Annotated in this window: 53 protein-coding genes (1 of these 53 cut by a window edge); 12 read left to right on the top strand and 41 right to left on the bottom strand. The window is 67.7% G+C overall.

Features of this window, described 5'->3' with window-relative positions; genetic code table 11:
• Positions 1 to 156 precede the first annotated feature (156 nt).
• Together FS787_RS16495 and FS787_RS16490 are read left to right on the top strand one after the other, a co-directional pair.
• Positions 157 to 4,122, top strand: a complete 3,966-nt coding sequence (locus FS787_RS16495) for a Pls/PosA family non-ribosomal peptide synthetase (RefSeq protein ID WP_144674075.1) — start codon at positions 157 to 159, stop codon at positions 4,120 to 4,122.
• A gap of 41 nt (positions 4,123 to 4,163) precedes the next feature.
• On the top strand, positions 4,164 to 5,549 hold the full coding sequence (locus FS787_RS16490; RefSeq protein WP_144674073.1) for a M1 family metallopeptidase: 1,386 nt from the start codon (positions 4,164 to 4,166) through the stop codon (positions 5,547 to 5,549).
• 70 nt (positions 5,550 to 5,619) lie between these two features.
• On the opposite strand, the gene FS787_RS16485 is transcribed toward FS787_RS16490, so the two are convergent.
• The 4 genes from FS787_RS16485 to FS787_RS16470 all read right to left on the bottom strand — a co-directional run bounded on the left by FS787_RS16485 (position 5,620) and on the right by FS787_RS16470 (position 10,787).
• Positions 5,620 to 6,279 carry a 4'-phosphopantetheinyl transferase superfamily protein gene (locus FS787_RS16485; protein WP_144674071.1) on the bottom strand — a complete coding sequence of 220 codons (660 nt, stop codon included), beginning with the start codon at positions 6,277 to 6,279 and terminating at the stop codon, positions 5,620 to 5,622.
• A gap of 80 nt (positions 6,280 to 6,359) precedes the next feature.
• Positions 6,360 to 8,903, bottom strand: coding sequence for a phenylalanine--tRNA ligase subunit beta (gene pheT, locus FS787_RS16480; RefSeq protein ID WP_144674069.1), 2,544 nt, complete (start codon positions 8,901 to 8,903; stop codon positions 6,360 to 6,362).
• Between the two features lie 2 nt (positions 8,904 to 8,905).
• A complete protein-coding gene (pheS, locus tag FS787_RS16475; protein ID WP_144674067.1) occupies positions 8,906 to 9,967 on the bottom strand; it encodes a phenylalanine--tRNA ligase subunit alpha in 1,062 nt (353 codons plus the stop codon).
• 178 nt (positions 9,968 to 10,145) lie between these two features.
• A complete protein-coding gene (locus FS787_RS16470) occupies positions 10,146 to 10,787 on the bottom strand; it encodes a hypothetical protein (protein ID WP_144674147.1) in 642 nt (213 codons plus the stop codon).
• Positions 10,788 to 11,063: 276 nt separating this feature from the next.
• Here FS787_RS16470 and FS787_RS16465 point away from each other — a divergent pair, with 276 nt between their 5' ends.
• Together FS787_RS16465 and FS787_RS16460 are read left to right on the top strand one after the other, a co-directional pair.
• A complete protein-coding gene (locus tag FS787_RS16465; protein ID WP_260982601.1) occupies positions 11,064 to 11,552 on the top strand; it encodes a hypothetical protein in 489 nt (162 codons plus the stop codon).
• Positions 11,549 to 12,187 carry an SIMPL domain-containing protein gene (locus FS787_RS16460; protein WP_144674065.1) on the top strand — a complete coding sequence of 213 codons (639 nt, stop codon included), beginning with the start codon at positions 11,549 to 11,551 and terminating at the stop codon, positions 12,185 to 12,187. The genes FS787_RS16465 and FS787_RS16460 overlap by 4 nt, the downstream gene beginning before the upstream one ends.
• A 48-nt stretch (positions 12,188 to 12,235) precedes the next feature.
• Here FS787_RS16460 and pcp read toward each other — a convergent pair whose 3' ends face one another.
• The 4 genes from pcp to FS787_RS16440 form a co-directional block, all read right to left on the bottom strand.
• On the bottom strand, positions 12,236 to 12,877 hold the full coding sequence (gene pcp, locus FS787_RS16455; protein WP_144674063.1) for a pyroglutamyl-peptidase I: 642 nt from the start codon (positions 12,875 to 12,877) through the stop codon (positions 12,236 to 12,238).
• Between the two features lie 216 nt (positions 12,878 to 13,093).
• On the bottom strand, positions 13,094 to 13,972 hold the full coding sequence (locus tag FS787_RS16450; protein ID WP_144674061.1) for a hypothetical protein: 879 nt from the start codon (positions 13,970 to 13,972) through the stop codon (positions 13,094 to 13,096).
• 90 nt (positions 13,973 to 14,062) lie between these two features.
• A complete protein-coding gene (locus tag FS787_RS16445) occupies positions 14,063 to 14,719 on the bottom strand; it encodes a response regulator transcription factor (RefSeq protein WP_144674059.1) in 657 nt (218 codons plus the stop codon).
• Entirely contained in the window at positions 14,716 to 15,972 is a 1,257-nt protein-coding gene (locus FS787_RS16440; protein WP_144674057.1) for a sensor histidine kinase, read from the bottom strand. Before FS787_RS16440 ends, FS787_RS16445 begins: the two co-directional genes overlap by 4 nt.
• A 159-nt stretch (positions 15,973 to 16,131) precedes the next feature.
• Here FS787_RS16440 and FS787_RS16435 point away from each other — a divergent pair, with 159 nt between their 5' ends.
• Complete coding sequence (locus FS787_RS16435) at positions 16,132 to 17,313, top strand: Rv2578c family radical SAM protein (RefSeq protein ID WP_144674054.1); 1,182 nt, start codon at positions 16,132 to 16,134, stop codon at positions 17,311 to 17,313.
• Here FS787_RS16435 and FS787_RS16430 read toward each other — a convergent pair.
• From FS787_RS16430 to FS787_RS16415, 4 genes are all read right to left on the bottom strand, one after another.
• Complete coding sequence (locus FS787_RS16430; protein ID WP_144674052.1) at positions 17,310 to 18,683, bottom strand: NAD(P)(+) transhydrogenase (Re/Si-specific) subunit beta; 1,374 nt, start codon at positions 18,681 to 18,683, stop codon at positions 17,310 to 17,312. The two genes, FS787_RS16435 and FS787_RS16430, sit on opposite strands and share 4 nt — an antisense overlap.
• The gene (locus FS787_RS16425; protein WP_144674145.1) at positions 18,680 to 18,997 is read right to left on the bottom strand and encodes an NAD(P) transhydrogenase subunit alpha; all 318 of its coding nucleotides are present in this window, start codon (positions 18,995 to 18,997) and stop codon (positions 18,680 to 18,682) included. Before FS787_RS16425 ends, FS787_RS16430 begins: the two co-directional genes overlap by 4 nt.
• Positions 18,997 to 20,154, bottom strand: coding sequence for a Re/Si-specific NAD(P)(+) transhydrogenase subunit alpha (locus tag FS787_RS16420; RefSeq protein ID WP_144674050.1), 1,158 nt, complete (start codon positions 20,152 to 20,154; stop codon positions 18,997 to 18,999). Before FS787_RS16420 ends, FS787_RS16425 begins: the two co-directional genes overlap by 1 nt.
• Before the next feature lie 102 nt (positions 20,155 to 20,256).
• On the bottom strand, positions 20,257 to 20,712 hold the full coding sequence (locus FS787_RS16415; RefSeq protein ID WP_144674048.1) for a (deoxy)nucleoside triphosphate pyrophosphohydrolase: 456 nt from the start codon (positions 20,710 to 20,712) through the stop codon (positions 20,257 to 20,259).
• A gap of 171 nt (positions 20,713 to 20,883) precedes the next feature.
• Here FS787_RS16415 and FS787_RS16410 point away from each other — a divergent pair, with 171 nt between their 5' ends.
• A complete protein-coding gene (locus FS787_RS16410; RefSeq protein WP_144674046.1) occupies positions 20,884 to 22,092 on the top strand; it encodes an MFS transporter in 1,209 nt (402 codons plus the stop codon).
• A 200-nt stretch (positions 22,093 to 22,292) separates the two neighbouring features.
• Positions 22,293 to 22,562 carry a GlsB/YeaQ/YmgE family stress response membrane protein gene (locus FS787_RS16405; protein ID WP_056432344.1) on the top strand — a complete coding sequence of 90 codons (270 nt, stop codon included), beginning with the start codon at positions 22,293 to 22,295 and terminating at the stop codon, positions 22,560 to 22,562.
• A 127-nt stretch (positions 22,563 to 22,689) separates the two neighbouring features.
• Here FS787_RS16405 and FS787_RS16400 read toward each other — a convergent pair whose 3' ends face one another.
• The 4 genes from FS787_RS16400 to infC form a co-directional block, all read right to left on the bottom strand.
• Positions 22,690 to 23,613 (bottom strand): RNA methyltransferase, encoded by a 924-nt coding sequence (locus FS787_RS16400; RefSeq protein ID WP_144674044.1) that lies wholly within the window; start codon positions 23,611 to 23,613, stop codon positions 22,690 to 22,692.
• 64 nt (positions 23,614 to 23,677) lie between these two features.
• Entirely contained in the window at positions 23,678 to 24,157 is a 480-nt protein-coding gene (rplT, locus tag FS787_RS16395; protein WP_056432352.1) for a 50S ribosomal protein L20, read from the bottom strand.
• A gap of 119 nt (positions 24,158 to 24,276) precedes the next feature.
• A complete protein-coding gene (rpmI, locus tag FS787_RS16390) occupies positions 24,277 to 24,471 on the bottom strand; it encodes a 50S ribosomal protein L35 (protein WP_009358635.1) in 195 nt (64 codons plus the stop codon).
• A 115-nt stretch (positions 24,472 to 24,586) separates the two neighbouring features.
• Positions 24,587 to 25,678: a translation initiation factor IF-3 gene (gene infC / locus FS787_RS16385; RefSeq protein WP_395940362.1), complete on the bottom strand. Its 1,092-nt coding sequence runs from the start codon at positions 25,676 to 25,678 to the stop codon at positions 24,587 to 24,589.
• Between the two features lie 456 nt (positions 25,679 to 26,134).
• On the opposite strand from infC, the gene FS787_RS16380 reads away from it, so the two are divergent.
• Positions 26,135 to 26,521, top strand: coding sequence for a DUF1844 domain-containing protein (locus FS787_RS16380; protein WP_144674040.1), 387 nt, complete (start codon positions 26,135 to 26,137; stop codon positions 26,519 to 26,521).
• Between the two features lie 114 nt (positions 26,522 to 26,635).
• Here FS787_RS16380 and FS787_RS16375 read toward each other — a convergent pair whose 3' ends face one another.
• The 8 genes from FS787_RS16375 to FS787_RS18255 form a co-directional block, all read right to left on the bottom strand.
• Positions 26,636 to 27,982: an MFS transporter gene (locus tag FS787_RS16375; protein ID WP_144674038.1), complete on the bottom strand. Its 1,347-nt coding sequence runs from the start codon at positions 27,980 to 27,982 to the stop codon at positions 26,636 to 26,638.
• A 62-nt stretch (positions 27,983 to 28,044) separates the two neighbouring features.
• The gene (locus FS787_RS16370) at positions 28,045 to 28,944 is read right to left on the bottom strand and encodes an SseB family protein (RefSeq protein WP_144674037.1); all 900 of its coding nucleotides are present in this window, start codon (positions 28,942 to 28,944) and stop codon (positions 28,045 to 28,047) included.
• A gap of 12 nt (positions 28,945 to 28,956) precedes the next feature.
• Entirely contained in the window at positions 28,957 to 29,703 is a 747-nt protein-coding gene (gene priA / locus FS787_RS16365; protein ID WP_144674035.1) for a bifunctional 1-(5-phosphoribosyl)-5-((5-phosphoribosylamino)methylideneamino)imidazole-4-carboxamide isomerase/phosphoribosylanthranilate isomerase PriA, read from the bottom strand.
• A gap of 52 nt (positions 29,704 to 29,755) precedes the next feature.
• A complete protein-coding gene (locus FS787_RS18030; protein ID WP_186329225.1) occupies positions 29,756 to 29,914 on the bottom strand; it encodes a hypothetical protein in 159 nt (52 codons plus the stop codon).
• Positions 29,915 to 30,694: an imidazole glycerol phosphate synthase subunit HisH gene (hisH, locus tag FS787_RS16360; RefSeq protein WP_144674033.1), complete on the bottom strand. Its 780-nt coding sequence runs from the start codon at positions 30,692 to 30,694 to the stop codon at positions 29,915 to 29,917.
• A complete protein-coding gene (gene hisB, locus FS787_RS16355; RefSeq protein ID WP_144674031.1) occupies positions 30,691 to 31,317 on the bottom strand; it encodes an imidazoleglycerol-phosphate dehydratase HisB in 627 nt (208 codons plus the stop codon). Before hisB ends, hisH begins: the two co-directional genes overlap by 4 nt.
• 64 nt (positions 31,318 to 31,381) lie before the next feature.
• Positions 31,382 to 32,500, bottom strand: a complete 1,119-nt coding sequence (locus FS787_RS16350; protein WP_144674029.1) for a histidinol-phosphate transaminase — start codon at positions 32,498 to 32,500, stop codon at positions 31,382 to 31,384.
• 171 nt (positions 32,501 to 32,671) lie between these two features.
• Positions 32,672 to 33,193, bottom strand: coding sequence for a LysM peptidoglycan-binding domain-containing protein (locus FS787_RS18255; RefSeq protein WP_313959663.1), 522 nt, complete (start codon positions 33,191 to 33,193; stop codon positions 32,672 to 32,674).
• Positions 33,194 to 33,535: 342 nt separating this feature from the next.
• On the opposite strand from FS787_RS18255, the gene lexA reads away from it, so the two are divergent.
• Positions 33,536 to 34,285, top strand: coding sequence for a transcriptional repressor LexA (gene lexA, locus FS787_RS16340; protein WP_056432811.1), 750 nt, complete (start codon positions 33,536 to 33,538; stop codon positions 34,283 to 34,285).
• 79 nt (positions 34,286 to 34,364) lie between these two features.
• Here lexA and FS787_RS16335 read toward each other — a convergent pair whose 3' ends face one another.
• Together FS787_RS16335 and hflX are read right to left on the bottom strand one after the other, a co-directional pair.
• A complete protein-coding gene (locus tag FS787_RS16335; protein ID WP_313959662.1) occupies positions 34,365 to 36,506 on the bottom strand; it encodes an ATP-dependent DNA helicase in 2,142 nt (713 codons plus the stop codon).
• Complete coding sequence (gene hflX / locus FS787_RS16330) at positions 36,499 to 38,067, bottom strand: GTPase HflX (RefSeq protein WP_144674027.1); 1,569 nt, start codon at positions 38,065 to 38,067, stop codon at positions 36,499 to 36,501. The genes FS787_RS16335 and hflX overlap by 8 nt, the downstream gene beginning before the upstream one ends.
• Before the next feature lie 490 nt (positions 38,068 to 38,557).
• On the opposite strand from hflX, the gene FS787_RS16325 reads away from it, so the two are divergent.
• Complete coding sequence (locus FS787_RS16325) at positions 38,558 to 39,172, top strand: class I SAM-dependent methyltransferase (protein WP_144674025.1); 615 nt, start codon at positions 38,558 to 38,560, stop codon at positions 39,170 to 39,172.
• Here the strand turns inward: FS787_RS16325 and dapF are convergent.
• The 6 genes from dapF to FS787_RS16295 form a co-directional block, all read right to left on the bottom strand.
• On the bottom strand, positions 39,153 to 40,109 hold the full coding sequence (gene dapF, locus FS787_RS16320; protein ID WP_144674023.1) for a diaminopimelate epimerase: 957 nt from the start codon (positions 40,107 to 40,109) through the stop codon (positions 39,153 to 39,155). The two genes, FS787_RS16325 and dapF, sit on opposite strands and share 20 nt — an antisense overlap.
• Before the next feature lie 172 nt (positions 40,110 to 40,281).
• Positions 40,282 to 41,226 (bottom strand): tRNA (adenosine(37)-N6)-dimethylallyltransferase MiaA, encoded by a 945-nt coding sequence (gene miaA / locus FS787_RS16315; protein WP_144674139.1) that lies wholly within the window; start codon positions 41,224 to 41,226, stop codon positions 40,282 to 40,284.
• Between the two features lie 93 nt (positions 41,227 to 41,319).
• Entirely contained in the window at positions 41,320 to 42,894 is a 1,575-nt protein-coding gene (miaB, locus tag FS787_RS16310; RefSeq protein WP_222124080.1) for a tRNA (N6-isopentenyl adenosine(37)-C2)-methylthiotransferase MiaB, read from the bottom strand.
• 39 nt (positions 42,895 to 42,933) lie between these two features.
• Positions 42,934 to 43,425 carry a regulatory protein RecX gene (locus FS787_RS16305; protein ID WP_186329224.1) on the bottom strand — a complete coding sequence of 164 codons (492 nt, stop codon included), beginning with the start codon at positions 43,423 to 43,425 and terminating at the stop codon, positions 42,934 to 42,936.
• Between the two features lie 211 nt (positions 43,426 to 43,636).
• The gene (recA, locus tag FS787_RS16300; RefSeq protein ID WP_018774457.1) at positions 43,637 to 44,689 is read right to left on the bottom strand and encodes a recombinase RecA; all 1,053 of its coding nucleotides are present in this window, start codon (positions 44,687 to 44,689) and stop codon (positions 43,637 to 43,639) included.
• Between the two features lie 302 nt (positions 44,690 to 44,991).
• Positions 44,992 to 45,210, bottom strand: a complete 219-nt coding sequence (locus FS787_RS16295; protein ID WP_144674021.1) for a DUF3046 domain-containing protein — start codon at positions 45,208 to 45,210, stop codon at positions 44,992 to 44,994.
• Positions 45,211 to 45,254: 44 nt separating this feature from the next.
• Here FS787_RS16295 and FS787_RS16290 point away from each other — a divergent pair, with 44 nt between their 5' ends.
• A complete protein-coding gene (locus FS787_RS16290) occupies positions 45,255 to 45,764 on the top strand; it encodes a MarR family winged helix-turn-helix transcriptional regulator (protein ID WP_260982600.1) in 510 nt (169 codons plus the stop codon).
• An 80-nt stretch (positions 45,765 to 45,844) separates the two neighbouring features.
• Here the strand turns inward: FS787_RS16290 and FS787_RS16285 are convergent, their stop codons facing one another.
• The 7 genes from FS787_RS16285 to FS787_RS16255 all read right to left on the bottom strand — a co-directional run bounded on the left by FS787_RS16285 (position 45,845) and on the right by FS787_RS16255 (position 53,915).
• Positions 45,845 to 46,297, bottom strand: a complete 453-nt coding sequence (locus tag FS787_RS16285) for a helix-turn-helix domain-containing protein (protein WP_056432397.1) — start codon at positions 46,295 to 46,297, stop codon at positions 45,845 to 45,847.
• Positions 46,298 to 46,437: 140 nt separating this feature from the next.
• The gene (locus FS787_RS16280) at positions 46,438 to 46,950 is read right to left on the bottom strand and encodes a CinA family protein (protein WP_144674017.1); all 513 of its coding nucleotides are present in this window, start codon (positions 46,948 to 46,950) and stop codon (positions 46,438 to 46,440) included.
• On the bottom strand, positions 46,947 to 47,588 hold the full coding sequence (gene pgsA / locus FS787_RS16275; protein WP_144674015.1) for a CDP-diacylglycerol--glycerol-3-phosphate 3-phosphatidyltransferase: 642 nt from the start codon (positions 47,586 to 47,588) through the stop codon (positions 46,947 to 46,949). The genes FS787_RS16280 and pgsA overlap by 4 nt, the downstream gene beginning before the upstream one ends.
• Positions 47,589 to 47,597: 9 nt before the next feature.
• A complete protein-coding gene (locus tag FS787_RS16270) occupies positions 47,598 to 50,555 on the bottom strand; it encodes a DNA translocase FtsK (RefSeq protein ID WP_144674013.1) in 2,958 nt (985 codons plus the stop codon).
• A gap of 187 nt (positions 50,556 to 50,742) precedes the next feature.
• On the bottom strand, positions 50,743 to 52,434 hold the full coding sequence (locus tag FS787_RS16265) for a ribonuclease J (RefSeq protein WP_144674011.1): 1,692 nt from the start codon (positions 52,432 to 52,434) through the stop codon (positions 50,743 to 50,745).
• Between the two features lie 61 nt (positions 52,435 to 52,495).
• Positions 52,496 to 53,404: a 4-hydroxy-tetrahydrodipicolinate synthase gene (gene dapA, locus FS787_RS16260; RefSeq protein ID WP_144674009.1), complete on the bottom strand. Its 909-nt coding sequence runs from the start codon at positions 53,402 to 53,404 to the stop codon at positions 52,496 to 52,498.
• Between the two features lie 157 nt (positions 53,405 to 53,561).
• A complete protein-coding gene (locus FS787_RS16255) occupies positions 53,562 to 53,915 on the bottom strand; it encodes a hypothetical protein (RefSeq protein WP_144674007.1) in 354 nt (117 codons plus the stop codon).
• A 116-nt stretch (positions 53,916 to 54,031) separates the two neighbouring features.
• Here FS787_RS16255 and FS787_RS16250 point away from each other — a divergent pair, with 116 nt between their 5' ends.
• Positions 54,032 to 55,267 carry a heparan-alpha-glucosaminide N-acetyltransferase domain-containing protein gene (locus FS787_RS16250; protein WP_144674004.1) on the top strand — a complete coding sequence of 412 codons (1,236 nt, stop codon included), beginning with the start codon at positions 54,032 to 54,034 and terminating at the stop codon, positions 55,265 to 55,267.
• A gap of 38 nt (positions 55,268 to 55,305) precedes the next feature.
• Here FS787_RS16250 and FS787_RS16245 read toward each other — a convergent pair whose 3' ends face one another.
• Together FS787_RS16245 and dapB are read right to left on the bottom strand one after the other, a co-directional pair.
• Positions 55,306 to 55,788: a hypothetical protein gene (locus FS787_RS16245; protein ID WP_144674002.1), complete on the bottom strand. Its 483-nt coding sequence runs from the start codon at positions 55,786 to 55,788 to the stop codon at positions 55,306 to 55,308.
• 5 nt (positions 55,789 to 55,793) lie between these two features.
• Positions 55,794 to 56,429 carry the 3' portion of a 4-hydroxy-tetrahydrodipicolinate reductase gene (dapB, locus tag FS787_RS16240; RefSeq protein WP_144674000.1) on the bottom strand. Its footprint extends 123 nt past the window's final position, so 636 of the gene's 759 nt are visible here — the last part of the coding sequence; its start codon lies beyond the right edge, outside the window; it ends in the stop codon at positions 55,794 to 55,796.

Raw genomic sequence — 56,429 nt, 5'->3', positions numbered from 1 at the left:
TCCAGGACTCTGTTCCGGGGGACACGGAACAGATCAGGGAATCAGCGTGCCAATGCCCCGGCGGTGGCGGATATTAGAAGCAGTACCAACAGCTGAGTATTAACATAAAGCGAACCCGGACACCTTCCGTTCACCTAGGCCGGAGACGATCCCCCAGTGACTGATCAGCAAGCGCACCCCAGTGACCCTCCGCAGGCCCTCGCCACGGTCGGCCCTGACTTCCGGGCGCAGCTTCCGGGGTCCCTGGCCGCACCGCCGGAGCGGACGCTGGTGGACATCCTGCGGGACACCGCCGCGCGCTTCCCGGATGCCTCCGCCCTGGATGACGGCCACGAATCGCTCAGTTACGCCCAACTGATCGCCGCGGTCCGGGCCAAGGCGAAGGAACTGCACCTGGCCGGACTCGGCGCCGGGGACAAGATCGGGGTCAGGATTCCGTCCGGCACCAACCTGCTCTATGTCTCGATCCTCGCCATCCTGATGATCGGGGCGGCGTACGTCCCGGTGGACGCGGACGACCCTGAAGAGCGCGCCCGGCTGGTGTTCGGCGAGGCCCGCGCCGCCGGCATATTACGCGGCACCGGTGAGGTTGTGACGGAGGGCCAGCCGCCCCGCCCGTTCCCTGCGCCGAGGCTTCCCGGCCCGAACGACGACGCCTGGGTCATCTTCACCTCGGGTTCCACCGGCACACCCAAAGGCGTGGCGGTGCAGCACCGATCCGCGGCGGCCTTCGTCGATGCCGAAGCCCGCCTCTTCCTGCAGAAAGATCCGATCGGCCCGCAGGACCGGGTCCTGGCAGGCCTGTCGGTCGCGTTCGACGCCTCCTGCGAGGAGATGTGGCTGGCCTGGCGGCACGGAGCGTGCCTGGTCCCGGCGCCCCGCGCCCTGGTCCGGACCGGCATGGACCTTGGCCCGTGGCTGATCAGCCACGGCATCACGGTTGTGTCCACGGTGCCCACACTCGCCGCGCTCTGGCCGGTGGAGTCCCTGGAGAGCGTCCGCCTGCTGATCTTCGGCGGCGAGGCATGCCCGCCGGAACTCGCTGATCGCCTCGCCGTCGAAGGCCGCGAGGTCTGGAACACCTACGGGCCCACCGAGGCCACCGTGGTGGCGTGCGCCGCGCCGCTGGGCGGACCCGGTCCGATCAGGATCGGCCTGCCGCTGGACGGCTGGGACCTCGCCGTCGTGGACGCTGAGTCCCGGCCCGTCGAGGAAGGCGAAATCGGCGAACTGATCATCGGCGGCGTCGGCCTGGCCAGGTACCTGGACCCGGCGAAGGACGCCGAGAAGTACGCTCCCATGCCGTCCCTGGGCTGGCGGCGCGCGTACCGCTCGGGTGATCTGGTCCGCTACGAAGCCGAGGGTCTGATCTTCCAAGGCCGCGCCGACGAACAGGTCAAGCTCGGCGGACGCCGGATCGAGCTGGGCGAAATCGACGCCGCCCTGCAGTCGCTTCCGGATGTGGCCGGGGCGGCGGCCGCGGTGCAGACGACGGCGGCCGGCAACCAGATCCTCGTCGGGTACCTGGCCCCGGCCGGTGGCCAGGACATCGATCTGGCCGCCGCGCGGGAGCTCCTCGGCGAGAGCCTGCCGGCACCGCTGATTCCGATGCTGACCCTGGTCGATTCACTGCCCACCAAGACCAGCGGGAAGGTGGACCGGCACGCGCTGCCGTGGCCCCTGGCAGGCGCCGGCGCCGCCGACACCGAAGCGGCGCCGCTGAACCTGCCCGACGACGCCGCCTGGATTGTGGAGCAGTGGAGTGCCGTGCTGGGCAGCAGGGTGTCCGGCCTCGATGCCGACTTCTTCGCTTACGGGGGCGGATCCCTGGCCGCCGCGCAGCTCGTCTCCGCCCTGCGCGTGCGCTACCCCACCATCACGGTGGCCGACATTTACGCCACCCCCCGGGTGGGCGCCCTCATCGACGCCGCCCGCCAGTCGCTCCCCGAGGGCGGATCGGGCCCGGCCCCGGAACGCACGGTCCGGCGCACGGCCCGCAGGTCGCAGGTCTTCCAGACCCTGATGGGCGTTCCGCTGCACATCCTCGTGGGCATGCGCTGGCTGACGTACCTGATGGCGGCGAACAATGTCCTCTCCTCCCTCGCCGGGTTCACGGCTGCGCCCACAGTGTCCTGGTGGTGGGTGGCCGCCTCCTGGCTGGTGTTCGTCAGTCCTGCCGGCCGGATGCTCATTTCCATCGCCGCCGCCCGCCTCCTGCTCCGCAAAGTGGTGCCGGGGACATACCCCCGGTCCGGCCGCGTGCACCTGCGCCTGTGGCTGGCGGAACAGATCCAGGACCTGGCCGGTGCCATCAGCCTGGCCAGTGCTCCGTGGGTGCCGTATTACGCCCGGGCACTCGGGGCGAAAATCGGGAACGACGTCCAGCTCCACTCGCTGCCGCCCGTCACCGGCCTGCTTTCGCTCGGCAGCGGCTCCAATGTGGAGCCGGAGGTCGATCTGTCCGGCTGGTGGATCGACGGCGACATCGTCCACATCGGTGCCATCCACGTCGGACCCGGCGCCACAGTCGGGGCACGCAGTACCCTGATGCCGGGCGCCACGATCGGCGCCGGAGCCAAGGTGGAGCCGGGCTCGGCTGTGCTGGGCAAAGTGAAGTCCGGGCAACTTGTCGCCGGGTCCCCGGCCGAGCGGCGGGGCAAGGCCAAACACTCCTGGCCGGACACTCCCCCGGCGCACCCGCTGATAGGCCGGCTCTGGTTCGCCGGCTTCGCCGCCGCGTCAGCCATCCTGGCCCTGATCCCCTATGTTTCCGCCGCCGCCGCGGCATTGGTGGTCTTCGGCTTCATCCGGGGCAAGGAATCGCTGGGTGCCGCGCTGCCGCAGCTGCTGCTGTCCCTCCCGCCGGCCGCCCTGGTCTGGTTCCTGTCCAACCTGGTGCTGATACTCCTGACCACCCGTCTCCTGGGCGTGGGACTGGCCGAAGGCTACTACCGGGTGCGCAGCAGGATCGGCTGGCAGGTCTGGGCCACCGAACGGGTCCTGGACCTGGCCCGCGACCTCCTCTTCCCCATTTACGCCAGCCTCTTCACGCCGGCATGGCTGCGCCTGCTCGGAGCCAGGATCGGCAAGAACGTGGAGGCCTCAACAGTCCTGCTGATCCCCAAGATGACCACCGTCGGCGAAGGAGCCTTCCTGGCCGACGACACGATGGTGGCCTCCTACGAGCTCGACGGCGGCTGGTTGCGGATCGCGCCCGCCAAGATCGGCAAGCGCTCGTTCCTGGGCAACTCCGGCATGACCGCGGCCGGCCGCAACGTGCCCAAGAATTCCCTTGTGGCCGTGCTGTCGGCGACCCCGGCGAAATCGAAGGCCGGGACGTCGTGGCTCGGCAGCCCGCCAGTCCGGCTCCGGCGCACGGCCATAGCCTCCGACGACACCAGGACGTACCAGCCGCCCCTGAAACTCAAGATCGCCCGGGCCCTGTGGGAGCTGTGCCGCTTTGTGCCCGTGGTGACCACGGTCGCGGTCGCCGCTGGAGTTTTCCTCGCCTTCGACTGGCTCGCAACCGTCTTCAACTACGGCATCGCGGCGCTCCTGGGCGGCGTCGTGATCCTGCTCGCCGGCGCCGTGGCAGCGGGCAGCGCCGTCGCGGCGAAATGGCTGCTGGTGGGGCGCATCCGGCCCGGGGAACATCCGCTGTGGAGCTCCTTTATCTGGCGCAACGAGGTGGTGGACACCTTCATCGAAATGGTCAGCGCCCCATGGTTCGCCCGCGCGGCAACCGGCACACCGGCCCTTGTCTGGTGGCTCCGTGCCCTCGGCGCCAAGATCGGCGCCGGCACGTGGTGCGAAAGCTACTGGCTGCCCGAAGCGGACCTCGTGACCCTGGGCCGGAACTCCACGGTCAACCGCGGCTGTGTGGTCCAGACCCATCTCTTCCACGACCGCGTCATGAGCATCGACACTGTTACGCTCGATGACGGGGCAACGATGGGACCGCACGGAGTTATCCTTCCGCAGGCCCGGATCGGCAACGGTGGCACGGTTGGCCCGGCGTCCCTCGTGATGCGGGGTGAAACAGTACCCGCCGCGACCTACTGGATGGGCAATCCGGTGAGCCCCTGGAGCGGGCCCGCGGTGCCCGCCGCCAAGCTGAAGTAGCCACGCCCCCGCCCGCACCCTGCAATCCCGAAAGCCTGTTGATGAGTTCCAGTCCCCCAAGTTCCACCGCCGCACCCGGCACCGGCAGCGGTCTGCCCGCCGACGACGCGGCCGGATCCCCTGATCCGTATCTGCCCGGCCACGGCACGGATGCCTACCGTGTCACGCGCTATGAGCTTGAACTGGACTACAAGCTCAGCAGCAACCGCCTGAACGGCCGGGCGGTGGTGCACGCCGTGACGGAACGCCCCACGTCCGCCATCGTCCTGGACCTGACCGGTCTCCGGGCCACCAAGATCCAGCTGAGCGGGCGGAGGGTGCGGAAGTTCAGCCAGCGCGCCGACCAGCTCGTCATAGTCCCCGACGCCGCACTGCTGCCGGGCGAGGACTTCACCCTAGATATCCGCTACGAGGGCAACCCTTCTCCCCGCCGCGGGCTCTGGGGCGAAGTGGGCTGGGAGGAACTCACCGACGGTGTGCTCGTGGCGGGACAGCCGAACGGCGCACCCTCCTGGTTTCCGTGCAACGACCACCCGCAGGACAAGGCCAGCTACCGGATCTCCGTGACCACGGACGCCAACTACCGGGCCGTGTGCAACGGGATCCTGGTCTCGCACAACTCCCGGTCCAGCCGCGAAACGTGGGTGTACGAACAGTCGGAGCCGATGTCCACGTACCTCGCCACGGTCCAGATCGGCCGTTACGAACTTCTGGCGCTCAACCCGGTCCGCCCTGCGGTGCAGGTGCCCCAGTACGCGGCGGTTCCGGCGGCGCTGGCGGAGAGGGCCCGCATCGGGCTGGCGAGGCAGCCGGAGATGATGCGGACCTTCATCAACTGTTTCGGCCCGTACCCTTTTTCCGAGTACACCGCGGTGGTGGCAGGAGATGAACTGGAGATCCCGCTGGAGGCGCAGAGCCTGTCGATCTTCGGCCCCAACCATCTCGGGCAGGACTGGGAGTCGCAGCGGCTCATCGCGCATGAGTTGTCCCATCAGTGGTTCGGGAACTCACTGACGGCGGCCTCGTGGAAGGACATCTGGCTGCACGAGGGCTTTGCCTGCTACGCGGAATGGCTCTGGTCCGAGGAGGCCGGCGTGATGACGGTGGCACGCCGGGCCTCCGCCGCTTGGCGGAAGCTGGGCGCCAGCAAGCAGGACCTGCTGGTGGGCGACCCCGGCCCGGAGCTGATGTTCGATGACCGGGTCTACAAGCGCGGCGCCCTGGCGCTGCATGCCCTCCGCCTGCGCTGCGGTGACCTGGCGTTTTTCTCCCTGCTGCACGAGTGGGCCAGCCAGAACCGCCACCGCTCCGTCTCGACACAGCAGTTCATCCTGACCGCGGACCACGCGACGGGCCTAGATACCGAGTCCCTGCTGCACCCGTGGCTGTACCAGGAGGCCCTGCCGCCGATGCCGACGGGCGGCTAGCAGGAGTCGCGACGGCGGGCACCAGTCCTGACGGCGGGCCCACGGGGCTTCCAGCCCGGTTGCGTGGCTGCTAGGCCATTTCAACGATTGCCAGCGCGGCGGCGAACCCTGCGGGCAGGCCCAAGGCAACCGTGTCCAGGTCGAGGACGACGGTCCCGTCAGCGGACTCCGCGAAGGCCTCAACCGAGGCCGGGTCGATCCGCAGCCCGGTGCCGTGGGCTTTCAGCAGGGCCTCCTTGCGCGCCCAGGCGGACGCCCGCCAAGGGATCGCTTTCTCCGGCGGCAGGGCAACGAGCAGTTGCCGTTCCGCAGCGGTGAGGGCGACGTCGTCGAACTCTGGGAACATCACCCCGGCGCTGTGCTCCAGGTCAACCCCGATGGTCATCCCGGCGGTCCCGGTCTCACGTGCGGCGCCGGCCCGGCCGGCCGCGAGCAGGGCCCAGCCACGGCTGCGGGACAGGCTCAGGATGAGGCCTGCGGGGGCGCCGTGCAGCCGGTAGCCGGGGCGGCCATGGTCAAGCTCCGGTCCCGTGCCGCAGTCCGGGCACGAATAGTCGGCCGTGAGCTCCCCGGGGCGCACGCCGAGGATACCCGCGGCGAAGGCGCGCAGCGCGATCCTGCCGGCCAGGAAGTCCCGCCGGGCCACCGGAGCCGTGATGCCTGCGGCGCGTGCCTGCTCCGCGGGATCAAGGTGGGTCTCGCCGTCCGGTCCGGCGTCGGCAAGACGCACGGACCGGACGGTGATTCCGGATACGGTAAGGGTTCCGCCGCCCCCGCCGTGCTCCCCCCGCTCGCTGTGCTCGCTGTGCTCTAGCGTTGGACTGCTCCGAAACGCTCGTGCGCCACGGCCACGGCGCCCTCGCGGGCAGCGGATGCCTCGTCCGCGGTCAGCGTACGGTCCTCGGCCCGGAAGCGCAGGCTGAAGGCCAGCGACTTCTTGCCGTCCTCGATGCCCTTGCCCGCGTACACATCGAAGAGTGCGACGTCTTCGAGCAGTTCGCCGGCGCCTTCGCGCAGGGCCGTGAGCACCTCTTCCGCCGGGACCTCCTGCGACACCACGAGGGCGACGTCCTGGGTGGCCACCGGGTAGGTCGAGATGTGGCGGGCCACGATCACGTCGGCCGCCGCCTCGAAGAGGGCGTCCGCGTTGAATTCGAGGGCCACCGAACGCGCGGGCATGTCATGGGCGGCGAGCAACTTTGGGTGCAGCTCGCCGGCATAGCCCAGGACCTCACCGGTGCGGAGCGCCAGCTTGGCGGCCCGTCCCGGGTGGAAGGCCTGGTGCTGCCCCTGGCTGACCACAATCTCGACGCCGAGCACGTCGCCGGCGGTCCTGGCGATGTCCAGCGCGTCGGCCCAGTCCCACGGCCGGGGCGTGTGGCCCGCGGCGGCCGGCGAGTCGTGTCCGGTGAGTACCGCAGCGACGTACAGCGGCTGGTCCGGGACGCCGTCGTACAGTCCGTCCAGCACCTCATCCCCGGGCTTGATGCCGAGCGGCGGAATGGAGGCGGTGCCCAGCGTGTCGCCCGGCAGAAACACCAGGCCGGCCTCGAACAGGGCCAGGTCCCGGAAACCGCGTGAGTGGTTGCGCTTGGCGACCTCGATCAGGCCCGGCAGCATCGAGGTGCGCAGGTAGCCCTGCTCCTCGCTGATCGGGTTGGCCAGCTTGAGCGCCTTGCGGGGCGTTCCTTCCGTGGACACGCCGAACGTGTCGTTGGCGGCCTTGGAGACGAACGGGTACGCCAGGACCTCGGTGAGGCCGGAATCCGCCAGTGCCTGGACGAGTCGCCGGCGCTGTTGCTGGGTGCGGGTCAGGCCGCGGCCCGGAGGCGCCACGGGAAGGCTCGCGGGGATCTGGTCGTAGCCGACCAGCCGTGCGATCTCCTCGGAGAGGTCCTCCTTGGTTTCCAGGTCGCTGCGCCAGCTCGGGGCGGTCACGGTGTAGCCGCCGTCGTTCTTCACCACCACGGCGCCGAGGTCCTCGAGCGAGGTGACCACCTGCTCCTCGGTGAAGTCGATGCCGATCCGTTCCGAGGCGAAGGCCGCGGGCAGCTCGACGGTGACGGTGTCCGGCGCAGTCCCGACGTCGGTCCCGGCCTCTTCGGCGGTGCCGCCGGCGAGTTCGACCAGGAGGTCCACGACGCGCTGGGCGGCGGTGCCAGCGATGTGCCAGTCCACGCCGCGTTCGAAGCGCTTGGAGGCTTCGGACGGCAGTTTGTGGCGGCGGCGGGAGCGTCCGATGGACACCTCGTCGAAGTGGGCCGCCTCGACAAGGACGTTCGACGTCGAATCGCTGACCTCGGTGGCGGCGCCGCCCATCACGCCGGCGATGCCGATCGCGCCGGAGCCGTCGGTGATCAGCAGGTCCTCGACGTCGAGCGCACGGACCTTTTCGTCGAGCGTGGTGATCTTTTCACCGGCCACCGCACGGCGGACCACGATGTCGCCCGACAACTTGTCCAGGTCGTAGCAGTGCGTGGGCTGCCCGAGTTCGAGCATGACGTAGTTGGAGATGTCCACCGGCAGCGAGATGGAGCGGATGCCGGCAAGCCGGAGGCGTGAAACCATCCAGAGGGGTGTGGGCCGGGTGGCATCCACGCCGCGGACGGTGCGGGCCACGAAGCGGTCGCAGCCGGGCTTGCCGTAGATCGGAGCGTCGTCGTTGAGTTTGACGGGGTAGCCGCCGGCCAGGGCAACCGGCGCCTGGACTTTCGACGCCGGGTCGGTGAAGGACGTGCCGGTGGCATGCGCGTATTCACGGGCCACGCCGCGGATCGAGAACGCGTAGCCGCGGTCCGGGGTGACATTGATTTCAGCGGCTTGATCGTAGAGGCCCAGGAGCTCCATGGCGTCGGCGCCGATTTCCGGGTCCAGCCCGATCCGGGAGAGCACCAGGATGCCGTCGTGGTCCTCGCCGATCCCGAGCTCGCGCACGGAGGCGATCATGCCGGCGGACAGGTGGCCGTAAGTCTTGCGCGCCGAAATGTGGAAGTTACCGGGCAGCACGGCGCCGGGAAGGGTGACCACCACCTTGTCGCCCTCGACGAAGTTGTGGGCGCCGCAGATGATGCCCTGGACGCCGGAGGGATCAATGCCGTCGCCGGTGAGCGACTGCTGCTGCCCTTCGGGGACCACCCGGACCTGGCACCAGTTGATGGTTTTGCCGTTGGTCTGGGGTTCCTTGACGACGCTCAGGACCTGGCCCACCACGATAGGGCCCTGCAGGGTGTCCGTGGGGCGGTGCACGGCTTCTTCTTCAAAGCCGACCTTGACCAGTTCGGCCATCACGTCTTCGGCCGTTGCTCCGGCCGGTACCTGCGCGAATTCACGCAGCCAGGAAAGGGGGATACGCACGGTTAGATCTCCATCCCGAAGTGCTCGCTGAAACGTACATCGCCTTCGATCATGTCGCGCATGTCGCCGACCTCGTTGCGGAACATCAGCGTCCGCTCGATGCCCATGCCGAAGGCAAAACCTGAATAGATCTCCGGATCGATGCCCGCGGCGCGGAGCACGTTGGGGTTGACCATGCCGCAGCCGCCCCATTCGATCCAGCTGGGACCGCCCTTGGCGCCCGGGTGCCAGATGTCCAGCTCGGCGGACGGTTCCGTGAACGGGAAGTAGTTGGGACGCAGCCGGATCTGGGCCTCGTCGCCGAACATCTGGCGCGCGAAGTGCTCCAGGGTTCCGCGGAGGTCTGCCATGCTGAGCTTCTTGTCGATGGCCAGGCCCTCGAACTGGTGGAACACCGGGGTGTGCGTGGCATCGAGTTCGTCGGTGCGGAACACCTTGCCGGGGCACAGCACGTAGATGGGCAGCTCGCGTTCCAGCATGGAGCGGACCTGCACGGGCGACGTGTGGGTGCGCATCAGCAGGTGGGCCTCGGGCGGCTCTACAAAGAAGGTGTCCTGCATTTCGCGGGCGGGGTGGTCCGGCTTGAAGTTCAGTGCGTCGAAGTTGAACCACTCCGACTCGACCTCGGGGCCTTCGGCGATCTCCCAGCCCATGCCCACGAAGATGTCCGCGACGCGCTCCTGCAGCGTGGACAGCGGGTGGCGTGCACCGGCCCGACGGCGGCGCGGTGCCGCCGTGACGTCGACAGTCTCCTCGACCAGGATGCGCGCGTCGTTCTCGGCTTCGAGCTGGGCCGTGCGGTCGGCGAGCGCCTTGTTCACGCGCCCGCGGGAAGACCCCATGAGCTTGCCCGCGGCGGCCTTCTGGTCCTTCGGCAGGCCGCCGATTTCACGGTTGGCGAGGCTCAGCGCGGACTTCTCACCGGTGTGCGCGAGGCGGACGGCTTTGAGTTCGTCGAGCGTGGAGGCGGCGGCAATGGCGGCAACGGCCTGGTCTACGGCGGCGGTGATGGCGGCTTCATCCAGGGGATTCGGGACGCCGGCGCCCGGCAAAGTTTCAGTCATCTACTGTTCTTAGCTACGAGTCGGTTCATGCCAACGGCAACGGCCCTCCATGGTGCAAGGACCAGCGTGCTGACAAAGGACAGGGCTCGCCAAAATCGCTCCGGCGGGCACTCCCCTTCAGTCTAGTTGAAGGCACTCAGGTGCCCGAACGTGACGGCACCCGTGGCTCGTCCTCCCACTAAGCGTCCATTGCGGGCATCTGGCCTGCAGTGTGTGAGAGGAATCGACCGGTCTGCCGGAATTCACGGGCGAGAAGTATGGCGGCCACAGCTTGAGCACCCAAGACCATGGCCATCAGCCACCAGATCTCACTACTGCCGGGAACAGCCTGCGGGATGAAGACGAGCGGAAGCGGGGGCGCCATGACCAGTTGCGTGGCAAGGTTCTTTCGCAGTTGAACGGCGGCGCCTCGGGTGACGCCGAGATGCTCTGGCTCGACCGCCGCCTTCCCGAGAATTTGCCGACGGACATGCTTTTGCTCATGCTCCTGAAGCGAAAGCATTACGTCCATACTTCCCAGCTCAGCGGCCGGCCGCACTCTCCTGGCGTTATAGATGAGGCCTCCGATCATGGCACCCAGTGCGGCCAGGACGAACCCGAACGTTAGGTATGAAGCCCAATTTGCGGGGTCATCCCCCAGGGCGAACATGGCACTCAACGACCCGATCGAAATCAGGACCACTAAGCCGACAGGCAAATAGAGCATGTAGTAGGCCTTGACCGCCTCGCCCAAGCCTTCATCAGCTAAGCCCTGCGCACTCCTCGCGGCGCTGGCCCACCTGTCTTGGGACTGCGCCATCAGATCGTCGAGTCCGCTCATCGTCTTCTTCCCATCGGTGTCAGTGCCAATTGCAGACACTCGTGACCCTCGAGTGGCGCCGCTGCCTCTAATGCTCAAATCCTGAACTATTCGGCCCCTCAAGCCAACAGTTCGAGCACGACGAAAAGAATATGGCGGGCACCCCGCCCAGACCCTTTCCGCTCCCCCCGGACTTCGGCGCTGCGGCCCGGCCCGGCCGCCTAATATCCTGCGCAACAGTTATCCCGGCGTAGTTTTCCCGTCCCGCATTGACAGGCACCCGGCTAGCATGGCCTCATGACGCCGGGACAACGGCTGCGGCAGCTGGCCAACGTACTGAATGCAACAACTCCGCTGGGGTTGCTGCTGGCCCGCTGCGCGCGCACCCCGGTCCGCCGGGGGCCCCGGGGACTGCTGATCGCCACCGGCTACCGCTGGCGGCTCCCTTTCGCCGGCGCCTTTACGGTGGGCAATGTGGTCCTCTTCCGCGCCGGGCCGGAGGAAGCCCTGGCCAACACCGTGCTGCTGGGGCACGAGGAGCGCCACAGCACCCAGTACGCCTGGTGCCTGGGCCTTCCCTTCCTGCCGCTGTATTTCCTCGCGGCGGGCTGGTCCCTGGCCCGGACCGGCAACCCCGGCTCCCGTAATTTCTTCGAACGTCGCGCCGGTCTGCGGGCCGGCGGCTACCCGGAGCCGGGCACCCGGATCCAGGCGGCAACCCCTGCTCCCGTAATTTCTTCGAACGTCGGGCCCGGCGGCCCCCGAACGGAACGAGGCATAACATGACAGAAAACCCCAGAACCATCTCCGTCACCGGATCCGGCAGCGCCGAAGCCGCGCCCGACCTGCTGACCCTCTCGATCGGCGTCGAGTGCCGCCGGGACGACGTCGGCACGGCGTACGGCGATGCCGGCCGCTCCTCCGCCGCCATCACCGCGGCACTCCGCGGACACGGCGTGGCGGACCCGGACATCACGACGTCGGGCCTCAACGTCCGCGCGGAGGTGAACTGGCAGGAGGGCCGGGGCCAGGTGGTCTCGGGCTACCTGGCGTCCAGCATGCTCAGTATCCGGATCACGGACCTGCGGGCAGCATCGGAGGTCATCGCCGCCGCGGTCGCGGCCGGCGGCAACGAAGTCCGGCTCAACGGGCTGGAGCTCGGGTTCGCCGATGCCGCCGCTGTCACCGCCCGCGCCCGCGAAGCCGCGTGGCAGGACGCCCTCACCACGGCCGGGCACTTCGCGTCCCTCGCCGGAGCTTCACTGGGCAAGGTGGTGTCGATCGAGCAGCAGTCCGGCCACCCGGCGCCGATCCCCTTGGCGAAGATGCAGCGGGCCGCCGCGGTGGAGTCGCTGACGGTGGAGGCAGGCGAGTCCAGCGTGAGCTCCACGGTCGGCGTTGTGTGGGAGCTGCTCGGCTGACCCGGCGTCTGGCCGGCAGGTGGGGCCCAGGCTAGTGAGTGGCGCAGGCTAGTGCGTCGCCCCGGCGGCGATCCTGAGGTCCGCTGTGGTCGCCAGGGTGGTGCGGACGACGACGGCGAGCGCCTCCGTCAGCTGGGCCAACGGCAGGGACGGCTCCGTGCTCCCCGGCGGCAGCTGGCCCGGTTCGTAGGGAACATGGACAAAGCCACCCCGGGTTCCGGGCAAGCCCCGCAGGGCGTGCATCAGTCCGTAGAAGACGTGATTGCAAACGTAGGTGCCCGCGGTCTGGGATACCTCGGCGGGGATCTCCGCAGCCGTGAGGGCCGCGAGCGCCGCCTTTACCGGAAGGGTGCTGAAGTAGGCCGCCGGTCCACCGTCGACGACGGGCCGGTCCACGGGCGAGTTGCCGGCGTTGTCCGGGATCCGCGCGTCGTCGCAGTTGATCGCGATCCTTTCCAGCGAGATCCGGGGCCGCCCGCCGGCCTGGCCTGCACAGACCACCAGTTCCGGGCCGTACTCCTCCAGTGCCTCTTCCAGCGCCCGGATCGCCTCGCCGAACACGCAGGGAAGCTCCACCGCCTGCGCTTCGAGCCCCTCGGCCCGGAGCAGGGCCGCGGCCTCCCGCGCGGCGGACCACGACGGGTTGGTGCTCGCGCCGCCGAACGGCTGGAAGCCTGTGAGGAGAATCATCGCCCCAGCCTAGCAACGCACGGCAATCGTGGCTCTTAGGAATTTCTAGCCACCGGCGACATGAACCACGGGACAAGTTCGCTGGGGCCGAGCCCATGGACACACCAGTCCGTGAGTTACTGCGTCCGTGAGTGTACACCCACGAGCGGGGGCCGGCGGCGCCCTGTCACCCCCGAATTACTGTCAGGACGCCGCCGGATTCTTTGCCGTGCCGCTCTACTTCGACCCAGTGACATCCAGCTTTGCCGAGTTCGCGTCCGCCATCCGGCGAATCTCCTTAACTCTTGCCATCTGCGGGGCCAGTTCCTGCATGCGCGTTGTCAGATACTTGTCCAAGACTTCGTCCAGCGCGGCGTGGAACCCCGTCTTGTCCCGGCAGACGGCGTCGGTGACGGCGATTCTGAACTCTTCCTGTCCGCCAGCTGCCTTGCCGGCCTCGGCTGCCTGATGCGGGTTCGCATAGGAGGCGTAGGGGGTTTCTTTCATGCAGGACGCCCAGTCGGTGACCGCCTTAGCAGTCCCGGAGTCGCCAGAGGCGGACAGGCTGGCCGGGAAAAACGAGTTGAAGGCGATGCCGGTGGCGAGCATGTAGTTATCCGCATTGCCGTAGATCTGTGTCATGGCGTCGCCGCGGCACCCGCCGGAGGAAGTACCCGCGCTTCCCACCGTCGTCGTCGACGCGGTGTCACCGGGCCCGGTGAGTGCCTTGATGAAGGCCGGATTGGCGAAGAGTTTGCCGTCCGCGGACCCGGCAGCCGGTTCGCGGGGTCCTTGGGGACCCGTGCTGGCGTAGCCGCTGGCTTTGGCGGCGTCGACCGTGAGCCGTTTGAATCCGATGGCTCCGTTGAGGTCCAGCGTGAGATCGGAAGTCGGCGGTGTGTAGTCGAAGCCGGCCTTGGCCATGCAGAGCCGGACAGCCTCCTGCATGCCCTTATCGGCGATCGGATCGGCGGTTGCGTAGGCCTCAGCCTGGCGGATGATCCCTGGGACGGGTTCAGGGGATGCGGCAACGGATGCTGCCGGGATGGCGGCGGCCGCCAGCGCGGCGCCGGTGCCTACGATCAGGACGGCAGCGCCGAAGATCTTCGTTTTCATGGAGGCTCCTTCGAGTTGTTTCGGGCGATGCTGTGGCTGGCCTTCCCTAAGGTAGAAAGGCCTCCGTGGTTGGATGGGTGATCTTGGCGGCTAGTTGAGGACGTTGTTTTCATAGGCGAAGGCGACGAGCTGGATGCGGTTCTTCAGCTTGAGTTTCGCCAGGATGCTGCCGACGTGGGATTTCACGGTGGCTTCGCTGAGCACCAGCGAGGCGGCGATTTCGGCGTTTCCCAGTCCTTTGGCGGTCAGAAGAAACACGTCGCGTTCCCTCCCGGACAGATCTGCCAGCGCGGCGTCGTTCCCGGAAGAGGGCGTGGTGTAGTCGCGTAGCAGTTCGTTGGTGATGGCCGGCGCGATGACCGAGTGGCCCGAGTGAACCGTTCGAATGGCGGCCAGCAGGAAGTCGGGCGTGGTGTCTTTGGTCAGGAAACCGGCGGCACCGGCCTGGATCGCGCGGACGACGGCCTCGTCGTGCTGGATGGTGGTCAGAACAATGATCTTGGTGACAGCTCCGCTGGACGATTCCAAGATCGTCCGTGTGGCAGTGATTCCGTCCATGACAGGCATCCGGATGTCCATGAGGAGGACATCCGGGGAAGTGTCCTGCACGAGTTCGACGGCGGCCGCTCCGTTGACTGCTTCGCCGACAAGATCCATATCTTTCTGGCTTCGCAGAATCATTTTGAGTCCGGCGCTGAACAGCGGCTGGTCGTCGGCAAGCGCAATCCGGATCGGTGAAGCGGTCATGGCTGTGCCCCTTCCAAGGCGCGGAGGCGGGGCTTGCTCGAGGCAGTCGCGTACTGGTCAGGACCTGCTGAGGGGAGGAATGCGAGCACTTCGAAGGTCTCTTCGTCCCGTACTGTTTCCACCCATCCGCCGACAGCTGCGGCGCGAGCCCGCATGCCTGCTATCCCACGACCGGACGGGGTCGTCTTGGGCGTCGCGACCGGGCTGGTGATCAGCGACGATCTGCTGCGGAGTTCGAGTGACGCCGCGGTGCAGACCAGGCGCAGGTGCGTGCCCTGGCTCCTGTCCCCGTGCTTGAAAGCGTTTGTCAGGCTCTCCTGCGCCAGTCGGTAGACCGTCAGCTGCTGGCCGGCAGTCATGTCCCATGGCTCGCCTGTCGTTTCGATTGTGACCGGCATACCGCTGTAGCTAAGACGGTCGGCAAGAATCGCCAGGTCCTCAACCTTGTGCGTCGGGTAATTGCTGAGCTCCGTGGAGAAGCCTTCTACCAGCCGGCGAGTTTCGACTAGTGCGGTTCTTGCTGATTCGGCGATGACCCTTGATGCTTCCTCGACGGTTTCCGGTTCTGTGCGGTGTATGAAGCGTATCCCGTCAGCTTGGGCCACGATGACGGTCAGTGAATGTGCCAGGACGTCGTGCAGCTCCCTAGCGATTCTGTTGCGTTCCTGCTCAACGGCGAGTTCAGTAGCGGTTTCCCGCAGTCGGGCTTCCGCCGCGAGCTGTGTCCGTCGGCTTCTTGAGACGTTGTTTACCGCCACACCAACGGCCCAGGCGGCCAGGTTCAGGGCGGCGAAGGCGCCAAAGATCAGAAAAGCGTAGGTGAGGGACCGCAGTAATCCCCTGCCGTATATCTGGTTGCCGAAGATGAAATTGATCCAGGTCTGGTCGGTGAACCAACTGACGGTGATGACGCCGGCGAATACGACAGCAGCCACGGGGAGGACCCACCGGTTTCGGGTTTTCCAGCCGATCACTGCGAAGAAGATGACCACCGGAACGACAGCGTAGCTCAGCACACCCGATAGAAGGATCAGGGGAAAGATCTTGAGACTCTGCAGGATCAGCGCGACGAAGACCAACCCCAGGGCGGCCGCCGGCAGAATCTCGGCCACAGCGACGCCAGTCACGAGCGCCACCAGCAAGGCGCTCTTCTGGTCGAAATGGCGCTCCTCCAGAATGAAGAGCGCCCCCATAAGCAGCATGGCAGTGGCCGGTGCCGCGAGAAGCCTCAGGGACTGGATCGTTGTGAACATGCCTTCACCCTAAGCGGGCTCTCACAATACAGAGTCCCATTTTGAGCGAGTTCCAACCCGATGATGAGCAAGTTCCACCTCCCGGATGACTGAAGGGGCGATACCGCATGGTCGGCGAGTTCCCTTGACTTAAATTCGAACATACATTCGAATAGAGCCATGAGATGGGACGCACAAGCACTGAAGCCGGCGCCCGTAGCCGAGGCCGCACGATCCGGGTCTCCCGTAGACGGTGCACCCGCCGACGTCGTCCCGGCCACCGATGCGCTGCTCCCCCTGATCGGGCTGGTGCGCTCCGTTTCCACCCCCGAGTTTGCCGGGGTCACTTTCCATGAGGTCACTGCCAAATCGGTGCTCAACAAAGTGGTCGCCGGTTCGCGGATGCCGTTCGAGTGGACCATCAATCCTTACCGCGGCTGCAGCCACGCCTGCGTCTACTGCTTCGCCCGCAAGAGCCACACCTACCTCGACTTCGACGCCGGACTGGACTTCGACAGCCAGGTGGTGGTGAAGATCAACGCCGCCGAGGTCCTGCGCCGGGAACTGGCCAAACCCTCCTGGGGGCGGCAGCACGTGGCCCTGGGCACCAACACGGATCCCTACCAGCGGGCCGAGGGCCGCTACCGGCTGATGCCGGGCATCATCGGGGCACTGGCCGATTCCGGCACTCCCCTGTCGATCTTGACCAAGGGCACGTTGCTGGCCCGGGACATCCCCCTGCTGAAGCATGCCGCAGCCCAGGTGCCCGTCGGTGTGGGCATCTCGCTGGCGATGACCGACGAGCGCCTCTCCGAAGCCGTGGAGCCCGGCACCCCCGGTCCGCGGGCACGCCTGAAACTGGTCACACGGCTCCGGGAAGCCGGGCTGCCCTGCGGAGTCATGGCCATGCCCATCCTGCCGTGGCTCTCGGACAGCGACGAGGCCCTCGATTCCCTGTTCGGTTCCCTGGCCGCGGCGGGCGCGACCGGCGTCACGGCGGGCGCCCTCTACCTCAAGCCGGGAACGCGGGAATGGTTTATGCAGTGGATCGCCAGGGAACATCCCCGGCTCGCCGGCAAATACCGGAGGCTGTACGGCACGGGCTCCTACGCCTCCGCGGAGTACCGTGCCTGGCTCTCAGGCCGCATCCGGTACTTCAAGGCATTGCACGGTTTCTCCGGCTCGCACGGCTTCAGCCACCGCGACGTCGACGGCGATCCCGCCAGCGGCGCTCCCGTCAGCACTGATCCCAGGGACGAAGAGGCCCAGTACCCGGCCGGCAGCATCCCCGGGCCGGCCGCTCTCGCCGGGGCGCGGGACGGGAGCCACGCCGCGGAGGCGGCGCAGCCCACCCTGTTCTAGAGGGCCTTCACGGCGCCCAGGACACGGGTGAGAGAGTCCTTCGCGTCACCGAACAGGAGTGTGGTCTTGGGATCAAACAGCAACTCGTTTTCGATCCCGGCGAAACCCGGCCGCATGGAGCGTTTGAGGAACACCACCTGCCCGGCCTGGGCCACCTCCAGGATCGGCATCCCGTAGATAGGGGCACCGGGCGTGGACTTGGCCGCAGGATTGACCACATCGTTGGCGCCCACGACGAGCGCTATGTCGGTGTTCGGGAACTCCGGGTTGGCTTCCTCCAGTTCCTTCAGCGCCTCATAGGGTACGTTCGCTTCCGCGAGGAGCACGTTCATGTGGCCCGGCATCCGCCCGGCCACCGGGTGGATAGCAAAAACCACCTCCACCCCGCGGGCCGCCAGCGCCGTGGCAAGTTCGGCGACTGTGTGCTGGCCCTGTGCGACGGCCAGCCCGTATCCGGGGACAATGACCACCCTCTGCGCGTAGCCGAGCTGGACTGCGACGTCCTCCGGAGAGGCGGAGCGCACCGGCCGGTCGCTCTGCGCGGTCGATCCCGCCGTCGAGCCGCCCCGGAAGGCGCCGAACATAATGCCCGTGACGCCGCGGCCCATCGCGGCCGCCATTACCTTCGTCAGGATGGTTCCGCTGGCCCCGACCAGCGTGCCGGCAACCAGCAGCAGCACATTGCCCAGCACGATGCCGGAGGCCGCGACCGCCAGGCCGGTGAAGGCGTTCAGCAACGAGATCACGATCGGCACGTCCGCCCCGCCGACGGGCAGCACCTGGAGGAGGCCTGCCGCCAGGCCAAGCACCAGAAGCGCCACGGCCCAGCCGGCTGAACCCGTGACAACAACGATGCCTCCGGCGGCGACAGCGCCGAGCACGACGGCGCCCATCACCACCGGCATTCCGGGGAAGAGCAGGGGGCGGGTGCTGATCAGCTCCTGCAGCTTGCCCACCGTCACGGCCGAGCCTGCGAAGGACACCGCGCCGACCAGCATCGTGAAGACCACGGCCAGCCGCACCCAGGGATCCCCGCTGTGGCCCAGCTCCAATACCGCCACGAGGGCAGCCGCGCCGCCGCCGACGCCGTTGAACAGAGCCACCAATTGCGGCATCTGGGTCATGTGCACCCGGCGTGCCACCGGGACGGCCAGGGCGGAGCCGACTGCGATCGCGCCGAGGATCAGCGGGATATTCTCCAGTTTCGCGGACAGGAACACCGTGACCACGGCCACGAGAGCGCCTGCTGCCCCGATGGCGTTGCCCCGCCGGGCGGTCCGCGGAGAGCTCAAGCCCTTCAACGCAAGGATGAAGCAAACCGCGGCCACCAGGTAGAAGAAGGAGGTCCACCCCGGGCCGAGGATGCTCACGCGCCGCCCTCCCCCGCGCCGGGACGGGGGCGGGCCCGTTTCCGTCCGCCAAACATCTCCAGCATCCGGTCCGTGACGACGAATCCGCCGACCAGGTTGGCGGTCGCCAGGACCACGGCGACGAGGGCGATCGCCAGCAGCCACGGGTCGCTGGTTTGGCCGGCCACGATGATGGCGCCCACCAGGATGATGCCGTGGATGGCGTTGGCGCCGGACATCAGCGGCGTGTGCAGCTTACTGGTCACCTTGGAGACCACCTCGAACCCGACAAACACGGAGAGCACCACCACGGTCAGCAGCGTGATCGGATCCATCATTGAAGGGCCTCCAGTGCGTCGGCGGTGGCGGCATGGACGACGCAGCCGCCGTGGGTCAGGCAGGCACCCGCGACGACGTCGTCATCGAAGTCCGGGACAACCCTGCCGTCGGCGGTCATCAGTGCCAGCAGGTTCGCGACGTTCTTGGCGAACAGCCGGGAGGCATCGGAGGGCATCGCCGAGGCGGCGTCCTGCAGGCCCACCAGGGTCACGGAACCGCCCTCGACCGGGATCTGGAGATCCCGCCCCGCGATGACTCCTTCGACGTTGCCGCCGGATTCCGCGGCGAGGTCCACGACCACCGACCCGGCCCGCATCCCGGCGACCATCTCCGCCGTCACCAGCAACGGAGCGGCGCGGCCGGGGACGGCCGCCGTCGTAATGAGCACATCCGCCGCCGCAACGTGCGGGGCCAGCAGGGCGCGCTGGCGTTTGGCCCGGTCCTGGCCGAGCTCACGGGCGTAGCCGCCGGTGCCCTCCGTGGCGGCGTCCGCCGTTCTGGTGTCGAGATCCAGGTTGATGAAGGTGCCGCCCATCGAGGCGACCTCGTCGGCGGAGGCTGCCCGGATGTCGTTGGCGGAGACCCGTGCTCCCAGGCGTTTGGCCGTGCCGATCGCCTGAAGCCCGGCGACGCCGGCCCCCAGCACCAGCACCCGGGCGGGCGGGATGGTTCCGGCGGCCGTCATGTACAGCGGGAAAAATCTCGGGTAGCGCAGGGCAGCCTCCAGGACGGCGCGGTAGCCGGAGACCAGCGATTGGGAACTGAGCGCGTCCATCGACTGGGCCCGGGAGATGCGGGGCACCAGTTCCAGCGCGAATGAGGTCACACCGGCGGCGGCAAGGGCGCCCACACTGGGCAGTTCCGACGCCGGAGAGGCGAATCCGATGGTGACGGTGCCGGGCCGAAGTCGCGCGGCGGCCTCCGGTTCGAGCGGCCGGACGTGCAGCAGGACATCGAGTGTTTCGGCCGGCAACTCGGAAACGATCGACGCTCCGGCCGCGGCGAAGGCGGCGTCCCCGTACCCGGCCGCTGCGCCCGCGTTGCTCTGGACAACCACGTCCAGGCCAAGTGCCGTGAGTTGCTGCACCGTCTCGGGCGTGGCAGCCACGCGTCGCTCCCCTGCGCGCTGCTCCCGCCTGACACCGACCTGCACGGGTTGCTCCTCTCGATTCGCTTCAGCGTAGTCACATGCTTCGCGCTTTGGCGAGAGGTGCGGCCGCGGCGGGCCGCTTCAGAGCTTCAGCGGTTCAGAGCTTCAGAGCGCGGACACCGCCGTTGCATCGGACACCTGGAGCCTGTCCAGCAACGCCTCGACAATGGGCAGGTCAGCCGGGATCCACGGCAGGCCAAACACCTCGTCGCTGTTCCGGAGGTTGATCCAGCGCAGTTCGTCGTGGTCCTGCAGAGGGCGCGGGTCGCCGTCGAGGAGTTCGGCGAACCACACACGCATCGCTGCGCGCTCGTTGAGCGGCCAGCCGCCTGCGGACCCGCTGTCCAGTTCGGCGCCCAGCGTGACGCTGACGCCCAGCTCCTCGAGCAGTTCGCGGTGCAGCGCCTGTTCCCCCGTTTCACCGGACTCCACTTTTCCGCCGGGGAACTCCCACATCCCGGCGAATTGCGGGGGCGCCGTGCGCCGCGCCACAAGCAGCCGGCGGGGTTCGGCCAGGGAGTCCAGTACGGCGCCGCCGACGACGCCAATGAGTCCAGTCACGCGTCCAAGTCTAGGGGCGCCGCCGGCTTAGGGGAGAATGGAAGTGGCCGCCGTCCTGAGTGCCCGGAATATCGAGCGCGCCCGTCCCGTTACACGAACCAGCCCACACATCAGATTTAACTTGCCGCATTCTCCTGGTTTCTTCCGGGAAAGTCACCGAAAAGCAGACGAATGACAACCACCACACAAGCCCCGGCGACGCCCAAAACCGGCACCCGCCATCTTGCCCTTGCCATCCTTGCCCTTGCCATGGGCGGATTCGGCATCGGCACCACGGAGTTCACCATGATGGGCCTGCTCAAGGAGGTGGAGCTGGGGCTCAACATCAGCACCCCGGAAGCGGGCCATCTGATCTCCGCCTATGCGCTCGGCGTCGTGATCGGAGCGCCGCTGCTGGCCGCCGTCGGCGCCAAAATGCCGCGCAAGTATCTGGCCCTCGGGCTCATGCTGTTCTTCAGCATCGCCAACCTGGCGTCCTTCATCGCCCCGGATTACGGCACCATGCTGGTGTCCCGCTTCGCCGCCGGCCTGCCGCACGGTGCCTTTTTTGGTGTCGCCGCTGTCATTGCCGCGTCCCTGGTCGCTCCGACCAAGCGCGGGTGGGCCATCTCGATGGTCATGGCGGGACTGACCGTCTCCAACGTCATCGGCGTACCCTTTGGCACGTGGCTGGGACAGACATACGGGTGGCGGCTGCTCTTCCTGCTGGTGGGGGTGATCGGCATCCTCACCCTGGTGATGCTCTGGAAGTTCGTCCCGTTCCAGAAGCCGCACGCCGATGCGAGTTTCCGCCGCGAGCTCGGGGCCCTCAAGCGGCTCCAGGTCTGGCTGGCGATCCTGATCGGCATCGTCGGCTTCGGCGGTTTCTTCGCCACGTACACCTACATCGCCCACACCATGACGTCCGTGGCCGGCATTCCCGCTGCCTGGCTGCCGCTGGTTGTCGCGCTCTACGGGCTGGGCATGGTGGCCGGAAACATCGTCGGCGGCCGGATCGCGGACAAGTCCGTGATGGGAACCATCTACTGGGTGCTGCCGGGCATCGCCGTGGCACTCGTGGTCTACGCCGTGGCCGTGCACTGGCCGTGGTCCGCCTACGTGATGGTCTTCGTCGTCGGCGGCGCCGGTTCATTGCTGGTGCCCGCACTGCAGACCCGGCTTCTGGATGCCTCCCCCGATGCGCCCTCGCTGGCCTCCTCGCTCAACCACGCCGCCCTCAACGTGGCCAACGCGTTGGGGGCCTTCCTCGGCGGCCTCGTGATCGCCTGGGGCTGGGGCTACGTCGCACCGGCCCTCGTCGGTGCCGTGCTGGCCGTCCTGGGGCTCGGAGTCGCCGTCATCAGCGGCCTCGTGGAACGCCGGAGGCCGCTGGCCCGGTAGCCGGCACCGCGGCAACCGCCCAGCGGTGTTGCCGACAAGGAACAGCCGCGCCCGGTCGGCCTGTTTGGCCCGCAACACCGCAGGTCATCAGGCAGGTAACGATTGGGGGTGATCCTGCTGACAAGGAAACCGGCCTATGTTAGCTTGAAGCCATAATCGGAATTCACTATTTGGATGCCGACGAATATGTAGGAGGAGTAATGGGCTTTCTAGGCTGGATCATTCTCGGACTCATAGTAGGTGCAATAGTTAAGGCAGTTATGCCTGGCAGGGTCGGAGGCGGCTGGGTGACCAGCCTCGTGCTCGGTGTTGTCGGTGCAGTTGTCGGCGGCTGGATCGGCGACCTCCTGTTTGGCGGCGGCACGATGGAATTCTGGAATCTCGGTTCCTGGCTCCTGGCCATCGTCGGCGGCCTGGTGGTAGCCCTTGCCTACGGCGCCATCACGGGACGTAACAAGACCACGAGTTAATCGCTGATTTACGACGGCGGGAGCCCACCTTTCGGTGGACCCCCGCCGTATTTTTTTGTCATCGCAAGCCTGGACTTTATGCAGACCCTGTTCGCCGAACGGCTCTTCAACCGGCTTACGCCCGTACCTAGGAGTCACTCCTTGTTTGCGGGGTTCCACCGTCCTGCTGCGAGCGGGCGCTGGCATAGAGGCAGACCGTCGCCGCGGTCCCCAGGTTGAGGCTTTCAGCGGCCCCGTACACGGGCACGGCCACCCGGTGATCGGCCAGGGCCAGCTCTTCGTCAGAGAGGCCCTGGGCCTCGTTGCCGAAGAGCCACGCGGTGGGACTCTCCAGGGCGTACTCCGAAACGGACGAGGCCGCTCCGAGGCGTCGGGCCGCGTTCTGGTCCTGCAGCCGGTCGAGGTTCAGCTGGCCCTGGCCGTCCGCGGCGAGGACGCCGATTCCGCGGTCCTTGCACCGGGCCGCCACTTCCCCGACGTCGGCGCCGAGCACCACAGGCAGGTGGAAAAGGGATCCCGCCGTCGACCGTACGGCCTTGGGGTTGTAGATGTCGACGCTGGACGCGGTGAGGACGACGGCGTCGGCGCCCGCCGCGTCGGCTGCACGCAGGACGGTGCCGGCGTTGCCGGGGTCCCGGACCTCGCACAGCACGGCCACCAGCCGCGGACCGGCGTCGAGCACCTGATCGAGGCTCACGTCCAGGAAACCGCAGACCGCGAGAATGCCCTGGGGGGTGACGGTGTCGGCCATCGCGGCGAGCACTTCGTCGGTGGCGAGGTAGGCGGTGGTGCCCTCGGCGAGCGTCTCAAGGTCCGGGTGCCGGTCCAGGCAGGACTCGCTCGCGTAGACCTCATAGACGATGCCGGGCTGCCCCGCGGCAATCCGCTTCTGGTGCAGGGCGAGTGCTTCGCGGACCGCCTGCGGTCCCTCCGCCAGGAACTCCCGGCGCTTTAAACGGGCCGGGCGCCCGGCAAGTTGTGCCACCTTCCTGACCCGATCGGCTCGGGGATTGGAGAGTGGAACATCTTGCGGGCGCCCGGTTTCGTTCATATAAGAACCTTAGTGGCTTTTGCGGCCGGTTCCTGAACGGGGTGTTCCTGAAACTAGTTCAGTATTACTCAGCAGCCTCGTCAGCGGCGGCCTTCTTGGCAGCAGGCTTCTTGGCGGCGGCCTTCTTGGCAGCAGGCTTCTTGGCGGCCGGTGCAGCCTCAGCCTGGACGGCCGGAGCGGACGTGTCGGCGGGCAGGGCATCCTTGGCGATCTTGACCAGCGCGGCGAAGGCGTTGGCGTCGGAAACGGCAAGCTCGGCCAGCATACGGCGGTCAACCTCTACCTCAGCGGCCTTGAGGCCCTGGATCAGACGGTTGTAGGTCAGGCCGTTGGCGCGGGATGCAGCGTTGATGCGCTGGATCCACAGGCGGCGGAAGTCGCCCTTCTTCTTCTTGCGGTCGCCGTAGCTGTACACAAACGAGTGCAGCAGCTGCTCTTTGGCCTTGCGGTACAGGCGTGAACGCTGTCCACGGTAGCCCTTGGCGCGCTCAAGGATAACCCGGCGCTTCTTGTGGGCGTTGACCGCCCTCTTCACACGTGCCACGTGCGTACTCCTTCGAAAATCTGATCCCAAGCGTCTACTGCCGGAAGAACCGGCTGGCCTGAGAAGCCTTTTTTGGTAGTTGACTGCTGCCAGGCGGCAGCGGTCAGAGAACTTGGAACTTAGATGCCGAGCATCTTCCGGATGACCTTGGCGTCGCCCTTGAAGACGATCTTGTCGCCGGCGAGGCGGCGGGTCAGCCTGGAGGACTTGTGCTCGAGGTAGTGGCGGCGGTTGGCCTGCTGGCGGCGCAGCTTGCCGCTGCCGGTCAGCTTGAAGCGCTTCTTAGCACCACTGTGGGTCTTCATCTTCGGCATGGGAACCGATCTCCTTACGTATCCGCAGACAGGGTCTGCAGTCTTTCGTGCAGCCGCCCCTGCGGGCGGCGTGCTGGTTGCTTACTGCCGGACACTGCTGTCCGGCAGCCCTGAACTAGTTGGTCTTCTTGGTGCCCGGCTTGGCGGCGGCCTTCGGGGCAGCCGGCCGTGCAGCAGGCTTGGGCGCCGCAGGACGCGGGACCGGCTTCGGAGCAGCAACCGGCTTCGGTGCTGCCGCCGGAGCGGCCTTTTCAGCCTCGGGAGCCTTCGCGGCTTCCGGCGCTTTCGCGGCTTCCGGCGCTTTCGCGGCTTCCGGTGCCTTGGCGGCGGTCTTGGGTGCAGCGGGCGCCTTGGCGGCCGCCGGCCTGGCAGCAGCCTTCGGGGCAGCCTTCGGAGCCTTGGCGGCCTCCTGCTTCGGCGCTGCCGGGACGGACGCCGTCTCGGCCGGTGCTTCCGCAGCCTTGGCCTCGGCGGCCGGGGCCTCCGTGGCGTCAGCCTTGCTGGCCTCGACCTTTTCGGCCGGGGCCTCCGCGGCGGGAGCTTCCGTCGCGGTTACCTCAGCCTTGGGTGCCTCGGTCCGGACCTGGTAGCCCTCGGGCAGCAGATCGGCGAGCGACTGCGTCAGGGGCGCCTCGGGGGCGGACGTGTCAACGCGCCCACCGCCGGAAGCCTTGGCTTCATTCTCGGCTTTGGCTTCCGCACGCTGCGATGCGCGGCGGGCCTCTGCCTTGGCTTCGGCCTTGTTCTTCAGGGGACCTACGACCATGACCATGTTGCGGCCATCGATGCGCGGGCTGGACTCCACGACGCCGACCTCGGCGACGTCGTCGGCGAAGCGCTGGAGCAACCGGATGCCCATCTCAGGGCGCTGCTGCTCACGGCCGCGGAACTGGATCATGGCCTTGACCTTGTCACCGGCACCGAGGAAGCGGAGCGCGTGGCCGCGCTTCGTCTCGTAGTCATGGGTGTCGATCTTCAGGCGGAAGCGGATTTCCTTCAGGACCGTGTTGGTCTGATTCTTCCGGGCTTCGCGTGCCTTGACCGCGGCTTCGTACTTGTACTTGCCGAAGTCCATCAGCTTGCACACCGGAGGCTTGGCCTGCGGTGCAACTTCAACGAGATCAAGATCGGACTCGGCAGCCAAACGCAGGGCATCCTCAATACGGACAACGCCTACTTGCTCGCCTGCAGGGCCGACCAGCCGCACCTCGGGGACGCGGATACGCTCATTGATTCTTGGCTCGCTAATGTTAAAGCTCCTGTGTTCGTGAGGGGTATTCCACCGGAAAAAGGAGAAGGCCCCCAATTGCCGGAGCAATCGAAGGCCTCGAAGATCGGAGCTGCCTGCCTCGGGTGAGGCGGCATGCATCCCGCCAGGCTGACGCCCGGGAGAATGCCCGACCAGGTACCCGGCAACCTTGCTTCTTGCGAAGCTTCCCGAAGGAGAGCGGCTGACGCGGGTGGGAGAGAACTCCGCTTGCAAACTGAAAGTCGATTCTACAGAAGAAATCCCGTCCGGCGCACCTACATGACGGGCATGTTGGTTGCTGACGGGTTCCGGCTGCCATGCCGCCACAGGGCTACTGGGTCACAGTGGAACGTGAGTCACAGAAGAACTGAGCGAAATAACGACAATCAGTCGGTCTGTGACAAGCTTACCAGCATGAGCACAGCAGATAGTAATTCACACGTTTACGAGCCCGCAGGCGCCCAGGGCGACGTCTCACAGCAGATCCGCGACATCTCCGAGGTGCCCGCGATCGAGGTCATCACCACCGCTGCCGTGCACCTGATGAGTGCCGCCGCCGTGAAGCTTGGCCTCGCCGCCGAGGAAAACGCCGAGGAGCTCAAGGACCTGGACGAGGCCCGCAAGCTGATCACGGCCTTGGCGGGGCTGGTCACCGCCGCAGCGCCGGAGATTGGTTCCCAGCACGCCGGACCGTTGCGTGACGGGCTGCGGTCCCTGCAGCTGGCCTTCCGCGAGGAGTCCATCATTCCTGACGCGCCGGGCAAGGGACCGGGCGAGAAGTACACCGGCCCGGTGAACTAGGCACCCACAGGAACTAGCACCCACAGTTACAAGACAGCGGCGGGCGGACCACATCGGTCTGCCCGCCGCCATCGTTAACGCCTTGCACGGTGCCGGATCCTGCGTTGCGCCCGGTCAGGCGGCCGCGAGTCGCAGCCTGCGGCGGCGCTGCAGCACGAGTCCCAGGAGGCACAGCACGACGCCGCCCAACCCCACGGCGACGAACCCGGCCCAGGGGCCGACGCCGTCGATGAACACTCCGGCGAGCGGCGCCCCGAGGGCCACACCGCCGGTGAGGGCCGAGCCGTACCAGCCCATCGCCTCGCCGCGGCGGCGCTCGTCGACGAGTTCCGCGACCTTCTCCGAGGCTGCTGAGAGCACGGGTGCGCACAACAGGCCCGGGAGGAGCGCGAGCAGGCACAGGGTCCAGGTGTCCTGCGCGAACGCCATCGGAATGGTCAGCGCGGACATCCCCAGCAGCAGCAGGATCGGTGAGATGGGACGGTGCATGGCGCCGTAGACGAGGCCGCCCACCACGGAGGCCGCGCACCAGAACAGGAACACGAGCCCGATCTCGGCCTGGTGTCCGCCGGATTCGAGGGCGGCCACTATCCCGACGTCGGTGCCGCTGAGGACCATGCCGGCCCCGGCGGCGACGGCGAAGACGGCGGCCACGGCGGAGGTGAACCAGGCGAAGTTGTGGGCGACTTTGTGGCGCAGTCCGGCCCGCTCCTGGCGCCGTTCCCCGGCGGCCGCCAGCGGGGCGAACTCGGCGGCGGCCTCCTGCAGGTGGGCCGGAGCGGCGGCGACGACGGCGACCTCGGCGCCTTCCTGCTGGGCGGCCTCGAACGCTGCCTCGGATTCGGCGTCGGCCACTGTTTCGGCCCCAGGAACGGGTTCGGCGCTGCGGGTCGGCGGGTTGAACCACATGAGGAACAGCCCGGACACCGAGGTGGCGATGCCGATGATGGTCAGGCCCAGCACGGAGAGGCCGGCGGTGGCCACAAGGGCGCCGGCCGCGGGGCCGATCATAAAGACCAGTTCGGTGGAGATGGCGTCGAGGGCGAAGGCGGTGCGCCGCTGCTCCCCCGTCGCGAGGACGCCGAGGGACTGGCGCACAACGCTGAAGATCGGCAGTGTCAGCAGGCCGCCCACGAACACCAGCGGCAGCAGGACTTCGTAGGACACGTGCGGCACAACGGACCAGATGACGGCTTCGGCAATGACCGACGGGATGAGTGCCCGCCGCAGGCCCACGGTGTCGACCCGCCGCCCGCGCCACGGCGCCCCGACAGCGATGCCGATGGTCATCACGGCGGCCGCGGCGCCGGCGGCGGCGTAGCCCTGGCCGAGCGTCAGGACGATGTGCAGGGTGAGCAGGACCCCGGCCGCGGAGTGCGGTATGCGGGCAACCATCCCCACCAGCAGGAGCCGCCTGATGGGCCGGACGGCCAGCAGTTCCCGGTAAAGCGCGAAGTTCACGAGACTATTTCCTTCTGGTACTGCCCCCGGCAGCACCGAGGATGTCCCCGGCTGGCCTTCAGCTACTGTGCTGCCCGCTGCAATTTGACCTCGATTGAGTCAACCCGCTCAGCAAATATGTCATTCCGTGCCCAGGCGCTGTTGAGGCCGGACACGATGGACTGGACGCCGGCGGCGTCCAGTCCGTCTTCAAGGTAGAGCACCACGCGGAGCTCCGGACCGGAGCCCCCGCCCGGAAGCTGCCGTCCATCGGCCGCCACCGCGGCAACTCCACCGCCTGGATGAATTTCAACACGGCGGACCGCGGGAAAGCCAACCACGCTCTCGCCGAGGTGGCGGGCGAGCTCGGGATCCGCGTACGACGGCGTCCAATCCCGCTGCTGCGCGAGGGCCCATACCGCGGGCCGGCGCACGACGAAGGTAACAGCGGATCCCGGGTCCAGCACGAGCAGTTCGGCACCCTCAGCCACTGCGGAGAGTGCCGCGCGGGCGGCGTAGACGGCCACCGGGCGGGCCTCGGGGTGCCAGGCCTTGAGGGAAACGGCGGAGGTGAACACGGGCATCGCGGTCCGGCCGTCCGGGGCCTTGAGCGTCACAAGGGCCATGTCGGCCTGTTTGTCCGAGTGCAGGCCGCCGGCGCCTTCGCCTTCCTCGGCGAGCGTGGCCAGGATCGGCACAAAGACCCGTGCCGTGGCCAACGAGGCCACCACCGCGGCCTCATCGCCGGTGCCGGCCCCGAGTCCCGCCAGCGCCGCGACGTAGCCGGCGTCCGCCGCCCCGTCGTCGTCCTCGAAATTGTGGATAGTAGCGTCCTCGCCGGCCAGGCTGCGTCCCGCCCAAGGCCGGCCCGCCGAATCGGTCGCTCCGCCGGCGCCGGCCAGGGCCGCCGCGATGTGCCCGGGCAACGGGCGTGAAGGTACGGGATTCTCGGGTGCGTTGAAGCCCGCGGGCCGCTGCTCCATACTGCGGACCCGCTAGCGGCGGCCGGCGGCGTCGAGGGCCTCGGGCAGAGTGAAGTTGCCGTTGTAGAGTGCCTTGCCGACGATCGCGCCTTCCACGCCGAGCGGCACGAGCGAGCGAAGGACCAGCAGGTCATCCAGGCTGGAGATCCCGCCGGAAGCCACCACGGGCTTGCCGGTCTTTTCCACCATCTGGCGCAGCAGCTCGACGTTGGGTCCCTGAAGGGTGCCGTCTTTGGTGACGTCGGTGACGACGTAGCGCGCGCAGCCGGCCTCTTCGAGGCGTCCAAGGACATCCCAGAGGTCGCCGCCTTCCTTGGTCCACCCGCGGCCGGCGAGCGTGGTGCCGCGGACGTCCAGCCCGACGGCGATCTTGTCGCCGAAGCGCTCGATCACCCGCGCAGTCCATTCGGGGTTCTCCAGTGCCGCCGTGCCCAGGTTCACGCGGGCGACGCCGAGTTCGAGGGCCTTCTCGAGGGACTCGTCGTCGCGCAGGCCGCCGGAGAGCTCCACCTTGATGTCGAGCCGGCCCACCACTTCGCGGAGCAGTTCGGCGTTGGAGCCCCGGCCGAAGGCGGCGTCGAGGTCGACGAGGTGGACCCATTCAGCCCCCTGCTGCTGCCAGTTAAGCGCGGCTTCCAGAGGCGTGCCGTAGCTCGTCTCGCTGCCGGCCTCGCCCTGGACGAGGCGGACGGCTTGGCCGTTGACGACGTCGACGGCGGGCAGCAGCTCGAGCACAGGCAGCGGGGTTTCGGTGGTCATCGTGGATCCTCAGCTCTTCAGGGACGTGGAGTGGTCGGGGCGCCGCGGGCCGTCAGGCGGCAGGCAGGGTCAGGAGGTAGGCGGCCAGCAACGCCATCCCGGCCAGGACGTAGAACACGATCTGGACCCAGCGGGGGCTTTTCTGCTGGCGGAAGGACAACGCCCCGCCGACCAGCAGGCCGGCAAGCCCCATCAGCACAATGGACCACATCTAGGCGGTTCCGTCCGGGGTGGTGTCGGAGGGCTCGCCCGCGGCGGCCGCGGATTCACCCGGCCGGGAACGGTCCCGGAGGCCCTGCACCCAGTTGCGCAGCAGGTGCGCCCCTGCGTCGCCGGATTTCTCGGGGTGGAACTGCGTGGCGCACAGCGGACCGTTTTCCACGGCTGCAATGAACGGGGCCCCGTGCTCCGACCAGGTCACGAGGGGCGCGGTCATCCTCGGCTGGATGACGTCGAAATCCCACTGCTGGACGCCGTAGGAGTGCACGAAGTAGAAGCGCTCGTCTTCGACACCGGCGAAAAGCTTGGAGCCCTCCGGGACGGACACCGTGTTCCAGCCCATGTGCGGGACGACGTCGGCGGGAAGGAGTTCCACCTTGCCGGGCCACTCCCCCATGCCTTCGGCTTCGGTGCCGTGCTCGACGCCGGCCTCGAAGAGGACCTGGAGGCCCACGCAGATGGCCAGCACGGGGCGGCCCCCGGCGACGCGGCGTCCGATCATGCGGATGCCGTCGACGGCCTTGAGTTCGCGCATCACCGTTTCGAACGCGCCGACGCCCGGGACCACGAGTCCGTCGGCGTTGAGCACGTCCTCCGGCTTGGAACTCAGGATCACCTCGGCACCGGCGCGTTCCAGGGCGCGGACGGCGGAACGGACGTTGCCGGAGCCGTAGTCGAGGACCGTGACCGTGGGCTTTCCCTCGGGTGACACCGGCTTCCTGCCGGCGTCGGGGTTGACGATGGCGCCGTCCTTGAGCACTTTGCCAGTCACAGGGCGCCCTTGGTGGAGGGGATGCCCTCGACGCGCGGGTCAGGTTCGACGGCGGCACGGAGGGCGCGGGCGAAGGCCTTGAACTGGGCCTCGACGATGTGGTGCGGGTCCCGGCCGGCAGTGACGTTCATGTGCAGGCAGATCCCGGCGTGCAGGGTGATTGCCTCGAATACGTGCCGGGTCAGCGACCCGGTGAAATGTCCGCCGATCAGGTGGTATTCCTGGCCTGCAGGCTCCCCGCCGTGCACCAGGTAGGGGCGGCCGGAGACATCGACGACGGCCTGGGCGAGGGCCTCGTCCAGGGGAACCGTGGCTTCGCCGAACCGCCGGATGCCGGCCTTGTTGCCGAGCGCGGTGCGCAGGACCTCGCCGAAGGTGATGGCAACGTCTTCGACCGTGTGGTGGACGTCAATGTGTGTATCGCCTGTGGCCTTGACTGTCATATCGATCAGGGAGTGCTTGCTGAGCGCCGTCAGCATGTGGTCGTAGAACGGGACGGAGGTGCTGATGTCCGAGACGCCGGTGCCGTCCAGGTTGATCTCAACCAGCACGGATGACTCGCTGGTGGTCCGCTCCATGCGTGCGGTCCGGCCCTCGGCAGGCGTTGCTCCGGTGTTGCTCATGTGGGTGTCCTTTGGATGACGACGGTGCCCGGCAGCCAGGCAGTGTGGATGTCCTGGGTTAAGTCTAGGCGGGCTGCACTGCGCGGCCGGCCAGGATCCGTTCGAGGGCTTCGAGGAACGCTGTGGTTTCCGTCTCAGTCCCGGCCGTGACGCGAAGGTGCCCGGCAATTCCTACGTCCCGGATCAGCACACCGGCGTCCAGCAGGCCCTGCCAGACCTCGTGCGGGTTGTCCAGGCCGCCGAAGAAGACGTAGTTCGAGTCGGACGCGGCCGGCTTGAGGCCCATGCGCTGCAGTTCGGACACGATCCTGTCCCGCTGGCGTTTGATGTCCTCGACATCGGCCATCAGCGCGACCCGGTGGTGCAGGGCGGCCAGGGCGGTCGCCTGGGTGATGGCCGAGAGGTGGTACGGAAGCCGGACAAGGCGCAGGGCATCGGTAACCTCCGGCGCTGCCGCCATGTAGCCGACCCGCGCACCGGCAAGGGCAAAGGCCTTGCTCATGGTGCGCGAGACGATCAGCCGCTCCCGGCCGGGCAGCAGGGTGAGCGCGCTGGGCGTCCCGTCGTGGGCGAACTCGTGGTAGGCCTCGTCGACGATCACGATGGTCTGGCTGGCCTCGCCGGCCTGGTAGACGGCCTCGACGACGTCCAGGCCGAGGCCGGTGCCGGTGGGGTTGTTCGGGGAGCACAGGAAGACGATGTTCGGCTGGAGCTCGCGGACCTGGCGGGCGGCTGATTCGGCGCTCAGTCCGTAGTCGTCGGCGCGGACCCCGACGATGTATCCGGTGTCCGTGCCGGAGGCCAGCAGCGGGTACATGGAGTATGTGGGAGGGAAGCCGAGTGCAGTACGGCCCGGGCCGCCGAAGGCCTGGAGGATCTGCTGGAGCACCTCGTTGGACCCGTTGGCGGCCCAGATGTTGTCCGCGCCCAGTCCGTGCCCAAGATATTCGGCCAGCGCCTCGCGCAGTTCGGTGAATTCGCGGTCCGGGTAGCGGTTCAGTCCGGCGGCGGCGATCGTGACGGCCTCGGAGATGGCGGCGCGGACGTCCGCCGGGACGCCATGGGTGTTCTCGTTGACGTTGAGCAGGATCGGAACTTCCAGCTGGGGCGCCCCGTACGGGGTCAGGCCCCGAAGGTTCGTCCGGAGGGGAAGTCGGTTCAGTCGCTCTAGCTGGTCAGTCACTTCACCAGTTTAAGTGAGATCGCCGCGGGCTCCGAATCCGTGACGCCTGGCGGGCGGGCCGGCGGACCGTCACTGCGGGCCCTCCATAGGTTGCGGCGGACCGTCGCGCGACCCGGAACGGGCGTGCGTGGCCGGGTCCGCGTGCCCGCGGCTCCGGCAGGTCCGGGGGTGCTAGTTGGACGGAATGAAAAGCGCCTGGCCCGGAACGACGCGGGCGGCTTCCAGGTTGTTCAGCTGCATGATGTCCGCGACGACGTCACGGGGATCGCGTTCCGGCGCGACGGTCGCGGCGATGGCCCACAATGACTCACCGGGCTGCACGGTGACAGTGACAGTGGGCGTCAGGGAAAGTTCGGCGGCGGACTCCGCAGCCTTGGCGGGGGCGTTGAGGAAACCACTGAAGGAGAGGACCAGCGCGGCCAGCAGGATCAGCGGAACGCCGATGAAGACGAAGCGCCCCCGCCGGGTAAGCCGCAGCGGAGCCTGCTTTGCCGGTTGTTGCTTTGCCGACTGCTGCCTTGTCGGCTGCGCGGCTCCTGGGGTGCCCTGCTGGACAGCGTGGCGGGTCTGGCTCTCACGGGTCGGCTGGCCCATGCGGCTCGGCTGGACAACGGGGGAACCGCCGCCGGGCCGGCCGTAATCGCCGAATGCGTCGCGGCCGAAAGTTTCGTGAAACGCGCTTGTTGCTGACATGAACTGAGCCCTCCTGGACCATACTGTGCCGCCCGGCGTACTCCACGTACCCGCCGCCAACCGGCCATACCTTCGAACAAAGAACCGAACACACCGTTCGACCCGAGCCGTACAAAACTAGAACACATATTCGAATCTTGCTGGTTCTGTTTTAGCACTTATTGACGAACATTGTCGAGACTCGCTAGAACAAATGTTTGAAAAAGCTGTGCGGCTGGCCTACGTTTGATGCAAAGAACAACCACTTCTGCAGTTGATCAGCAGGGTCTGACATTTCAGGCCGGAAGTTCCCGGCAGCTGCAGCCACGGGCGGCCGGGCGGAACGGAAAGGCGTTGGCGAACATGGCAGCACAAGCCACTGGCGGCAGGGCCACCCAGCGGGGCCCGCAAGCAGCCCGGCCACCCAAGAGCCTCACCGTTCGGCAAAAGAAGATCCTGGAAACCATCCAGCGCTCCGTGACGGACAACGGCTACCCGCCGTCCATGCGGGAGATCGGCGATACTGTCGGACTGGCCAGCCTCTCCAGCGTGACCCACCAGCTCTCGCAGCTGGAAAAACTCGGCTACCTGCGTCGCGACCCCAAACGCCCCCGCGCGATGGAAGTCCTGATGCCGCTGACCCTTGATGAGGGAGCCGCCAAGATTTCAGGCGTCGAGAAGTCCAGCGGGCTGCGCGCTGTTGGCGGTTTGTCCGTTTCCGAGCTGGCCAGCGCCACCGACACAGCGATGGTGCCGCTGGTGGGCCGCATCGCGGCAGGCGGGCCCATCCTGGCCGACCAGGTCGTTGAGGACGTGATGCCCCTTCCCCGCCAACTGGTGGGCCACGGGGAGCTCTTTATGCTCAAGGTCGCGGGTGACTCGATGATCGACGCAGCCATCTGCGACGGTGACTGGGTGGTGGTACGCCGGCAGGGCGATGCCGTCAACGGTGACATTGTGGCCGCCCTGCTGGACGACGAGGCAACGGTGAAGACCTTCCGCCAGCGCGACGGCCACACGTGGCTGCTGCCGCAGAATACGCAGTACGAGCCCATCCTCGGCGACCACGCCGTCATTATGGGCAAAGTCGTCTCGGTGTTGCGTTCGCTCTAGGAGCAGCTCCCCACAGAGCGCGCCAGGAAAGCCCCGCCGGTGTTGACCAGTTCACGCCGGACGGGGCTTTTTGGCTGCCCTACTCCTTCGCCAGCCGCTCCAGGGCCGCGAGGGCCACAGTGGGATCCGTGGTGGGCCAGAACGGCGGCAGCGCGGCGCGGAGGAATCCCCCGTACCGCTCGGTGGACAGCCGCGAATCGAGCACGGCCACCACCCCCTTGTCCGTTGTTGTGCGGATCAGCCGGCCAGCGCCCTGGGCCAGCCGGATGGCGGCGTGGGTCGCGGACACACTCATGAACCCGTTCCCGCCGGCCTGGGCCACTGCCCGGGACCGCGCCGTCATCAGGGGATCGTCGGGCCGCGGGAACGGAATCCGGTCAATCACCACGAGGCGGCAGGAGGTCCCCGGCACGTCGACGCCCTGCCACAGGGACATGGTGCCAAACAGGCAGGTGTCAGGTTCGTCGGCAAACTGCTTCACCAGCGCCGTCATGGTCGAATCCCCCTGGCAGAGGATGGACATGTCCAGCCGTGGACGCAGGGCCTCGGCGGCATCCTCGGCGGCACGCCGCGAGGAGAACAGGCACAGGGCTCCGCCGCCGGAGGCCCGGACCAGCTTCTCGAGCTCATCGAGTGCTTCCGGGGACATGCCGCGGCCGGGCTTGGGCAGATGCTTGGCGACGTAGAGGATCCCCTGCTTGGGGTACTCGAAGGGCGAGCCGACGTCGACGCCGGTCCAGCTGGGGGCGCCGGGTCCCACCAGGCCCAGACCACCGGCGGCCGGTTCGAACGCGGACCCGATCGCCAGGGTGGCCGAGGTGAGGATGACGGTGTGGTCCGCAAACAGGCCCTCGCGGAGCCGTCCGGCGACGCTGAGCGGGGCGATATTGACCAGCGCCGGGGCGGACTCGTCCGGCTGGGAATAGCCTTGCTGCGGGTCGAAGGTGCTGTTCCGGGAAAACCAGACCACCTCGCGGTTCTCGCGTGCCGCCAGCAGCCGTTCGCAGAGTTCCAGGATCACCATGAGCCGGGAGCGGGCCAGCTGGCGGCCGCCGTCGGCCGTGTTGGCGCTGTCTCCCTTCGAATCCGAAAGGGCCGCGCGGCAGGCGTCCCGCAACTGGTCCACACAGTCCAGTTGTTCGCTGTTGAGTCCATTGGGCATGAGCCCGCTGGGGACGCCCTCGATGGCGAGTTCCAGGTTGGACGCTGCGTTGTTCAGCGCGTCCACGGTGATGCCGGTGTGCTTCCGGGCCCCGGACGCGGCGGCGTGCACCATCGCGACGGACAGCTGGCCGGACACGGCGCCGGTCACCCGGTCCTGGAGCTCGTGGGCTTCATCCACCACCACAACGTCGTATTCCGGCAGCACGGCCAGGCCCTCGAACGCGCTGACGGCCAGCATCGCGTGGTTGGTGACCACGACGTCGGCGTCGGCGGCGTTCTGCCGGGCCAGTTCGCTGAAGCACTCGGCCGCCAGGGGGCACTTCTGCGCACCGAGGCACTCCATGGAGGTGACGGAGACCTGCCGCCAGGCCCGGTCCGTGACGCCGGGCAGAAGTTCGTCGCGGTCCCCCGTGACGGTGTCCTCGGCCCATTCGCGCAGCCGGACCACCTCCTTGCCAAGCTGGGAGGACGGGCCGCCCATGGCAGCGGCGAAGTGCGGCACGGAAGTGTCCTCGCCGAGGGAGAAGAGTTGGCCCTCCGAGGGCTCTTCCGAGGGGAATCCGCCTTCGAGCTTGTGGCGGCACACGTAGTTGGAGCGGCCCTTGACCAGGGCCACTTTGACGGGCCGGTCCAGCGCCGGGGTGATGGTCTTGAGCAGCCGGGGCAGGTCCCGGCCCACGATCTGGGTCTGCAGGGCCAGGGTGGCGGTGGAGACCAGGGTGGGCTTGTCGCTGACGAGCGAGTGCGCGATCAGCGGGATCAGGTACGCGAGGGACTTGCCGGTTCCGGTGCCGGCCTGGACCAGCAGGTGGTCGCCGCTGTCAATTGCCTGCGCCACCTGCCGGGCCATTTCGTGCTGGCCCTCGCGGCTCTGGCCGCCCATGCCGGACACGGCACGGTCGAGCAGTTCGATCACGAACTCCCCGCTGGTTTTGCCGCCTGATCCTGCCGTGCGTTCCTCCGCGGCGTCCACCTCCGCGGTTTCGGGCCCCGGGGCGTCCTCCCCTGCCGGCTCGTCCGTACCTGTGTCCGTCCCGGTCACCGCTGCCTCAGTCATTGCTGATGAACGAATCCAGTTCAGCGGCGAATCCCTCACGCACCATAACGACCGCGCGGGTGCCTGCTTCCTCGTGGTTGAGGCTGAGGATCTCGGCGTCGGCCTCGTGCAGCTTGCTGAGCAGGTCCCCGCGGTTGTAGGGGATCATCAGTTCCAGCTTGACGCTGGGCCGCGGGATGCCCTCGCTGATGGCCTTGAGCAATTCCGGGATGCCTGCGCCGGTGCGTGCCGACACCACAACGTGGCGCGGTTCGCGCTGCTTGAGCCGTTCCACCACGAAGGGGTCCGCGGCGTCGGCTTTGTTGAGGATGATGATTTCGGGCACCTTGCGTGCGTCGACCTCGCTGAACACCTTGCGGACAGCTGCGATCTGGCCCTCCGGATCCGGGTGCGAGACATCCACGACGTGCAGGATCAGGTCCGCGTCGGCGACTTCCTCCAGCGTGGAGCGGAAAGCCTCCACGAGCTGGGTGGGCAGCGAACGGACGAAGCCCACGGTGTCCGCGAGGGTGTAGCCCAGCCCGTCCGAGGTCTCAGCTTTGCGGACAGTCGGGTCCAGGGTGGCGAACAGGGCGTTCTCCACCAGGACACCGGCGTCGGTCAGCCGGTTCAGGAGCGAGGACTTGCCGGCGTTGGTGTACCCGGCGATCGCGACGGAGGGCACGGAATTGCGACGGCGGTTGGCGCGCTTGGTTTCCCGCGCCGGCTTCATCGCGGCGATCTCACGCCGCAGCTTGGCCATCCGGGTGCGGATCCGGCGGCGGTCCAGTTCGATCTTGGTTTCACCGGGGCCACGCGAGCCCATGCCGGCACCCGCACCGCCCACCTGGCCGCCGGCCTGGCGGGACATCGAGTCACCCCAGCCGCGCAGGCGCGGGAGCAGGTATTCGAGCTGGGCCAGCTCCACCTGCGCCTTGCCCTCGCGGCTCTTGGCGTGCTGGGCGAAAATGTCCAGGATCAGCGCCGTACGGTCGATGACCTTGACCTTGACGATGTCTTCCAGGCTGCGGCGCTGGGACGGCGCCAGTTCGGCGTCGACGACGACGGTGTCCGCGCCCGTGGACATCACGATGTCCTTCAATTCCTGGGCCTTGCCGGAGCCGAGGAAAGTGCCCGGATCGGGCTTCTGGCGGCGCTGGACGATCCCGTCGAGGACCTCCGAGCCGGCGGTCTCGGCAAGGGCGGCGAGTTCGCGGAGCGAGTTCTCGGCGTCGGCGAGGGTGCCTTCGGTCCAGAGTCCGGCCAGAACCACGCGCTCAAGGCGCAGCTGCCGGTACTCGACCTCGGTGACGTCTTCGAGTTCGGTGGACAGCCCGGCGGTGCGGCGCAGGGCGTGCCGTTCCTCGAGGTCCTGCTGGTCGCCGTCGAAAGTGCTGTGTTCCTCGTCCAGGCGGGAGATCGCCTGCGCCTTGCCGAGCACCGAGGCGGGCTCGCCGGCAGCCGGCGCTGCCTTCCGGGCAGGGGTGTCTTTGGCGAGGATCCGGTCGATGACAGCCTGGATTTCCGCAGGACTCATGTCCTGGGCTGCTGACTCGGGTCCGGTGTTGGGCTGACTGGTCATGGTCTCCTTTAGAGGTTCGGCAGTTTCAGAATAGTGCCGATCGGTGCTGTGTGGGGCGGTATTCGCGCTGGGCTGACGACTATTGGTCAACGTGGCCTCCTGGGATGCCGGCGGCAGCGGTGCCGCCGGCAGGGCAGGGCTCCGGGCGGGAGCGGTGGGAAGAGAGGGATCAGGCATCTTTTTTGCCTTGAGGAGGGAGAGACAGTCCGCCCGGCCGGGCTCCAGTGAGCACTGCCGGAATCCAAGTGGTTCGGGCGCCAGCGGATGTGTCCTTGGCAGGATCATCGTGGGGTGGCGCGCTGAGCGGAAGGTAACTACCTGCGTCGCTGCGGGGACGGGTACAAGCCCGTGCCGGCTACTTGGAGTTCAAGAACATGTCTTTAAGCCTAGCAGACGGCACCGGCGGCGCTGCCCCCAGGGGTTTCTGCCGGATTCCGGTCGGTTGCCGCGGTTTCCCATACGGGCCGGGGGCCAACTAATCTGGCCAGTTATGGAGTCTGCACACTATTTCAGCGCCCAGCCCGCCGGGCCGTTCACCCGCAAGCCACTGACCGTGGAACTTGCCGGCGGGACCCGGCAACTGCAGACGTCCTCGGGCATCTTCAGCCCGGACGGCATCGACAAGGGCACGGCTGTGCTGTTGGCTGAGGTTCCTGCCCCGGCCCCGCAGGGAACCCTGCTGGACATCGGCTGCGGCTGGGGCCCGATCGCCCTGACCATGGCCCTGCGTGCACCGCACTCACAGGTCTACGCCGTGGACGTCAACGAACGTTGTGTGACCCTGACCAACGAAAACGCGGCGCTGCTGGGACTGGGCAATGTCACGGCCAGCACGCCCGACGCCGTCGATCCTGAACTTCGCTTCGACACTATCTGGTCCAACCCGCCCATCCGGATCGGCAAGGACGAGCTCCACGCCCTGCTGCTCCTGTGGCTGCCGCGGCTGGCTCCGGGCGGCTCGGCGTGGCTGGTGGTGCAGAAGAACCTGGGGTCGGATTCGCTGCAGCGCTGGCTCGCGGCGGAGCTCGACAGCAGCTTCACGGTGACCCGCGAGAGCACCTCGAAGTCGTTCCGCATCCTTCGGGTCAGGAAAGCGTCCCACTAGCGACGATCACCGCGGGGCCGCTGAGTTCGACGTGTTCGTGGCCCTCGGCGCCGAGGAAGAACTTCACCCCGACGACGCCGCCGGGGACCTGAACATTCCAAACGTCCGGGGCGCCCTGGCCGGCCCAGTGGCGGATCGCGACGGCGGCCGCGCAGGCACCCGTGCCGCAGGACTGCGTTTCCCCGACTCCCCGCTCGTGGACGCGCATGGTGATGGTTCCGACGCCGTCATGGACCAACGGTTCGGACGGGACCACGAACTCGACGTTGGTGCCGTGCGGCGGCGTCGGGTCCACGTGGGGTGCGGTGAACAACTGCGTGGCCTGCAGCTCGGCCAGTTCGGCCAGCGCCACGACGGTGTGCGGATTGCCCATACTCACGGACAGGGCAGGCCGTGCGACCTCCAGCCCCGCCGCGCTGACCAGTGAATCCATGGCCCGCGCCGTGGCCTCGCCCGGGAAGATGAATTCCCAGGGGCCCATGTCGACGGCGTACCCGGCCGCGGTGCGGACGATCGTCTTGGCGCCGCCGCGGGTGCCGATGGTCAATGATTCGCCGGCGGGCAGGTCGACCAGGCCTTCAGTGATCAGGAAGTGCACAAAGACGCGGACGCCGTTGCCGCACATCTCGGAAAGTGACCCGTCGCCATTGCGGTAGTCCATAAACCATTCGGCGTCCGGAGTCCGGGTCAGCAGCTCCTGGCCCTCCGGGAGCAGACGGGACGGTACCGCGCGGATTAGTCCGTCTCCGCCGATGCCGCGGTGGCGGTCGCACAGTGCCGCGACCTGCTCCGGGGTTACCGCGAGGGTGCCGTTGGGATCGGCGAGGAGCACGAAGTCGTTGCCGGTGCCGTGGCCCTTGGAGAACTTCAGGCCGGCAAGGGCGGCGGTGTCTCCGGCAGCGAGGTGGTCAGCGGCCGCGGCAAGGGTTTCGTCCATGGTCCAAGGTTACAGTTCGATTCGCGACCGACTGCACTTCGTTTCGTGGCCGGTCGCCCGTCGATCGCGACCGGTTGCACGTCGTTTTGGCGACCGGTTGCACGTCGCTTCCTGGCCTGCCGGACGGAATCCGTTGCACCGGCCTCAGCGGCGTGATGCCTGGCCGCGGTCCTCAGCGGCAGAGCGCGGCAGCCCTGGCCACGAGTTCCGGGTCCTGCCAGTCCAGCCAGTGGATGCGGGGATCGGCGCGGAACCAGGTCAGCTGGCGGCGTGCGAACTGCCGGGTCGCGATGATGGTTTCCTCCGCCGCCTGCGCGGCGTCGGACGCGCCGTCGAGGACCTTGAGGAACTGGGCGTAGCCAAGGGCCCGCGGCGCGGTCCGGCCGAGCCTGAGCCCGGCGGCGTCGAGTTTCCGGACCTCTTCGAGCAGCCCATTGTCCACCATGGTGTGGACCCGGCGGGCCAGCCGCTCACGGAGCTCTTCGCGGTCCACCTCCAGCCCGATCTGCACGGCGGGCTGGTGGTACTCGCGGATTGGCATAAAGGAGCTGAAAGGCCGTCCGGTCAGTTCGAACACCTCCAGCGCGCGGATGATCCGGCGCGCGTCCCCGAGCCGGCCGGCCGAGACCGGGTCCACACGTTCCAGCCGCGCCCGCAACGGGGCCGGGCCGGCAGTTTCCAGTTCCGCTTCGAGCCGGCGCCGGATGGCAGGGTCGGTGCCCGGGAAATCCAGCACGTCCAGGGCCGCACGGACGTAGAGCCCGGAGCCGCCGGCCAGGATGGCGCGTTTGCCGCGGCGATGGATGTCCGCGATGAGCGCCCGTGCCTGCTGCTGGAAGTCCGAGACGCTGGCTTCCTGGGTCACGTCCAGGATGTCCAGGAGGTGGTGCGGCACTCCCCTGCGTTCGGCCTCGGTGATCTTGGCGGTGCCGATGTCCATGCCGCGGTAAAACTGCATGGAATCGGCGTTGATGACCTCGCCGTCAAGTTCCAGCGCGAGCGAGACCGCCAGATCGGATTTGCCGGAGCCGGTGGGCCCTACGACGGCGACGACCGGCCGCGCCGGTACTGTGGCGGCGGGTACTGTGGCGGCCGGGACTGCCCCCTCGGGGACCATGCCGTCGTGTGCTGCCTCGTTGTCTGCTGCGACGGACGGCGCTGCGCCGTCGGGTCCTGTGCCGGCAGGGGCGCCCTGCGGGGCTGCCACGGGCTAGCGGCTCCGGACGGGCAGCGTGGGCATGCCCAGGGATACTCCGGATGAGCCGGACGCGGCTCCCGGCGCGGGTGCGCCGCAGGAGTCCGCCTGGGACCTGTCCCAGGCGTCGCCGGCGCGGGAGCGGCGGACGCTGTAGTACTCCGCCGAGGCAGGGTCGGCGACCAGGTGGAACGCCGCGGCCTCGGTAATGGTCACGGTGACGAGGTCGCCGGGGCGCGGCGTCTCGGCGCCGGCAGGCACGGAGAAGTGGACCAGGCGCTGGTCCTGGGCCCGCCCGGAGAGACGGTGGGTTTCCCCGGCCTTTCGCCCGGACTGGGCAGTGACCATAACCTCCACCCGACGGCCGAGCTGGCGGGCGTTTTCCTCGGCGGCGATCCGGTCCTGGAGGGCGGTGAGGCGCTCGAAGCGTTCCTGCACCACGGCTTTTGGGAGCTGGTCCGGCAGGTCGGCGGCGGGCGTGCCCGGTCGCTTGGAGTACTGGAAGGTGAACGCGGTGGCGAAGCGGGACTGCTCAACGACGTCGAGCGTGGCCTGGAAGTCCTCCTCGGTTTCGCCGGGAAAGCCGACGATGATGTCCGTGGAGATGGCGGCGTGCGGAATTTTGTCGCGGACCTTGTCCAGGATGCCGAGGAACTTCGTGGACCGGTAGGACCGTTTCATGTCCTTGAGCACCTTGTCCGACCCGGACTGCAGGGGCATGTGCAGCTGCGGCATAACGTTGGGGGTCTCGGCCATGGCATCGATGACGTCATCGGTGAATGCCGCGGGGTGCGGGCTCGTGAAGCGGACCCGTTCGAGGCCGGGGATGTCGCCGCAGGCGCGCAGGAGCTTCGAGAAGGCCTGCCGGTCGCCGAATTCGACGCCGTAGGAGTTCACGTTCTGCCCCAGCAGGGTGACTTCGATCGCGCCGTCGTCGACGAGGGCCTGGATCTCGGCCAGGATGTCGCCGGGGCGGCGGTCCTTTTCCTTGCCGCGGAGGGCCGGGACGATGCAGAAGGTGCACGTGTTATTGCAGCCGACGGAGATCGACACCCAGCCGGAATAGACCGAGTCGCGCTTGGTGGGCAGCGTGGAGGGGAAAACATCGAGGGACTCGAGGATCTCGAGCTGCGCTTCGTTGTTGTGGCGGGCCCGTTCCAGGAGGGCCGGCAGCGCGCCGACATTGTGCGTCCCGAACACGGCGTCCACCCACGGGGCCTTCTTCAGGATGGCGTCGCGGTCCTTCTGCGCCAGGCAGCCTCCGACGGCGATCTGCATGCCCGGGTTGGCGGCCTTGACCGGAGCCAGGATGCCCAGGTTGCCGTAGAGCTTGTTGTCGGCGTTCTCCCGCACGGCGCAGGTATTGAAGACCACGACGTCGGCCAGTTCACCGGCGGCGGGGACGTAGCCGGCGGCCTCGAGCATCCCGGACATCCGCTCGGAGTCGTGCACGTTCATCTGGCAGCCGAACGTCCGGACCTGGTAGGTGCGGGGCTGAGCTGCGGCGGACACCGGTTCAGTGCCCGGCGTTGACGAGGCGTCCGTGGAAGGGGTGGTGCCGGCTGCTGGGGAGGGAATGGTCAAACTCACCTGCTAAGGGTACCGGGTCGGCACGCTGCCGGGGGCTCGTTAGAAATAGGGTTCGGACCCGGCATTGGCCACGGCGTCGTCGAGGACCTCGCCGACAATCCGGAAGGCGAGCGAGGGCTGGTATCCCTTGCGGGCAAGCATGGAGGCCAGCCGGCGCGTGATCTTGTCGCGCTCGGCGCGGTCCTCACTGCCGGTGAAGCCCCGCAGCTTGCGCTCCACGAGCTCACGGGCCGCCGCTTCTTCGTCGGCATCGCTGAGCTGGTCCAGCGCGCCGGCCGCAATCTCCGGGTCGATTCCCTTGTCCGCAAGTTCACGCCTTAAGGCGCCTTTGGCGAGCTTGCGGCTCTGGGAGCGCGAGCGCACCCACATGTCGGCAAAGTCGGCGTCGTCAACGAGCTTCACTTCTTCGAAGCGGTCCAGCACGGCCTCCGCGACATCGTCCGGGACGTTGCGTTCGGCCAGCTTCCGGGCGAGCTGCAGCCTGCTCTTCGGTGCGTTGGTCAGCTGCCGCAGCACAATGGCGCGAGCCACTGCAGCGGGATCTGCGTCAGGATCCAGTTCCGGGGACGGCGCCCCGGCGGCGCGGGTACCGGAACCGCGTGAACCTGAGCCGCGTGAGCCTGAGCCGCGTGAACTGCGGGACCCGCGGGAACTGCGCCGGGGGGACCCGGCACGCGGGTCGGCTTCGTTGCCCGGGTCAGGGCTCCACGGAAGGAACCCCGACCCGGTGCCGGCTCCGGCGTTAGAAGCCGTCAACGGCCTTCAGCTTCGGAGATTCTTCGGTCTCGGCGGGAGCCTTCACGCCGACGCCCAGCTTCTCCTTGATGAGCCGCTCAAGCTCGGCGGCCAGTTCCGGGTTGTCGCGCAGGAAGCGGCGGGAGTTCTCCATGCCCTGGCCCAGCTGGTCACCGTCGTAGGTGAACCAGGAGCCGGACTTCTTGATCAGGCCATGCTCGACACCCATGTCGATGATGCCGCCTTCACGCGAGATGCCCTGGCCGTAGATGATGTCGAATTCGGCGATCTTGAAGGGCGGGGCCATCTTGTTCTTGACGATTTTGGCCTTGGTGCGGTTACCGACGGAGTCCGCGCCCTCCTTGAGGGTCTGGATCCGGCGGACGTCGATGCGGATGGAGGCGTAGAACTTCAGGGCCTTACCACCGGTGGTGGTTTCCGGGGACCCGAAGAAGACACCGATCTTCTCGCGCAGCTGGTTGATGAAGATGGCAGTGGTCTTGGTCTGGCTCAGGCGGCCGGTGATCTTTCGAAGGGCCTGGCTCATCAGGCGGGCCTGCAGACCCACGTGGCTGTCGCCCATGTCGCCTTCGATTTCCGCCCGGGGAACGAGGGCCGCGACCGAGTCGATAACGATGACGTCAAGGGAGCCGGAGCCGATGAGCATGTCCATGATTTCGAGCGCCTGCTCGCCGGTGTCCGGCTGGGAGACCAGCAGGGCGTCGGTGTCGACGCCCAGCTTGGCGGCATATTCCGGGTCAAGGGCGTGCTCGGCGTCGATGAAGGCGGCGATGCCGCCCTGGCGCTGGGCGTTGGCGACGGCGTGCAACGCCACGGTGGTCTTACCGGAGGATTCCGGACCGTAGATCTCCACAACACGGCCGCGGGGCAGGCCGCCAATTCCCAGGGCGACGTCCAGCGCGATAGAGCCGGTGGGGATGACCTCGATGGGCGCACGGACTTCGTCGCCGAGGCGCATGACCGAGCCTTTGCCGAACTGCTTGTCAATCTGGGCAAGCGCTGCGTCGAGCGCCTTCTGGCGATCCGGGGCTGCGGCCATGGTTCACACCTCTAATACTTTCTCGCTGTGGAGGGACCGTTGCCGGCCCCAGGTAGTGTTCGTGATCAGTGCTGGTGGTCAGGTTCGTCATCAGTGCTGGTAATTCAGTGCTGGTAGCTCAACGCTGGTGGTCAGTTTCTGTCATTACTGAAGCTACTGGCACCCACCGACAGAGTTGCCCGACTGCCCCGCGTATGTGGAAAACACTCTGAAAAAAGCATAGTCCTACCCGAACAGATATTCGAACAATCGTCGCGGCGTGTCAGGTGTTTGCTGCCGGGCCGGGGCTGAAGCGCCGGGAATCAGCGGGGTTTGATGTCGCGGCCAAGCCGCCGCTCGGGCGGGACATCCTGCACATCACACAGCGCAAGCCACACCTGCCGGGGCGGCACGCCTGCCCCCAGGGCTTGGTCGGCGGTCCGTCCGCCGACTCCCGCCAGGACCAGGGAGCTGCTGAGGACGCGGGAGTAGCCCGCCCCGAATTCGTCGTCCATAAGGCGCCAAAAGTCACTGATTCGCACCCTTAGAGTCTCTCACGATGCGGGGGGACTCTAGAATGGTTGCCATGAGCAACTCAGCCGTTGGCCCTGGGATCCCCGGCGGCACTGACGATTCCACCGAAGCGGCCCTGACCGCCGTCGAGCACCAGTTGAGCATGCTCTGGCGCCGCGCCCGGTCCATCTCCCATCACCTCTCCCGCCAGGTCCACCCGGACATGGAACCGGCGGCCTACGGGCTGCTTTCCGTGATCCGCCGGCAGGGCGCCATCCGGCTGACCGAACTCGCGTCCAGCATCGGCGTCGGGAAGCCCTCGGTGAGCCGGCAGATCGCGTTCCTGGAACGCCTCGGCCTGGTGGCCAAGGAAGCCGACCCGCTGGATGGCCGCGCACAGATGATCCGCCTGACAGCCAAGGGCGAGGAGAAGATGCACGAGGTGCAGGACGCCCGGCGCGAGGTGTTCCGCGATCGGCTGGGCGAGTGGCCGCCGGAGGAACTGCAGACTCTGGCCCGCTATATCGCCAAGCTCAACGCCACCTACGAGCGGGACGGGTTCCCCCGGGACGAACCGCACTAGCCTGTAGCCCCGGCGCGGCCGGGCACGCAAAAAACCCCGGCACACCGCCGGGGTTTTTTGTCGAGTAGTGGGTGCCGGGGCTAGCGCGCCCCGGAAAGAAGGCCCTTGGCCAACTCTTCGTTGAGGTCCGTGTTGAGTTCGCGGTCCAGGTCACGGCCGTAACGCTGGGCAAACTCCTGCGGGACGGTGTCCGGAACGGCAACACCTTCGGCGACGGCGACACGGTCGCTGACTTCGCGAAGCATGCTGGAGAGCGGAACATCGAGGGCCGAGCAGATCGAGGAGAGGAGTTCCGAGGAAGCTTCCTTCTGGCCGCGCTCCACTTCACTCAGGTAGCCCAAGGAGACGCGGGCACTGTGCGAGACTTCGCGGAGGGTACGGCCTTGGCGTTGGCGGACATCGCGCAGTACATCACCGATTTCGTGACGAAGTACAACCATCTTGCGCTCCTTCTGTTCGCTCTTAGCCTGATCGGCGAGGCCCACATCCTTCCAGCGGACAACGCCGTTAACGGATACGGGCTGCTTTACCATCTGTATCGCCTTGCTCCCTCTTGGTGTCGGGCCCGCTGGTCAAAGCGGACACTGATGATGCTTTCATCCTAGGCGCCTCCCTTATTCGGAAGCGACACAATGTAACAACTATTAGGAATCGGTTTTTGTTCCCGGCTACTTTACGCCCGGTAGCTTACGGATGCCAGGGCTTCCAGCAGGCGTTCCAGCGCCGCCGCGCAGGCCTGGCCGCGGATCTCGGGCCGGTTGCCCTCGAAGCTGTACCCGAACGACGTCGTTCCCCCTGCGGTGGCGACGCCGATGTAAACGGAGCCCACGTCCTTACCGCCGTGCGGCTCGGGTCCGGCGACCCCGGTCGTGGAGACTCCGACGTCGGCGGCGCAGACCCGGCGGGCGCCCTCGGCCATGGCCTCGGCGACGCGCCCGTCGACGGCGCCAACGCTGTCCAGCAGTTCCCGGGACACGCCCAGCACCTCGGCCTTCACCGTGTTCTGGTAGGACACCACACCGCCTTGGAGCATCCCGGAGGCGCCGGGTGTGTCTGCCAGCACAGCGGCGACCATGCCGGCGGTCAGCGATTCGGCGGTGGCCACGGTCAGGCCGCGGCGGATCGCCTCGGTGACCGCCTCTTCGGCCAGGTGATGCAGGTTGATCGTGCGGTGGGGATTGCTCATGGCTTGCCCTCCTGGATCTTCTGTTGCCGCGCCCGGATGCCGCTGGCGCGCAGCTTGAGGGCCTCGACGACGTACTCGCCGCCGGTCCAGACCGTGATGGCGACGGCCACCATCATGACCGCGAAGGCCACAAACCCGAGCCACGGGGCGATCGAGGCCAGCGGGAGGATGTACAGGAAGATGGCCACCGTCTGGATGACGGTCTTGAGTTTTCCGCCGCGCGACGCCGGGATCACGCCGTAGCGGATGACAAAGAAGCGCAGCGCGGTGACGCCCCATTCGCGGACCAGGATCAGGATGGTGACCCACCAGGGCAGCTCCCCCAGCAGCGAGAGCATCACCAGGGCCGAGCCGATCAGCAGCTTGTCGGCGATGGGGTCGGCGATCTTGCCGAAGTCCGTGACGAGGCCGCGGCTGCGGGCGATGTCGCCGTCGAGCTTGTCCGTGTAAATGGCGACGGCGAAGGTTGCCGCGGCAACCCAGCGCCAGATGCCGTTCTGGGCGACCAGTCCCGGTGCGTCGAGCAGGAGGAACCAGACGAAGAACGGCACCATCACAATCCGCAGCATCGTCAGGATGTTGGGCAGGTTCCAGATCCGGGACGCGGATCCGGCACTGTTCGCTTCGGCGCTAGTCACCTTCCTAGGCTACCGTCCGGTGAGCGACCAGGCGTCCTCGGAGCCGTCCTCATCGTCTCCGGAGCCAACGTCAGCGCCGTCGTGATACTCGATCGCCTGGGTGCGGTTGTCCAGGTCGGCAGCGACCAGATCCTCCGCGTACCCGCCCTGGGCGATGTTCGCGTTGGCGTTATCACTCAGTGCTGCGGTCTGGGAATCGGCGGTGGCGGGCATCTCCATACCCTTCATGGCGGCGAGGACAGTGGCCAGGTCATCGGGCTTGACCAGGACATCGCGGGCCTTGGAACCCTCGGAGGGGCCCACCACACCGCGGGACTCGAGCAGGTCCATCAGCCGGCCGGCTTTCGCGAAGCCGACGCGCAGCTTGCGCTGCAGCATCGACGTGGAACCAAACTGCGTCGTGACCACCAGTTCGGTGGCCTGCAGCAGGACCTCGAGGTCGTCTCCGATGTCGTCGTCGATCTGCTTCTTCGGCGCATCGGGGGCAACATCGTCCCGGTAGACGGCCTTGAGCTGGCCCTTGACGTGCTCCACCACCTTGTGGATTTCCGACTCCGTGACCCAGGCACCCTGGACACGCATGGCCTTGGAGGCGCCCATCGGCAGGAACAGGGCATCGCCCTGGCCGATCAGCTTCTCCGCACCCGGCTGGTCGAGGACCACACGGGAGTCGGTGACGGAGGACGTCGCGAACGCCATCCGGGACGGCACGTTGGCCTTGATGAGGCCGGTGACGACGTCGACGGAGGGCCGCTGCGTGGCGAGCACCAGGTGGATGCCCGCGGCACGGGCCAGCTGGGTGATGCGGACGATCGAATCTTCGACGTCGCGCGGGGCGACCATCATCAGATCGGCGAGTTCGTCCACGATCACCAGGAGGTACGGGTACGGCCGGATGACCCGCTTGGACCCCTCGGGCGGGTGGACCTTGCCGGCGCGGACGGCCTTGTTGAAGTCGTCGATGTGCTTGAAGCCGTAGTTGGCGAGGTCGTCGTAGCGGGCGTCCATCTCGCGGACCACCCACTGGAGGGCCTCCGCGGCCTTTTTGGGGTTGGTGATGATCGGGGTAATGAGGTGCGGCACACCCTCGTAGGCGGTGAGTTCCACCCGCTTGGGGTCCACCATGACCATCCGGACCTCATCCGGGGTGGCGCGCATCAGGATGGAGGTGATCATCGAGTTCACGAACGAGGACTTGCCCGCGCCCGTGGCGCCCGCAACGAGGAGGTGCGGCATTTTGGCGAGGTTGGCCACGACGTAACCGCCCTCGACGTCCTTGCCGACGCCCATGACCATCGGGTGGTCGGTGCGCCGGGCGTTCTGGCTGCGCAGCACATCGCCCAGGGACACGGTCTCGCGGTCCGTGTTGGGGATCTCGATGCCGATTGCCGACTTGCCCGGGATGGGGCTCAGGATACGCACGTCCGAGCTGGCGACGGCGTAGGAGATGTTCTTGGACAGTGCGGTGACGCGCTCCACCTTGGTGCCCGGGGAGAGCTCGATCTCGTAGCGGGTGACGGTGGGGCCGCGGCTGAAGCCGGTGACCTGGGCGTCCACGTTGAACTGGTTGAGCGTTTCGGTCAGCGACGCGACGATCGCGTCATTGGCTTCGGTGCGTTCTTTCGGGATGGAGCCCGGGGTAAGGACGTCCGAGGCCGGGAGCGTGTACGTCACGTCGCCGGCAAGCGAGAGCTGTTCGGTGCGCTGCGGGATCGGCGTGGGCAGCGGCGCCGGGGCCACGGGATTGGAGGGGACCTTCGCCGCAGCGGCGACGGCGGCCGACGCGGGCGCGGGGGCAGGCGGGTTGAGAGACCCGGCGGCGACCATCCCCGGGGTGACGAGCGGGATCGCCTCGGTGGCGTTCTCCCCCGCCGCGGCGCTTCCGAGGCCCTGGGCGGCCTTGATCTTTTCGACGGCGATTTCGGCCTGGGTGGGCCGGCGAACCCCGGGGGCGACAGGTTCGGCGGCGGGCTTGGAGGCGGATTTGCCGCCACGGGCGGCCCGGGCGGCCTCCGCTTCCTCGTCGGCAATGAGTGCTCGTTCGAAGGCTTCGTCGCCGACGTAGCCTTCGAGCCCGGTCTGGTCGTCCTGGTCCTTGCCGAAGAGGCGGCGGCGTTTTTTCTTCGCCGGGGCCGGGGCGTCATTTTCGTAGAGGTAGCTGCGGTCGTGCCCGTCGCCGTCGTGGTCGTCGCTGTACTGGTCCTGCAGGTCGATGCCCATGAGGTGTTCGTAGGCACCGCGCAGCCGGTCGGGGATCGCGCCGAAGGGCGTGGCGGTGACGATCAGCAGGGAGGTAAAGGCGAGCAGGCCGTAGACGGCCAGCGGGACGGCGGCGTGGATGGCCGCGAGCGGGGCGGCCGCCAGGTAGCCGAGCATGCCGCCTGCACGGCGCAGGCCGTCGAACCCGTCAGCGACGGTCGGTTCCCCGCCGATGACGTGGGCCAGGCCGGAGCCGGCGAACGCCATGATCAGGAACCCGATGCCGATCCGGTTGTTGCCGCGGCCGTCGACGGGCTGGCGGAACAGGCGGAAGGCGCAGACAAACAGCATCAGCGGCAGCAGCAGCGCCATCCAGCCGAAGGTGCCGTTGACGACGCCGTAGACCATGTCCGGGAACCAGCCCTGGAATCCCCACCAGGCGAAGGTGGCGACGAACACGCCGAGGGCCAGGTTGAACAGGGCTGCGCCGTCGCGGCGGTCCTCGGGCGCGAGGTCGCTGACGTCGTAGCCGATCCGGCGGATGCCCGCCCCGACGACGTGGGCGACGCCCAGCCAGGCACCGGCCACAACCCGGACCAGCCAGGGCTGTTTCGGTTCGACGGCGGCCAACTGGCGGGTGCGCGCGGCGCCCGTCGTCCCGGAGGACTTGGTGGTTTTGGATGCAGCCGGGCGGGAGCCCCGGGCCGCAGAGCTGCCTGATTTACCGCTGGAGTTTCCTCTTGGCGCGGAGGAGGTACGTGTCGCCATACCCGCTACGGTACCCGACTCCGGGCCGAATTCCGCGGATTTCCGGGCCTCCGCGGGGATCATGTTGCCTGCCGGACACGCAAAAACGGCCCTCCCGGTCCGCCGCAAGCTCGAGGCTGCGGCAGGCCGGGAGGGCCGTTTCGGTGCGCCGGGAGGCGTTTGGCCTCCAGCGCGTGGGCTCCGGTACTTATGCCTCCAGGACCACCGGGATGATCATGGGCTTGCGGCGGAGCTTGCGGTTGACCCAAGTGCCCACCACGCGGCGGACAACCTGCTGCAGCTGGTGTGTGGTGTGGTCCGTGCGGTTGAGCACGGCTTCTTCCAGGGCGGCGTTGATCTTGGGGATGATCTCGTCGAAGACGGAGTCGTCCTCTGCCACGCCTCGGGCGTGGATCTCGGGGCCGGAAACCACCTTGCCGGTGGCGCGGTGGATCACGGTGATGATGGAGATGAAGCCTTCGTCGCCGAGGGTCTGGCGGTCCTTCAGGTCCGCTTCCGTGACTTCACCGACGCTGGAGCCGTCGACGTAGACGAAGCCGACCTCCACCTGGCCGACGATATCCGCCTGGTGGTCCCGAAGGTCGATGACTGTGCCGTTGTCCGCGAGCAGGATGCTTTCCTCGGGGACGCCGGAGTCCAGGGCGATCTTGCCGTTGGCGATCAGGTGGCGGGTTTCACCGTGCACCGGCATCGCGTTGAGCGGCTCCAGGATGTTGTAGCAGTACAGCAGTTCGCCGGCGGCAGCGTGGCCGGAAACGTGCACCTTGGCGTTGCCCTTGTGGATGACGTCAGCGCCAAGCTTGAGCAGGCCGTTGATGATGCGGAAGACCGCGTTTTCGTTGCCCGGGATCAGGCTGGAGGCGAGGATGACGGTGTCGCCCGGGCCGACGACGACGCGGTGGTCCCCGTTGGCCATGCGGGACAGGGCCGCCATAGGCTCCCCCTGGGAACCGGTGGACATCAGGACCACGCGGTTGTCCGGCAGGTTGTCGATGTTCTTGATATCGACGAGGATGCCCGCAGGCACATCAAGGTAGCCCAGCTTTTCCGCGATGGCCATGTTGCGGACCATCGAGCGGCCGACGAAGGCCACCTTGCGGTTGTGGTTGGCGGCGGCGTCGAGGACCTGCTGGACGCGGTGCACGTGCGAGGAGAAGGAAGCGACGATCAGGCGCTTGGAGGCCTGGCCGAAGAGCCGGTCCAGGGTGGGTCCGATCTCCTTCTCGGCGGTGGTGAAGCCCGGCACGTCGGCGTTGGTGGAGTCCGACATAAACAGGTCAACGCCCTCTTCGCCCAGCTTGGAGAAGTGGCGGAGGTCGGTGATCCGGCCGTCCAGCGGCAACTGGTCCATCTTGAAATCGCCGGTGTGCAGAACCGTGCCGCCGGAGGTGCGGAGGAACACGGCGAGGGCGTCGGGGATGGAGTGGTTGACGGCCACGAACTCGCACTCGAACGGACCGAACTTCTGCACCTGTCCCTCGGTGACGGTCTGGATGACCGGCTTGATCCGGTGTTCCTGCAGCTTCGCCTCGATGAGGGCCAGCGTCAGCCGGGAGCCCACCAGGGGGATGTCGGCGCGCAGGCGCAAAAGGTACGGAACGGCGCCGATGTGGTCCTCGTGGCCGTGGGTCAGGACGACGGCGACGATGTCATCCATGCGGTTCTCGATGTAGGAGAAATCGGGCAGGATCAGGTCCACGCCGGGCTGGGTCTCTTCCGGGAAGAGGACGCCGCAGTCGACAATGAGCAGCTTGCCGTCGATCTCGAAGACGGTCATGTTGCGGCCGATCTCCCCGAGGCCGCCGAGCGGAACGATCCGCAGGGTGTCCTTGAGCAGTTTCGGCGGCGTGACAAGGCCGGGAAGGGCGGTTTGGGTCATAATGCACTACTTTCCAGGCGGTTGCCGGCCTGGTCTTTCCTCATCAGGATCAAACACCCGATCAGGAAAAGACCATTCCGGCTTCCGCCAAGTCCTCGCGGATGGTTTCGATCTCGGCTTCGCCCGGCTCCACGAGGGGCAAACGGACAACCGAGTTGGGCAGGACTCCCTGCCACTTAAGAACTTGCTTCGCAGCAACAGCACCCTGGATATGGGTCATCACTGCACGGACCACGGGGTCCAGTTCGAAATGTATGGTGCGGGCGGTGGCGAAGTCGCCCGCAAGTGCGGCATCGATCATGGCGCGGAACCGCGGCGCCGCGACGTGCGCGGAGACGCTCACGAGTCCGGCGGCGCCGGCTGACATCCACGGCAGGGTCAGTCCGTCGTCGCCGGAGTAGACATCCAGGTCGGTGTTGGCGAGTACCCGGGTCACGGCGGCGAAGTCGGCCTTCGCGTCTTTGAGCGCCACGATGTTCCGGTGCTCCGCGAGGCGGATCATGGTTTCGGGCAGGATCGGGACGCAGGAGCGGCCGGGGATGTCATAGACCATCACGGGAAGATCGGCGGCGTCGGCGACGGCTTCGATGTGGGCCCGGATCCCTGCCTGGCTGGGCTTGTTGTAGTACGGGGTGACGATCAGCTGGCCGTGGGCCCCGGCTTTGGCGGCCCGCTTGGCCATCTCGATCGAGTGTGAGGTGTGGTTGGTGCCGGTTCCGGCGATCACCTTGGCGCGGTCCCCCACGGCTTCCACGACGACCCGGAAGAGCTTTTCCTTCTCATCGTCCTCGAGCGTGGAGGTTTCCCCGGTTGTGCCCGAAATCACGAGGGCGTCATGGCCGTCATCGACGAGCTTGTTGGCCAGCTCCGCGTTCTGCTGGTAATCGACCTCACCGTCGGATGTGAAAGGCGTGACCATGGCGGTCACGAGGGATCCGAACGTGAAAGAGCGAGTGCGAGAGTCAGCCATATGAAAAACGTTACCCTGTCCCCGGCGAGATCGGACAATGACGGCGACGTGATGAAGATCAACCCCGGACCGGAACCTCAGCCGGAGTCCGGCCGGCGGAGTGCGGCCGGCCGGGTGCGGCCCCCGGCGATTCATGCCTCGCGTTCGCCAGCGCGGCCTACGCGGCTCCGCCGGAGGGTGCGGCTCTGCCGGAGGGCGCGGCACAGTAGCGGCTCACCGCATCCTCCCGAAGGCCTTCTGCCCACGCCGCGAGCCGCTGGGCCGCCCGCACATAGTGGAACAGTTCGCCGGGAGTGAGCGCGTCGAGTTCGGTCTCGGCCAGCCGGCGCGCAAGTTCGGCGCCGGGCGCCTGCGCCGACAGGACAGTTCCCTCCTCCTGCCACTGGACGTCCTCCGCCGGCTCGCCGGCGACAAGCTGCCGGAAGAGGAAGTCCACGACGCCCGGACTCATTGCCCTGAGCACGCCGGGAATTGCGTCCGCCGGGAAGGCGGGTTCTGGTGCGTTGTTCATGACGACATAGTATTCGAACATATATTCGAACACAAGACCCTGTGCGGCTCCTGTGAACGCGCGCGGATCCGCCCTTGGCCGCAGACCACCGGAGCGTCTCGTGAGACGATCGGACGATGACGCCGCGCGGAACAACCTCCACTTCACGGTCCGCAGCAGGCAAGCTCGTTGGAACGCGGTTGTCAGGCATTGATGCCGCCCGCGGCCTGGCCCTCCTGGGCATGATGGCCACGCATGTCTTCCCGACGTTCGAGTCCAACGCCCAGCTCACCCCCACGTGGACGGGACTCGTGTTCTCCGGACGCGCCTCAGCCCTGTTCGCCGTCCTCGCGGGTATCGGGCTGGCCCTGTCAACCGGCAAGGAGCAGCCGCTTCACGGTCCCGCCCTGTGGGCGGCCCGCCGGGGCATCGCGCTCCGGGCCCTGGTGATCGGCGCCGTCGGGCTCTCCCTGGGCGGGCTCGAGGTGAACATCGCCATCATCCTGGTCCACTACGCCGTGCTGTTCCTGTGTGTGCTGCCCTTCCTCGGGCTGGACGTCAAACACCTGCTGGTGCTGGCCGCCGGCTGGGTGCTGGTCAGCCCGGCGGTCGCCTTCCTGCTGCGGCCCTGGCTCCTCACCGCCGAGCCGCCCCTGCAGCTGGGCCACAACCCCTTGTGGGAGGACCTGGCCACGCCGGCCGTCCTGCTCGGGGACCTCTTCCTGACCGGCTATTACCCCGTCCTGCAGTGGATTACGTATCTGCTGATCGGCCTCGCGATCGGCCGGCTCGCCCTCACGTCGGCGTCGGTCCCGGTTCTGTTGTTGGCGGTGGGATCCGCGGTGGCGGTCCTCGCCAAGTGGCTCAGCGTCGTGATGATGGAGGACTGGGGTGGCCGGGCGGCGCTGCAGGCCACTCTGCTCGATCCCTCGTACCCGCTGGAGAGCCTCCTGCAGGTCAATCTGGCCGGCGTGGACCAGACCGGATCGGCCTGGTGGCTCGCCACCAGCGCCCCGCACTCGGGCACCACACTGGATCTGCTGCACACCTCGGGGGTGGCGGCCGCCGTCGTCGGAGTCTTCCTTCTGGTGGGCCGGCTGGTCCAGGGGCCCGGGCTGGACGTGCTGCTCCCGCTGCGGGGCGCCGGTGCCATGACCCTGAGCTTCTACACGGCCCACTTGTGTGTGATGGCCTCGCTGCACGGCCGGCCGTTGCCGTCCGGGTGGACGGTTGAGGGCGTCTACTGGGGACAGGCCGTGGCGATCCTGGTCCTGGGCGGCATCTTCGCGGCCCTGTCATGGCGGGGTCCGCTGGAGTGGGTGGCGCATGCGGCCAACCAGCTGGGCCGCTACCAGCCGGCCCGTGTCCGGTAACTGCCCCGGTAACGGCCCGGAGCGGCCCGGAAGCGGCTTCAGGGCTGGCGGGATCCCGTGCGGTACAGCCGGACGGCGTCGCGCATCGCGGCACGCGCCCGCTTGCGGTCGCCCGCGGCGTCATAGGCGCAACTGAGCCGGAACCAGGAGCGCCAGTCCTCCGGCGCAGCTTCCGTCTCGGCACGGTACTTCTCGAATTCAAGGTCGGCAGCCTCGCGGACGATCCGCCCCGCAGGCGTGCGCGGCAGTGTGTCTTCCGGCAGCCCGCCCTCGGCTTCGAGGATTTTGGCCAGCCGTTCCGTCCGGGCGCCGAAGAGCAGCTCGCGGACCAGGGCCCAGGCCCCGATCACCGGGAGGAGCAGATACGCCACACCGATGGCCTTCGCCACCGGGTTGGGGTCCGTCATCAGGAGCACCGCGCGCTGGAAGGACACCACGAGGTAGAACACCAGCAGGAGCGTGACGGCGCCGACCCAGATCTTGGTGCGGTTGGCTTTGAACGCGGTCAGGACATTCGCCAAGGCGCTCAGAGCCCCAGGTCCAGGTAGCCGTCCAGCCCCACCGTGAGTCCCGGGTTCGCCTCAACGTTGCGCACGCCCAGCAGCACGCCGGGCATAAAGGAGGCGCGGTCGAAGGAGTCGTGCCGGAAGGTCAGCTGCTCCCCCGGCCCGCCCAGCAGTACTTCCTGATGGGCCACGAGGCCGCGAAGGCGGACGCTGTGGACACGGACGCCGTCGACGTCGCAGCCGCGCGCGCCGGGGCGCTCGCTGGTGGTGGCGTCGGGGCTGGCAGGCAGGCCGGCGGCTGCGCGCTCGGCGGAGATCAGCTGCGCGGTCCGCACGGCCGTTCCGGACGGGGCGTCCACCTTGTCCGGGTGGTGCAGTTCGACGATTTCGACCGATTCGAAGTAGCGGGCGGCCTTGGCCGCGAAAGCGGAGGCGAGCACCGAACCCAGTGCGAAGTTCGGCGCGATCAGGACTCCCGCGCCGGGATGGCCAGCGAGGAGTTCCTCGAGCCGGCCAAGCCTCTCAGCGTCCCAGCCGGTGGTCCCCACCACGGCATGCATGCCGTGTTCGACGGCGAAGCGGACGTTCGCTTCCGTGCTCTCGGGGACCGTCAGGTCCACCACGATCCGGGCGCCGGCGTCGACGAGCATGTCCAG

It is taken from the genome of Arthrobacter sp. U41, from assembly GCF_007679325.1.
In the GTDB taxonomy this organism is placed as follows: Bacteria; Actinomycetota; Actinomycetes; order Actinomycetales; family Micrococcaceae; genus Arthrobacter.
This window is presented reverse-complemented; position numbering and strand designations above follow the sequence as displayed.

Coding starts and splice junctions, on each gene's coding strand:
- hisB (WP_144674031.1), bottom strand. CDS start 31,317: ATGAGCAACACCGGAGCAACGCCTGCCGAGGGCCGGACCGCACGCATG.
- hflX (WP_144674027.1), bottom strand. CDS start 38,067: ATGACCAGTCAGCCCAACACCGGACCCGAGTCAGCAGCCCAGGACATG.
- FS787_RS16255 (WP_144674007.1), bottom strand. CDS start 53,915: ATGAACAACGCACCAGAACCCGCCTTCCCGGCGGACGCAATTCCCGGC.
- FS787_RS16250 (WP_144674004.1), top strand. CDS start 54,032: ATGACGCCGCGCGGAACAACCTCCACTTCACGGTCCGCAGCAGGCAAG.
- FS787_RS16285 (WP_056432397.1), bottom strand. CDS start 46,297: ATGGTAAAGCAGCCCGTATCCGTTAACGGCGTTGTCCGCTGGAAGGAT.
- FS787_RS16440 (WP_144674057.1), bottom strand. CDS start 15,972: ATGTTCACAACGATCCAGTCCCTGAGGCTTCTCGCGGCACCGGCCACT.
- FS787_RS16470 (WP_144674147.1), bottom strand. CDS start 10,787: ATGAGCGGACTCGACGATCTGATGGCGCAGTCCCAAGACAGGTGGGCC.
- FS787_RS16435 (WP_144674054.1), top strand. CDS start 16,132: ATGAGATGGGACGCACAAGCACTGAAGCCGGCGCCCGTAGCCGAGGCC.
- FS787_RS16280 (WP_144674017.1), bottom strand. CDS start 46,950: ATGAGCAATCCCCACCGCACGATCAACCTGCATCACCTGGCCGAAGAG.
- FS787_RS16335 (WP_313959662.1), bottom strand. CDS start 36,506: ATGACTGAGGCAGCGGTGACCGGGACGGACACAGGTACGGACGAGCCG.
- FS787_RS16465 (WP_260982601.1), top strand. CDS start 11,064: ATGACGCCGGGACAACGGCTGCGGCAGCTGGCCAACGTACTGAATGCA.
- dapF (WP_144674023.1), bottom strand. CDS start 40,109: ATGGACGAAACCCTTGCCGCGGCCGCTGACCACCTCGCTGCCGGAGAC.
- FS787_RS16450 (WP_144674061.1), bottom strand. CDS start 13,972: ATGAAAACGAAGATCTTCGGCGCTGCCGTCCTGATCGTAGGCACCGGC.
- recA (WP_018774457.1), bottom strand. CDS start 44,689: ATGGCCGCAGCCCCGGATCGCCAGAAGGCGCTCGACGCAGCGCTTGCC.
- FS787_RS16460 (WP_144674065.1), top strand. CDS start 11,549: ATGACAGAAAACCCCAGAACCATCTCCGTCACCGGATCCGGCAGCGCC.
- FS787_RS16490 (WP_144674073.1), top strand. CDS start 4,164: ATGAGTTCCAGTCCCCCAAGTTCCACCGCCGCACCCGGCACCGGCAGC.
- FS787_RS16400 (WP_144674044.1), bottom strand. CDS start 23,613: ATGAACGAAACCGGGCGCCCGCAAGATGTTCCACTCTCCAATCCCCGA.
- lexA (WP_056432811.1), top strand. CDS start 33,536: ATGGCAGCACAAGCCACTGGCGGCAGGGCCACCCAGCGGGGCCCGCAA.
- rpmI (WP_009358635.1), bottom strand. CDS start 24,471: ATGCCGAAGATGAAGACCCACAGTGGTGCTAAGAAGCGCTTCAAGCTG.
- priA (WP_144674035.1), bottom strand. CDS start 29,703: ATGACCACCGAAACCCCGCTGCCTGTGCTCGAGCTGCTGCCCGCCGTC.
- FS787_RS16425 (WP_144674145.1), bottom strand. CDS start 18,997: ATGGATCCGATCACGCTGCTGACCGTGGTGGTGCTCTCCGTGTTTGTC.
- dapA (WP_144674009.1), bottom strand. CDS start 53,404: ATGGCTGACTCTCGCACTCGCTCTTTCACGTTCGGATCCCTCGTGACC.
- FS787_RS16290 (WP_260982600.1), top strand. CDS start 45,255: ATGAGCAACTCAGCCGTTGGCCCTGGGATCCCCGGCGGCACTGACGAT.
- FS787_RS16380 (WP_144674040.1), top strand. CDS start 26,135: ATGAGCACAGCAGATAGTAATTCACACGTTTACGAGCCCGCAGGCGCC.
- FS787_RS18255 (WP_313959663.1), bottom strand. CDS start 33,193: ATGTCAGCAACAAGCGCGTTTCACGAAACTTTCGGCCGCGACGCATTC.
- FS787_RS16405 (WP_056432344.1), top strand. CDS start 22,293: ATGGGCTTTCTAGGCTGGATCATTCTCGGACTCATAGTAGGTGCAATA.
- FS787_RS16265 (WP_144674011.1), bottom strand. CDS start 52,434: ATGACCCAAACCGCCCTTCCCGGCCTTGTCACGCCGCCGAAACTGCTC.
- pcp (WP_144674063.1), bottom strand. CDS start 12,877: ATGATTCTCCTCACAGGCTTCCAGCCGTTCGGCGGCGCGAGCACCAAC.
- pheS (WP_144674067.1), bottom strand. CDS start 9,967: ATGACTGAAACTTTGCCGGGCGCCGGCGTCCCGAATCCCCTGGATGAA.
- miaA (WP_144674139.1), bottom strand. CDS start 41,226: ATGGTCCCCGAGGGGGCAGTCCCGGCCGCCACAGTACCCGCCGCCACA.
- FS787_RS16370 (WP_144674037.1), bottom strand. CDS start 28,944: ATGGAGCAGCGGCCCGCGGGCTTCAACGCACCCGAGAATCCCGTACCT.
- FS787_RS16270 (WP_144674013.1), bottom strand. CDS start 50,555: ATGGCGACACGTACCTCCTCCGCGCCAAGAGGAAACTCCAGCGGTAAA.
- FS787_RS16410 (WP_144674046.1), top strand. CDS start 20,884: ATGACAACCACCACACAAGCCCCGGCGACGCCCAAAACCGGCACCCGC.
- FS787_RS16325 (WP_144674025.1), top strand. CDS start 38,558: ATGGAGTCTGCACACTATTTCAGCGCCCAGCCCGCCGGGCCGTTCACC.
- FS787_RS16445 (WP_144674059.1), bottom strand. CDS start 14,719: ATGACCGCTTCACCGATCCGGATTGCGCTTGCCGACGACCAGCCGCTG.
- FS787_RS18030 (WP_186329225.1), bottom strand. CDS start 29,914: ATGTGGTCCATTGTGCTGATGGGGCTTGCCGGCCTGCTGGTCGGCGGG.